55 protein-coding genes, 3 tRNA genes and 3 pseudogenes (2 of these 61 cut by a window edge) are annotated in these 56,335 nt (G+C 53.5%); 34 read left to right on the top strand and 27 right to left on the bottom strand.

Annotated elements, in window-relative coordinates; all coding sequences use genetic code 11:
- The 9 genes from fliN to fliF all read right to left on the bottom strand — a co-directional run.
- A protein-coding gene (gene fliN, locus EnteroDNA1_RS06055) for a flagellar motor switch protein FliN (RefSeq protein ID WP_023312308.1) crosses the window boundary here: on the bottom strand, positions 1-93 show its beginning. The gene continues 321 nt to the left of window position 1, outside the view; only the first 93 of its 414 coding nucleotides appear in the window; the start codon lies at positions 91-93; its stop codon lies off the left edge, out of view.
- The gene (fliM, locus tag EnteroDNA1_RS06050) at positions 90-1,094 is read right to left on the bottom strand and encodes a flagellar motor switch protein FliM (RefSeq protein WP_023336184.1); all 1,005 of its coding nucleotides are present in this window, start codon (positions 1,092-1,094) and stop codon (positions 90-92) included. Before fliM ends, fliN begins: the two co-directional genes overlap by 4 nt.
- 4 nt (positions 1,095-1,098) lie before the next feature.
- Positions 1,099-1,569, bottom strand: coding sequence for a flagellar basal body-associated protein FliL (gene fliL / locus EnteroDNA1_RS06045; RefSeq protein ID WP_023312306.1), 471 nt, complete (start codon positions 1,567-1,569; stop codon positions 1,099-1,101).
- Positions 1,570-1,675: 106 nt separating this feature from the next.
- Positions 1,676-2,908 (bottom strand): flagellar hook length control protein FliK, encoded by a 1,233-nt coding sequence (gene fliK, locus EnteroDNA1_RS06040; RefSeq protein ID WP_069303028.1) that lies wholly within the window; start codon positions 2,906-2,908, stop codon positions 1,676-1,678.
- Entirely contained in the window at positions 2,905-3,348 is a 444-nt protein-coding gene (gene fliJ, locus EnteroDNA1_RS06035; protein WP_023312304.1) for a flagellar export protein FliJ, read from the bottom strand. The genes fliK and fliJ overlap by 4 nt, the downstream gene beginning before the upstream one ends.
- Positions 3,349-3,369: 21 nt before the next feature.
- Positions 3,370-4,740, bottom strand: a complete 1,371-nt coding sequence (gene fliI, locus EnteroDNA1_RS06030) for a flagellar protein export ATPase FliI (RefSeq protein ID WP_069303027.1) — start codon at positions 4,738-4,740, stop codon at positions 3,370-3,372.
- Complete coding sequence (gene fliH / locus EnteroDNA1_RS06025; RefSeq protein ID WP_023312302.1) at positions 4,740-5,447, bottom strand: flagellar assembly protein FliH; 708 nt, start codon at positions 5,445-5,447, stop codon at positions 4,740-4,742. The genes fliI and fliH overlap by 1 nt, the downstream gene beginning before the upstream one ends.
- Positions 5,440-6,438, bottom strand: a complete 999-nt coding sequence (gene fliG, locus EnteroDNA1_RS06020) for a flagellar motor switch protein FliG (RefSeq protein ID WP_023312301.1) — start codon at positions 6,436-6,438, stop codon at positions 5,440-5,442. Before fliG ends, fliH begins: the two co-directional genes overlap by 8 nt.
- The gene (gene fliF, locus EnteroDNA1_RS06015; protein ID WP_033145901.1) at positions 6,431-8,110 is read right to left on the bottom strand and encodes a flagellar basal-body MS-ring/collar protein FliF; all 1,680 of its coding nucleotides are present in this window, start codon (positions 8,108-8,110) and stop codon (positions 6,431-6,433) included. Before fliF ends, fliG begins: the two co-directional genes overlap by 8 nt.
- A gap of 228 nt (positions 8,111-8,338) precedes the next feature.
- Between fliF and fliE the strand changes: the two genes are divergently transcribed.
- Entirely contained in the window at positions 8,339-8,653 is a 315-nt protein-coding gene (gene fliE, locus EnteroDNA1_RS06010) for a flagellar hook-basal body complex protein FliE (protein WP_008500329.1), read from the top strand.
- A 74-nt stretch (positions 8,654-8,727) separates the two neighbouring features.
- Complete coding sequence (gene yedD, locus EnteroDNA1_RS06005; protein WP_047647421.1) at positions 8,728-9,141, top strand: lipoprotein YedD; 414 nt, start codon at positions 8,728-8,730, stop codon at positions 9,139-9,141.
- 102 nt (positions 9,142-9,243) lie between these two features.
- On the opposite strand, the gene amyA is transcribed toward yedD, so the two are convergent.
- Genes amyA through fliD form a run of 4 tightly spaced genes read right to left on the bottom strand, consistent with a single transcriptional unit; the run spans position 9,244 to position 13,013 of the window.
- The gene (amyA, locus tag EnteroDNA1_RS06000) at positions 9,244-10,731 is read right to left on the bottom strand and encodes an alpha-amylase (protein WP_064672953.1); all 1,488 of its coding nucleotides are present in this window, start codon (positions 10,729-10,731) and stop codon (positions 9,244-9,246) included.
- A gap of 51 nt (positions 10,732-10,782) precedes the next feature.
- Positions 10,783-11,157 carry a flagella biosynthesis regulatory protein FliT gene (gene fliT / locus EnteroDNA1_RS05995; protein ID WP_033145899.1) on the bottom strand — a complete coding sequence of 125 codons (375 nt, stop codon included), beginning with the start codon at positions 11,155-11,157 and terminating at the stop codon, positions 10,783-10,785.
- A 5-nt stretch (positions 11,158-11,162) separates the two neighbouring features.
- Positions 11,163-11,567 carry a flagellar export chaperone FliS gene (gene fliS / locus EnteroDNA1_RS05990; RefSeq protein ID WP_033145898.1) on the bottom strand — a complete coding sequence of 135 codons (405 nt, stop codon included), beginning with the start codon at positions 11,565-11,567 and terminating at the stop codon, positions 11,163-11,165.
- A gap of 21 nt (positions 11,568-11,588) precedes the next feature.
- Positions 11,589-13,013 carry a flagellar filament capping protein FliD gene (gene fliD, locus EnteroDNA1_RS05985; RefSeq protein ID WP_033145897.1) on the bottom strand — a complete coding sequence of 475 codons (1,425 nt, stop codon included), beginning with the start codon at positions 13,011-13,013 and terminating at the stop codon, positions 11,589-11,591.
- Positions 13,014-13,414: 401 nt separating this feature from the next.
- On the opposite strand from fliD, the gene EnteroDNA1_RS05980 reads away from it, so the two are divergent.
- From EnteroDNA1_RS05980 to sdiA, 9 genes are all read left to right on the top strand, one after another.
- The gene (locus EnteroDNA1_RS05980; protein ID WP_033145896.1) at positions 13,415-14,239 is read left to right on the top strand and encodes a flagellin N-terminal helical domain-containing protein; all 825 of its coding nucleotides are present in this window, start codon (positions 13,415-13,417) and stop codon (positions 14,237-14,239) included.
- A gap of 62 nt (positions 14,240-14,301) precedes the next feature.
- Positions 14,302-15,507, top strand: a complete 1,206-nt coding sequence (gene fliB, locus EnteroDNA1_RS05975) for a flagellin lysine-N-methylase (RefSeq protein WP_064672746.1) — start codon at positions 14,302-14,304, stop codon at positions 15,505-15,507.
- Between the two features lie 129 nt (positions 15,508-15,636).
- Positions 15,637-16,356 (top strand): RNA polymerase sigma factor FliA, encoded by a 720-nt coding sequence (locus EnteroDNA1_RS05970; RefSeq protein ID WP_039263779.1) that lies wholly within the window; start codon positions 15,637-15,639, stop codon positions 16,354-16,356.
- Between the two features lie 54 nt (positions 16,357-16,410).
- Entirely contained in the window at positions 16,411-16,962 is a 552-nt protein-coding gene (gene fliZ / locus EnteroDNA1_RS05965; RefSeq protein ID WP_008500339.1) for a flagella biosynthesis regulatory protein FliZ, read from the top strand.
- 86 nt (positions 16,963-17,048) lie between these two features.
- The gene (tcyJ, locus tag EnteroDNA1_RS05960; RefSeq protein WP_023336163.1) at positions 17,049-17,849 is read left to right on the top strand and encodes a cystine ABC transporter substrate-binding protein; all 801 of its coding nucleotides are present in this window, start codon (positions 17,049-17,051) and stop codon (positions 17,847-17,849) included.
- Between the two features lie 106 nt (positions 17,850-17,955).
- On the top strand, positions 17,956-18,942 hold the full coding sequence (gene dcyD, locus EnteroDNA1_RS05955) for a D-cysteine desulfhydrase (RefSeq protein WP_069303026.1): 987 nt from the start codon (positions 17,956-17,958) through the stop codon (positions 18,940-18,942).
- Positions 18,943-18,963: 21 nt separating this feature from the next.
- Positions 18,964-19,632, top strand: coding sequence for a cystine ABC transporter permease (tcyL, locus tag EnteroDNA1_RS05950; RefSeq protein WP_014884380.1), 669 nt, complete (start codon positions 18,964-18,966; stop codon positions 19,630-19,632).
- Positions 19,629-20,381 carry an L-cystine ABC transporter ATP-binding protein TcyN gene (tcyN, locus tag EnteroDNA1_RS05945; protein ID WP_069303025.1) on the top strand — a complete coding sequence of 251 codons (753 nt, stop codon included), beginning with the start codon at positions 19,629-19,631 and terminating at the stop codon, positions 20,379-20,381. Before tcyL ends, tcyN begins: the two co-directional genes overlap by 4 nt.
- A 221-nt stretch (positions 20,382-20,602) precedes the next feature.
- On the top strand, positions 20,603-21,325 hold the full coding sequence (sdiA, locus tag EnteroDNA1_RS05940; RefSeq protein ID WP_058841423.1) for a transcriptional regulator SdiA: 723 nt from the start codon (positions 20,603-20,605) through the stop codon (positions 21,323-21,325).
- 66 nt (positions 21,326-21,391) lie between these two features.
- Here sdiA and EnteroDNA1_RS05935 read toward each other — a convergent pair whose 3' ends face one another.
- Together EnteroDNA1_RS05935 and EnteroDNA1_RS22680 are read right to left on the bottom strand one after the other, a co-directional pair.
- A complete protein-coding gene (locus tag EnteroDNA1_RS05935) occupies positions 21,392-21,616 on the bottom strand; it encodes a DUF2594 family protein (protein ID WP_069303024.1) in 225 nt (74 codons plus the stop codon).
- A 25-nt stretch (positions 21,617-21,641) separates the two neighbouring features.
- Positions 21,642-21,710 (bottom strand): annotated as a pseudogene (locus EnteroDNA1_RS22680) (hypothetical protein); the annotation flags it as partial.
- 372 nt (positions 21,711-22,082) lie between these two features.
- Between EnteroDNA1_RS22680 and uvrY the strand changes: the two are divergent.
- From uvrY to EnteroDNA1_RS05905, 6 genes are all read left to right on the top strand, one after another.
- Positions 22,083-22,739, top strand: a complete 657-nt coding sequence (gene uvrY / locus EnteroDNA1_RS05930; RefSeq protein WP_013096026.1) for a UvrY/SirA/GacA family response regulator transcription factor — start codon at positions 22,083-22,085, stop codon at positions 22,737-22,739.
- A complete protein-coding gene (gene uvrC, locus EnteroDNA1_RS05925; RefSeq protein ID WP_032658637.1) occupies positions 22,736-24,568 on the top strand; it encodes an excinuclease ABC subunit UvrC in 1,833 nt (610 codons plus the stop codon). The genes uvrY and uvrC overlap by 4 nt, the downstream gene beginning before the upstream one ends.
- A gap of 56 nt (positions 24,569-24,624) precedes the next feature.
- Positions 24,625-25,173 (top strand): CDP-diacylglycerol--glycerol-3-phosphate 3-phosphatidyltransferase, encoded by a 549-nt coding sequence (gene pgsA / locus EnteroDNA1_RS05920; protein ID WP_028019572.1) that lies wholly within the window; start codon positions 24,625-24,627, stop codon positions 25,171-25,173.
- A gap of 152 nt (positions 25,174-25,325) precedes the next feature.
- A tRNA-Gly gene (locus tag EnteroDNA1_RS05915) sits at positions 25,326-25,401 on the top strand.
- A 46-nt stretch (positions 25,402-25,447) separates the two neighbouring features.
- A tRNA-Cys gene (locus tag EnteroDNA1_RS05910) sits at positions 25,448-25,521 on the top strand.
- Between the two features lie 12 nt (positions 25,522-25,533).
- Positions 25,534-25,620 (top strand) — tRNA-Leu (locus EnteroDNA1_RS05905).
- Between the two features lie 83 nt (positions 25,621-25,703).
- On the opposite strand, the gene EnteroDNA1_RS05900 is transcribed toward EnteroDNA1_RS05905, so the two are convergent.
- The 5 genes from EnteroDNA1_RS05900 to EnteroDNA1_RS05880 form a co-directional block, all read right to left on the bottom strand.
- Positions 25,704-26,420 (bottom strand): ABC transporter ATP-binding protein, encoded by a 717-nt coding sequence (locus tag EnteroDNA1_RS05900; RefSeq protein ID WP_033145889.1) that lies wholly within the window; start codon positions 26,418-26,420, stop codon positions 25,704-25,706.
- Positions 26,417-27,292, bottom strand: a complete 876-nt coding sequence (locus EnteroDNA1_RS05895; RefSeq protein ID WP_039263773.1) for an ATP-binding cassette domain-containing protein — start codon at positions 27,290-27,292, stop codon at positions 26,417-26,419. The genes EnteroDNA1_RS05900 and EnteroDNA1_RS05895 overlap by 4 nt, the downstream gene beginning before the upstream one ends.
- Entirely contained in the window at positions 27,289-28,563 is a 1,275-nt protein-coding gene (gene livM / locus EnteroDNA1_RS05890; protein WP_069303023.1) for a high-affinity branched-chain amino acid ABC transporter permease LivM, read from the bottom strand. Before livM ends, EnteroDNA1_RS05895 begins: the two co-directional genes overlap by 4 nt.
- An 11-nt stretch (positions 28,564-28,574) precedes the next feature.
- Positions 28,575-29,489, bottom strand: a complete 915-nt coding sequence (locus EnteroDNA1_RS05885) for an ABC transporter permease subunit (protein ID WP_023336149.1) — start codon at positions 29,487-29,489, stop codon at positions 28,575-28,577.
- 99 nt (positions 29,490-29,588) lie between these two features.
- Positions 29,589-30,710, bottom strand: a complete 1,122-nt coding sequence (locus EnteroDNA1_RS05880) for a branched-chain amino acid ABC transporter substrate-binding protein (RefSeq protein ID WP_033145885.1) — start codon at positions 30,708-30,710, stop codon at positions 29,589-29,591.
- A gap of 423 nt (positions 30,711-31,133) precedes the next feature.
- Between EnteroDNA1_RS05880 and EnteroDNA1_RS05875 the strand changes: the two genes are divergently transcribed.
- The 8 genes and pseudogenes from EnteroDNA1_RS05875 (at position 31,134) to EnteroDNA1_RS05840 (ending at position 40,625) form a co-directional block, all read left to right on the top strand.
- The gene (locus EnteroDNA1_RS05875; RefSeq protein WP_029741940.1) at positions 31,134-31,802 is read left to right on the top strand and encodes a YecA/YgfB family protein; all 669 of its coding nucleotides are present in this window, start codon (positions 31,134-31,136) and stop codon (positions 31,800-31,802) included.
- 380 nt (positions 31,803-32,182) lie between these two features.
- Entirely contained in the window at positions 32,183-34,702 is a 2,520-nt protein-coding gene (locus tag EnteroDNA1_RS05870) for a type VI secretion system Vgr family protein (protein ID WP_069303022.1), read from the top strand.
- Positions 34,699-36,840, top strand: coding sequence for a T6SS effector phospholipase Tle3 domain-containing protein (locus EnteroDNA1_RS05865; RefSeq protein ID WP_069303021.1), 2,142 nt, complete (start codon positions 34,699-34,701; stop codon positions 36,838-36,840). Before EnteroDNA1_RS05870 ends, EnteroDNA1_RS05865 begins: the two co-directional genes overlap by 4 nt.
- A 3-nt stretch (positions 36,841-36,843) precedes the next feature.
- Positions 36,844-37,540, top strand: a pseudogene (locus EnteroDNA1_RS05860) (T6SS immunity protein Tli3 family protein).
- A 3-nt stretch (positions 37,541-37,543) separates the two neighbouring features.
- Complete coding sequence (locus tag EnteroDNA1_RS05855; RefSeq protein WP_069303020.1) at positions 37,544-38,239, top strand: T6SS immunity protein Tli3 family protein; 696 nt, start codon at positions 37,544-37,546, stop codon at positions 38,237-38,239.
- Positions 38,240-38,242: 3 nt separating this feature from the next.
- Positions 38,243-38,995: a T6SS immunity protein Tli3 family protein gene (locus tag EnteroDNA1_RS05850; RefSeq protein ID WP_069303019.1), complete on the top strand. Its 753-nt coding sequence runs from the start codon at positions 38,243-38,245 to the stop codon at positions 38,993-38,995.
- Entirely contained in the window at positions 38,995-39,252 is a 258-nt protein-coding gene (locus EnteroDNA1_RS05845; RefSeq protein WP_023333978.1) for a PAAR domain-containing protein, read from the top strand. Before EnteroDNA1_RS05850 ends, EnteroDNA1_RS05845 begins: the two co-directional genes overlap by 1 nt.
- Positions 39,252-40,625: a hypothetical protein gene (locus EnteroDNA1_RS05840; RefSeq protein ID WP_069303018.1), complete on the top strand. Its 1,374-nt coding sequence runs from the start codon at positions 39,252-39,254 to the stop codon at positions 40,623-40,625. Before EnteroDNA1_RS05845 ends, EnteroDNA1_RS05840 begins: the two co-directional genes overlap by 1 nt.
- 120 nt (positions 40,626-40,745) lie before the next feature.
- On the opposite strand, the gene tyrP is transcribed toward EnteroDNA1_RS05840, so the two are convergent.
- Positions 40,746-41,957 (bottom strand): tyrosine transporter TyrP, encoded by a 1,212-nt coding sequence (tyrP, locus tag EnteroDNA1_RS05835; RefSeq protein ID WP_048979950.1) that lies wholly within the window; start codon positions 41,955-41,957, stop codon positions 40,746-40,748.
- Positions 41,958-42,186: 229 nt separating this feature from the next.
- Between tyrP and EnteroDNA1_RS05830 the strand changes: the two genes are divergently transcribed.
- Positions 42,187-42,528, top strand: coding sequence for a hypothetical protein (locus EnteroDNA1_RS05830; RefSeq protein WP_064672738.1), 342 nt, complete (start codon positions 42,187-42,189; stop codon positions 42,526-42,528).
- A gap of 36 nt (positions 42,529-42,564) precedes the next feature.
- On the opposite strand, the gene ftnA is transcribed toward EnteroDNA1_RS05830, so the two are convergent.
- Both ftnA and yecR read right to left on the bottom strand, forming a co-directional pair.
- The gene (gene ftnA, locus EnteroDNA1_RS05825; RefSeq protein WP_023336146.1) at positions 42,565-43,062 is read right to left on the bottom strand and encodes a non-heme ferritin; all 498 of its coding nucleotides are present in this window, start codon (positions 43,060-43,062) and stop codon (positions 42,565-42,567) included.
- A gap of 204 nt (positions 43,063-43,266) precedes the next feature.
- Positions 43,267-43,605: a YecR family lipoprotein gene (yecR, locus tag EnteroDNA1_RS05820; RefSeq protein WP_023336145.1), complete on the bottom strand. Its 339-nt coding sequence runs from the start codon at positions 43,603-43,605 to the stop codon at positions 43,267-43,269.
- Positions 43,606-43,839: 234 nt separating this feature from the next.
- Here yecR and azuC point away from each other — a divergent pair, with 234 nt between their 5' ends.
- Complete coding sequence (azuC, locus tag EnteroDNA1_RS22300; RefSeq protein ID WP_014884364.1) at positions 43,840-43,923, top strand: stress response protein AzuC; 84 nt, start codon at positions 43,840-43,842, stop codon at positions 43,921-43,923.
- A 107-nt stretch (positions 43,924-44,030) separates the two neighbouring features.
- Positions 44,031-44,282, top strand: coding sequence for a DUF2766 family protein (locus tag EnteroDNA1_RS05815; RefSeq protein ID WP_008500405.1), 252 nt, complete (start codon positions 44,031-44,033; stop codon positions 44,280-44,282).
- A 42-nt stretch (positions 44,283-44,324) separates the two neighbouring features.
- Here EnteroDNA1_RS05815 and EnteroDNA1_RS05810 read toward each other — a convergent pair whose 3' ends face one another.
- The 3 genes from EnteroDNA1_RS05810 to EnteroDNA1_RS05800 form a co-directional block, all read right to left on the bottom strand.
- The gene (locus tag EnteroDNA1_RS05810) at positions 44,325-45,668 is read right to left on the bottom strand and encodes an anaerobic C4-dicarboxylate transporter (RefSeq protein WP_069303017.1); all 1,344 of its coding nucleotides are present in this window, start codon (positions 45,666-45,668) and stop codon (positions 44,325-44,327) included.
- Between the two features lie 249 nt (positions 45,669-45,917).
- Positions 45,918-47,060 (bottom strand): IS481 family transposase, encoded by a 1,143-nt coding sequence (locus EnteroDNA1_RS05805; RefSeq protein ID WP_069303016.1) that lies wholly within the window; start codon positions 47,058-47,060, stop codon positions 45,918-45,920.
- 487 nt (positions 47,061-47,547) lie between these two features.
- Positions 47,548-48,051, bottom strand: coding sequence for a non-heme ferritin-like protein (locus EnteroDNA1_RS05800; protein WP_023312270.1), 504 nt, complete (start codon positions 48,049-48,051; stop codon positions 47,548-47,550).
- A gap of 787 nt (positions 48,052-48,838) precedes the next feature.
- Between EnteroDNA1_RS05800 and araF the strand changes: the two genes are divergently transcribed.
- The 5 genes and pseudogenes from araF (at position 48,839) to otsA (ending at position 54,793) form a co-directional block, all read left to right on the top strand.
- Positions 48,839-49,828, top strand: coding sequence for an arabinose ABC transporter substrate-binding protein AraF (gene araF / locus EnteroDNA1_RS05795; protein WP_003859687.1), 990 nt, complete (start codon positions 48,839-48,841; stop codon positions 49,826-49,828).
- 71 nt (positions 49,829-49,899) lie between these two features.
- Positions 49,900-51,413, top strand: a pseudogene (gene araG / locus EnteroDNA1_RS05790) (L-arabinose ABC transporter ATP-binding protein AraG).
- A 14-nt stretch (positions 51,414-51,427) separates the two neighbouring features.
- Positions 51,428-52,414, top strand: coding sequence for an L-arabinose ABC transporter permease AraH (araH, locus tag EnteroDNA1_RS05785; RefSeq protein ID WP_029742191.1), 987 nt, complete (start codon positions 51,428-51,430; stop codon positions 52,412-52,414).
- A gap of 176 nt (positions 52,415-52,590) precedes the next feature.
- Positions 52,591-53,394: a trehalose-phosphatase gene (otsB, locus tag EnteroDNA1_RS05780; protein WP_033145880.1), complete on the top strand. Its 804-nt coding sequence runs from the start codon at positions 52,591-52,593 to the stop codon at positions 53,392-53,394.
- Positions 53,369-54,793, top strand: coding sequence for an alpha,alpha-trehalose-phosphate synthase (gene otsA, locus EnteroDNA1_RS05775; protein ID WP_069303015.1), 1,425 nt, complete (start codon positions 53,369-53,371; stop codon positions 54,791-54,793). Before otsB ends, otsA begins: the two co-directional genes overlap by 26 nt.
- Before the next feature lie 15 nt (positions 54,794-54,808).
- Here the strand turns inward: otsA and uspC are convergent, their stop codons facing one another.
- Positions 54,809-55,237 carry a universal stress protein UspC gene (gene uspC, locus EnteroDNA1_RS05770; protein ID WP_033145878.1) on the bottom strand — a complete coding sequence of 143 codons (429 nt, stop codon included), beginning with the start codon at positions 55,235-55,237 and terminating at the stop codon, positions 54,809-54,811.
- A gap of 794 nt (positions 55,238-56,031) precedes the next feature.
- Between uspC and flhD the strand changes: the two genes are divergently transcribed.
- Positions 56,032-56,335: the 5' portion of a flagellar transcriptional regulator FlhD gene (gene flhD / locus EnteroDNA1_RS05765; RefSeq protein ID WP_008500415.1), read on the top strand. Its footprint extends 47 nt past the window's final position; only the first 304 of its 351 coding nucleotides appear in the window; the start codon lies at positions 56,032-56,034; its stop codon lies beyond the right edge, outside the window.

The raw sequence follows: 56,335 nt of genomic DNA, 5'->3' as shown, positions 1-56,335 counted from the left end.
GGCCGGGGGTGCTTTTTGCTCGTTTAACGCGTCAGCCCACAGATCGTCCAGTGCTCCGCTGTTCTCATCGGACGGATTGTTCATGTCACTCATTTGGGCTGTTCCTCATTCAGCGAATTCAAAATCGGGTTGATCAAGTGCTCAACGCGTAACGCATACTGACCGTTAATCGTGCCGTACTGGCTTGTCAGCACGGGGACACCATCCACATGGGCAATAATGCGGTCGGGTTTTTCTATCGGCAAAACATCACCGGGTTGTAATTTCAGGATCTGAGATAACCGCAGCGGGATATCGGCGAAGCTCGCCACCAGCTCAAGCTGCGAATGCTGGACCTGGCGGACCAGGTTTTCACGCCAGTTCTGGTCTTCGTTGCGGGAGTTCTCCAGCGGCGGGTTCACCAGCAGCTCGCGCAGCGGTTCGATCATGCTGAACGGCAGGCAGATGTTGAACTCGCCGGTCAGGTTACCGATCTCCACGTGGAACGGCGTGTTAACGACGATATCGTTCGGGGAGGTGGTGATATTGGTAAATTTCACCTGCATCTCAGAACGGACGTACTCCACTTCCAGCGGGTTAATCGCTTTCCACGCGTCGCTGTAAGATTCCAGCGCCAGCTTCAGCATGCGGTTAATGACGCGCTGTTCGGTATGGGTGAATTCACGACCTTCTACTTTGGTCGGGAAACGCCCGTCGCCGCCGAACAGGTTATCCACCGCGATGAACACCAGGCTTGGCGAAAACACCACCAGACCGGTGCCGCGCAGCGGCTTCAGATGAATCAGGTTAAGGTTGGTTGGCACCGGCAGGTTGCGGGCAAACTCGTGATACGGCTGAATGCGGATCGCACCCACCGTAATATCCGGGCTACGACGCAGCAGGTTAAACAGCCCCATACGGAACTGACGTGCAAAACGTTCGTTAATGATCTCCAGCGCCTGCAGACGTTCACGTACCACGCGACGCTGGGTATTCGGGTCATAGGGACGAATATCGCTATCGCCGCCGATACCCGGTTTAGGATCATCATTGTTATCGCTGTCGCCGTTGAGCAGCGCATCGATTTCTGCCTGAGAAAGAATACTGTCGCCCATGTCGTTACCGCAGAATGAATGCTGTATACAGAACGTCAGTGACTTCCTGCTTAGGTTGGCCGTTTACCAGCGGGGTCGCCAGCGTTTGTTTAATGGCGTCGACCAGCTTTTGCTTACCCACATCGGTAGCCAGCGCCGAAGCGTCCTGACGAGAGAACAGCAGCAGAAGGCGGCTACGCACTTCAGGAAGGTAATCGTTCAGACGTGAACGGGTGGCTTCATCTTTCAGGCGCAGCGTAATGCCAACGTAAAGCACGCGATCCGCATCACCCAGGTTGACGGTGAAGGTATCCAGCGGGAAGAACACTGGAGCCGGCGGAGGCGGTGCTTCAGCTTTGGCTGCAGCGGTGGTCGGTTCCTGCTGCATACGCCAGTAACTATAGCCCGCGGTAGCGCAGGCGGCGAGCGTGATCAACACCAGCAGCGGGATCCAGATGGAACGCTTACTTTTTTTGGTGATAGCGGAGTCAGTCATCTGATACGAGCTTCCTGTTTCGGTACAGCTTAATAAGGTGATTATCCCGTGTCCTGCTGTCGTCAAAGCGTGGAAAAGACGGGGATAATCACGCTACCTCTGGCGTTTAGGCGAAGATGTCTACGGCACTGTTACCGCGCGCTGCGGACTGCAGGGCGGCAGGAACAGGCAGTAGCTCATCGCTCTCTTCATTAAAACCGCCGGTGTTGCCGGAACGCGAAGCCTGGTGCTGCTGCTGGGACGAGGACTGCTGCTGCCCGGCGAAGCTCTCGCTGCTGACGCTGCTCTGCGCAAGCTGAATGCCGTTTTCCGCCAGTGAGGTCCGCAGTACCGGCAGCGCGGCTTCCAGTGCCGCACGAACATGGCTGTGCGCAGAGACCATCTGCAGCTGGGCCTGGTTATCATCCAGCTTAAGCGAAATTTGCACCTGACCCAGATCTTCCGGGTGCAGGCGCAGCTCTGCCGTCTGCTGGCCCTGCTTAGTGAACAGGGTGATGTGCTGGCTCAGGGACTGCTGCCATTCGTGGGTCCCCAGAGGCTGGCTTAATACCGGCGCGCTGGCGACGGTGGCGGCCGTCTGACTGGTCGCATGGCTGGACATAATCGGTGCCAGAGTAGCTGTTGGTGATGATGATGAAGACGAACTGGCGAGCTCCTGCTTCTCTGCCGCCGCGGCTACGGCCGGTGTAGCAGGCGCGTTGCCCTGCAGGGCCGGCTCGTGATTTTTCACCTGGTTCTGATAAGGCGTAGCACTCTGCGCTTTATCGTGGCTTCCCGCAGACGCGTTCAGGGACGGTTGGCCCGCGCCGTTTGAAAGCATCGCGGAATTCAGCGTTGAGGTGGCGGAAACGCCCTCACTGCCTGCCGCGCGAGAGGCGGTAGTTTGCTGCTGGTGCGGCAGCATCGCCATCAGGGCGCTTAATCCGGCCAGCTCTTCTTCGCTCAGCTCGCTTTTAGCGTCATCTTTGCTGTTCGCCGCATTGAGCGTCTTCAGCGCGTCGCCCTTGGACAGCGGCACCAGCCCGGAAACCAGCGTATCAAGCGACGTGACGGGCAACGTTTCATCGCCGTTCAGCGCGGTCTGGCGCGAGAGCAGGTCGGCGATTTTGGCCTGCAGGGTGGTATCCCCTTTGGCGTCCTGAGCCACTTTTGACAGCTTACTGCCGGCGGCTTTCAGGTCAGCCAGGGTCAGCGGCGCATCTTTGCCCTTGCCCGTTGCGTCCGAGAGGGCGCCCGCCAGCAGAGAGAGAAAGTCCTGTGCACCGTCGGTGCCTTTCCCCGTTTGCGTGCCGCCTGACAGGTCGCTGTCGCTCATCAGCAGTTGTTGCAGTGTGATCATTCCGGTTTCCTCATTGATGCGCGCTGGGCAAACTCATCCATTTTCTTCTGATCCAGACGGTTTTCCGCCAGGGTCGTTGCCGCGATCTGTCTGTCCTGTAAAGTCTGCCAGGCCTGCAGTCGCTGCTTCTTCTCGCGCCAGAAATTCAGCGCGGTATCGACTTTCTGGGTCCACTGGTTAAGCTGCTGGCGATGCTGATCTATCGCCTTCTCCAGCGTCTGGATAAACTGCTGATAGTTAATCCAGCGCTGGCTGCCAATGCCCTGTGTCATATCGGTATTGAGGTTGGTGCGATATTCATGCTGATAGTCGATCAACATCTTCAACTGTTCTTCAGCCTGCTGGCACCCGCGTCGCATTGCGCCTAGCTGCAATGCGGCATCATCAACTTCTTTTTCAGCCAGATCTTTCAGCGTTGATAACGCGCTGTTTTGCGCCATGACCTTCGCCCTCCACCTGTGTTACACCTGCGGGAAAATCAGCTCCAGTGCCTGAATTGAATCTTCCCAGTCGGCGCGTTCAAAAATGCCTTGTTGCAAAAATGCCTCCAGCTGCGGCCACAGGCTAATCGCCTTGTCGAGCATCGGGTCGCTGCCTTTGGCATACGCCCCCACGCTGACCAGATCGCGGTTGCGCTGGAAGCTGGAAAGCAGTTGTTTGAAGTTACGCACGCGGGCGTAGTGCTTCTCGGTTATCAGCGCCGTCATTGCGCGGCTGATAGAGGCTTCAATATCGATGGCCGGGTAGTGCCCGGCTTCGGCCAGACGGCGCGACAGCACAATATGACCGTCAAGGATCGCGCGCGCGGAGTCGGCAATCGGGTCCTGCTGGTCATCGCCTTCCGTCAGTACCGTATAGAACGCGGTGATGGAGCCGCCGCCGCTGATGCCGTTCCCCGCGCGTTCCACCAGCGCAGGGAGTTTGGCGAATACCGAAGGCGGGTAGCCTTTGGTCGCCGGTGGCTCACCGATGGCCAAGGCGATTTCACGCTGCGCCATCGCGTAACGGGTCAGGGAATCCATGATCAGCAGCACGTGCTTGCCGCGGTCACGAAAATCTTCGGCGATACGGGTGGCATATGCGGCACCCTGCATGCGCAGCAGCGGCGACACGTCTGCCGGTGCGGCGATCACCACCGAGCGGGCGCGGCCTTCCGCACCCAGAATGTTTTCAATAAAGTCTTTTACTTCACGACCACGTTCGCCGATCAGCCCCACGACGATCACGTCGGCCTGGGTATAGCGCGCCATCATGCCGAGCAGGACGGATTTACCTACGCCTGAGCCGGCGAACAGGCCCATACGTTGTCCACGTCCCACGGTCAGCAGGGCGTTAATCGGGCGCACGCCGGTATCCAGCACATGCTCGATAGGGGTACGCTGCAGGGGGTTGAACGGTTGGGTGATCAGCGCGCCGGTTTCGGTTGTGTCCGGGGAGGGCATTCCGTCGAGCGGTTTCCCGCTGCCGTCCAGCACGCGGCCCAGCAGGGCAGGACCGAGCGGCAGCTGTTTCCCGCTTTGCAGCCCATCGCCAGAAATATTTTTGGCATACACGCGCGCGCCGGGCAGAATGCCTTCCACCTCTTCAAGCGGCATCAGGAACAGGCGCTGGCCGTTAAATCCGACCACTTCGCTTTCAACTTCACGCGTTTCCAGACCATCCTGACGCTCAATGACGCAGGTCGCGCCCAGCGGAAGCTGCAGGCCGGTGGCTTCGAGAACCAGGCCGGTGGCGCGCGTCAGTCGCCCATAACGACGAACAGATGGCAGTTGCGCCATCTTCGTCTCAAAGTTGTCGAGCGTGGTGAGCCAGCGGGTGAGGCGCGCGGTCATCAGACGACTCCCGGTGCCGCCAGGCGGCACAGTTCCTGCCAGCGGGTGGCGACGCTGGCATCCAGGTCACCTTCATCGGCAGAGACTTTGCAGCCGCCGTGATGTAGCGACGGATCGCCACGCAGACGCCAGCCGTGCAGGTTAAGCGTCGCGCCCAGGCTCTCTTCAACGCGCTGCAGGTCGTCCGGATGGACGCGCAGCTGAGGTTTCCCGCTGAACAGCGGCTCCTGCTGAAGCAGACCCTGAATTTGTTTGATAAGCGCGGTGTTATCCACCACGGGCGTCTGGCCGATGACCTGACGCGCGGCTTCCAGCGCCATCTGCATCAGTCGCGAGGCAATCACGCTGTCCAGCGCGTCCAGCGTGTGCTGGAACTCGCTGACCAGCTGCTGCATGCGGGCATGGATCGGCGCCTGCTGCTGGCGCGCCTGATCGATACCGTGCTCTAACCCTTTCGCCAGACCTTCCTGATACCCCTGCTCGTGGCCTTTCTGTCGGCCTTCGTTCAGACCGGCGTTATAGCCCTGCTCGTGCGCCTGCATTTGCAGCTGCGCCAGCATCTGGGCCTGCTGCTCCTCTTCGGTCAGCTCGGGTTGCTCGACGTCAGGGTCAAGCTCTTCGGTTGCGATGACGGCCGGCGTGAACTCGGAGAGGGGAGGCGCCAGATCGTCCGGCGTCCAGCGCTTCCAGGGCAGCTCATTAGACATAGGTGTCGTCTCCGCTGCCAATCACCATCTCGCCGGTTTCCGCCAGACGACGAACAATAAGCAGAATGGCTTTCTGTTCGTTTTCCACCTGAGACAGACGAACCGGGCCGCGGTTGGCAAGGTCGTCGCGCAGGATATCGGCCGCACGCTGAGACATGTTGCGCAGGAACTTCTCGCGCAGCGGCTGCTCGGCGCCTTTGAGGGCGATAAGCAGCGACTCGGAATCCACTTCCTGGAGCAGGCGCTGGATGCTGCGGTCGTCCACTTCCACGAGGTTTTCGAACAGGAACATCTCGTCGATGATTTTCTGTGCCAGCTCGCCGTCGAATTCGCGAACCGCCGTAATGACGGCCTCTTCCTGCTGCGTTTTCATCAGGTTGATGATTTCCGCCGCCGTTCTCACGCCGCCCATTTTGCTGCGCTTGAGGTTCTGACCGTCGAGCAGGTTGTTCAGCACTTCGGTCAGCTCCGCCAGCGCGGCCGGCTGGACGCCGCCGAAGGTCGCGATACGCAGCATCACATCGTGACGCAGGCGCTCTTCGAACAGCGCCAGAATATCGGCAGCCTGACCACGTTTGAGGTGGACAAGGATGGTGGCGATAATCTGCGGGTGCTCGTCGCGAATAAGGTCGGCGGCACTCTGCGGCTCCATAAAGTTGAGCGTTTCGATACCGCTGGCGGTATCGCGCGTTTCCAGAATGTCTTCCAGCAGGCTGGAGGCACGCTCTTCGCCCAGCGCCTTGACCAGCACGGAGCGCAGGTAGTCGTTGGCGTTGATGTTGAGCGCGGCAAACTGTTCAGCTTCCTGTTCAAACTCTGCCAGCACTTCGGTCAGCTGCTTGTTGGAGATCTGACGCACGTTGGCCATGGCCGCACTGAGAATTTGCACTTCTCGCTGGGAGAGGTGTTTAAACACCTCTGCCGCACGATCTTCGCCAATGGTCATCAGCAGGATGACGCTTTTATCGGTGCCCGTAAGCGTATTACTCATGTTCGTTACCCATCCACTGGCGGATGACCAGCGCCACGACGCGCGGATCGTTATCTGACATTTCGCGAATGCGCTGGCTCATGACCTCAGCGCCCATGCGCTGGTTAGCACGACGCTGCTGTATCTGTTCATCTTTGCTGAGGCGCACTTCAACCGCTTCTTCCGTTTCCTGACGCGTGTTCATCTGCTCGCGAGCCGCTTTTTCGGCTTCAGCACGGCGCTGGAGCTGCGGACGAACGCCCTTACGCCACAGCAGCCACGCGACAATCAGCACCAGCAGCCAGCGTCCTGCGGACATCAGCTGGTCGATAAACGCCTGCTGTTGCCAGAACGGCAGTTCACCGCCGGTCTCATCAACCGAGTTGAACGGTGAGTTCACCACGTTGAGGGTATCGCCGCGCTTCTCGGAGTAACCCATCGCTTCACGGGTCAGGTTTTCAATCTGCTTCATCTGCTCGGCAGTCAACGGCAGCGGTTTGCCGTCCGCCAGCGTTTTGTAGTTCACCACTACCGCAACGGAAAGACGCTGAATATCGCCCACGTTCAGTTTAGTGTGGCGAATCGTCCGATCCACTTCGTAGTTCGTGGTTTCGTTACGGCTGCTGGTGCGCGGACCGGCGTTATTGGTCGTTGAGGTGGTCTGCTGATTATTTTGCTGACCGTTCTGCTGATTGGCCGGCGGCGTAGAAATCGGTGCCGCGTTAGCCGGGGCAGGCTGGTTAGACAGCGCGCCCGGCACGCCGCCCGGGTAGGCACCGCCGACCTGCTCGTTCGAATTGATCTGGCGTGAACGCATCACCGCCTGAGCCGCATCGCCGTTCGGGCTGTACTGCTCTTCAGTTTGTTCTTTGTTCGCGAAGTCGATCTGTGCAGTTACCTGCGCGTGCACGTTGCTGTTACCCACCACCGGGCCGAGGATGGCTTCAATACGGCGCTGGAGTCGGCTTTCGACATCGGCGGCATACTTCAGCTGCGCATCATTCAGATCGCGACCGGCGGTATTGGACTGCGTCAGCAGGTGACCGCTTTGGTCAACCAGCGTCACGTTACCCGGCGGCAGACCGGCAACGGCGCTGGAAACGAGGTGCGTCACCGCGCTGATTTGCCCTTCGTCCAGCGCGCGGCCGGGTTCAAGGTTCACGGTAACGGAAGCTGAAGGTGATTTCTGTTCGCGGACAAATAAAGAAGGTTTAGGCATCGCCAGGTGCACGCGGGCACTCTTCACCGGGCCTAATGTTTCAATGGTGCGGGCCAGTTCACCTTCCAGCGCACGCTGGTAGTTCACCTGCTCGCTGAACTGGCTGATACCGAATTTTTCCTGATCCAGCAGCTCAAAGCCAACGGCACCGCCTTTCGGCAGCCCCTGCTGAGCCAGACGCAGACGCAGCTCGTGCACCTTATCAGCCGGGACCTCCAGCGCACCGCCATTATCGGCAAAGCGATAAGGGATGTTCATCTGGGTAAGCTGGGTGACGATGGCGCCGCCATCCTGATCGGAAAGGTTGCTGTAGAGCGTCCGGTAATCAGGGCTTTTCGCCCACAGGACCATCGCTACAAGGATCGCAATTGCGGCAGCGCCTGCCACGATCAACGGGATTTTAGGATTCGCGCGAAGGCGGTTCATCCACTCGAGTGATTTATTCTGCGGCGCTGTCGATGCTGTTGCACTCATTGCGCACCTCTTAAATCCTGGTGGTTTACGTTATTCGTGTAGAGAAACAAAACTGACTCCCGGGTCGGCAAACACGACAAAAGTTCCATATTGATGGCCCTGCCATTATTTGATGATTCGTGATTTTCTATGCGTCAAATAACCTGGTTTTTTCATGCTATTTACCGCCATTATCTTATTGACAAGCTGTTAGTCTTGACCGCGTAAAAAACCATCCAGGGGAGAGTCATGGCTATACAGGGCATTGAAGGGGTAATCAGTCAGTTGCAGGCAACGGCGATGACGGCCCGTAATCAGAATGTGGCAGATCAGCAGCCGAGCATAAGCTTCGCGGGGCAACTGCATGCCGCTCTTGACCGTATCAGTGATACCCAGACCGCCGCGCGCACTCAGGCAGAGAAGTTCACCCTCGGTGAGCCGGGCGTGGCGCTGAATGATGTGATGACCGATTTGCAAAAAGCCTCGGTTTCCCTGCAGATGGGGATCCAGGTGCGTAACAAGCTGGTGTCTGCGTATCAGGAAGTCATGGGGATGCAGGTTTAATACCTGTCGATCTTCGCTGGCAGCCGCAGCGCTTTAATGCCACAATATTTTTTTCTTCGAATGCAGGAAAGATGATGAAAAAAATAGCAATTGCTGGCGCGCTGCTGGCACTGACCGGGTGCGTTCAGGTCGATAACTATAACGACGTGATCAAGCATCCTGTCCCGGCGCATCTGGCGGGATACTGGCAGTCGAAAGGGCCGCAGAGCAACATGGTCAGCCCGAAGGCGATTGCCACGCTGGTGGTGACGGAAGAGGGCGATACGCTGGACTGCCGTCAGTGGCAGCGCGTGATTGCCGTGCCGGGTAAAATCATGCTGCGTTCAGACAGTTATTACAACGTGACGCGTAAGCTGGATATCTATCCGCTGGAGCGCGATGGCTCGACGCTGGAGTATGACGGGCTGGAGCTGCAGAAAGTCGACCGTCCAACGGCTGAGTGTGCTGATTACCTGAGCAAGAATCCGCTCGAGAGTAAACTACCCTAAGGGTAAACGCAAAACGGCAACCTCGTTGCCGTTTTTGGTGTTTGCGCCCTCTCCCTGTGGGAGAGGGACGGGGTGAGGGCATCAGGCCGCACGTTTCCCGTTCTACAGCGCATCCTCTATCACCCAAACGCTGACGCTTCCCCCATTACAGGTAAACGTCCCTTCGCCATCCGCCGCCGTGGTGATGGTTTCTTCGCGATTGCCGAGAAAATCCCGCCACGTTTTGTTGCCGTAGTTTTCCCCAAGACAAATCACTTTTTCACCATCATCCCCGTTCGACATCACCACCACGCAGCCGGGATCGTCATCGGTGCCGCTGCGGCTGAAAGCGATGCAGTTAGGATGGTCGAAAAACAGCGTTTGCACGCCATGGGCAAAACGCTGGCGCGCGAGGATCAGCTCGTGAAGCTGCACAATGACCGGCATATCAATATGGTACGTTTCACCGTCGCCTCCCGCGTCGTCATAGCTGGCGCCGAAGAGATCCGGATAAAAGACGCTCGGCACGCCATTTTCCCGCAGCAGGATCAGCGCGTACGCCAGCGGTTTAAACCAGGCTTCGACCGGTGCTTCCAGCGCCTGCAAAGGCTGGGTGTCGTGGTTCGCGACGAGGGTGACCGCATGAAACGGATCGGCTTCCACCAGGGTACCGGTGAAGATTTGGCTCATGTCGTAATCCCGGCCCTGACGTGACGCCTCGTGGAATTTCATCTGCAGAGGGGCATCAAAGAGCATGGTTTTGCCTTCGACCTGGTCAATATAGGCCTGAAGTTTATCCACCTCATGGGACCAGTATTCCGCCACGATAAACAGCGGCTGGTCGGCGACTTCCTGGACGTGCTCAATCCACTCTTTGTAAAACCAGGCGGGAATATGCTTGACGGCGTCCAGACGAAAACCGTCGCAGCGCGTCTGTTCCATGACCCAGCGGGCCCAGTATTTGATCTCCTCGGTCACGGCGTGATTGCGAAAGTCGATATTTTCGCCCATCAGGTAGTCGAAGTTGCCCATCTCATCATCAACCTGATCGTTCCAGCCTTCGCCGGTGTAGTCGTTGACGATTTTAAAGATGCCATCTTCATCGGGGTTTTCAATATGGTCGACGCCGCTGAAGCATTTGTAGTCCCAGATAAACTGAGAGTACTGCCCGGCCCGGGCTGGGAAGGTGTAGCGAGTCCAGGCTTCGCATTCAATGACCTCGTCATCGATTTGCGTGCGGTCCTGTTCGTTCACGCGCTGAACGCGCACGGGCTCTTTTTCATCGGCGCCCATTTTGTGGTTGACCACCACGTCCAGCAGCACGGCAATGTCGTTGCTTTTAAGGGCATCAATAGCCTCCAGCAGCTGCGCCTTGTCGCCGTATTTCGTGGCGATACTGCCTTTCTGGTCAAACTCGCCAAGATCGAACAGGTCATAGGTGTCATAGCCGACAGAATACCCGCCGGATGCCCCTTTACAGGCGGGCGGCAGCCAGATCATGTTGATGCCGATTTCGTTAAGATTGGGAGCTAACGCCGTGACCTCTCGCCACAATTCACCGCCAGCAGGGTAGTACCAGTGAAAACATTGTAACAGGGTGGGGTTTTTCATCATCCTTGCTCCAGAAGCCATTGGCAGACTTCTGGAGTATGGATGAAGAAATCATAGTTGTGTGTCGCGGGTCAAACTTTCTGGATAAAGAATATTCCCTGACAGCTTTCCATAGGTAGACGTGATGGATTGCTGTTTGCCGGTTTGATCAATCAGATTACGCAGTTCGTCCATGCGGACCTTCAGCAGTGCCTTTAGCGCATTCTCGTTTTCAAGGATCATTTCCAGCAGCGCACGCGCTTGCTCAACCTGAGCCGGAGGGCATGACATGATGGGCGTTTGAGATATCTTTTCCACCAGTTGAACATAATGCATTTCCTGCTCGATAAGCGCATCCCATTGACCAGAATGTGCGAGATTTAGCATAGCAATGCTCTGAGCATGTAACGCCTGCCAGTGGCTAAGCGCTGCGCTGGGATTATTCATCAAAATTATCCTGAAATAGAGGACGCATTGGGGCCGATTTGCTTCCACGCATCCGCAATGTTGTTTAATAAACCCTCGACTTCAACAATTGCGTCTACGTCGTTACTGACATTCGCCAGCAACAAACGTCGAACCATATATTCGTACAAGGAGGCAAGATTACCGGACAACTCGCTCTCAACCTCCATGTTCAGTCCTGCTTTTAAACCGTTGTCGATGATATTGATGGCTTTCGTTAACGCTTCGCCTTTCTCACGAATTTGTCCGGCTTCCATGAACAAACGCGCGCGAACAAGGGCGCTATGCGCCCCGTCGAATAACATGACAATCAGCTGGTGTGGACTGGCATTCATGACTGCGCTTTCGACTCCTATCTGCTGATAGGATTGAACACCAGAGGTCTTATACATATCCACTCCTGAAGGCTACGACTATTTTTGTGAGAACTGTTGGGTCAGGTAGTTGGCTGTATTGGTCATTTTGGTGACTAATACGTCCAGACTGGTGAACTGGGTTTTGTAACGCGCCATGGTGGCATCAATAGTGGCTTCCATAGCATCGTAACGCTCACCCAGAGTTTTTAGCGTTTTGTTGATCCCGTCTTTCGCGTTCTGGATCACCCCGGCGCTGCCGGTACTGGTGCTGAGCATGGTGGTCAGCGTGTTGTTCATCTGAGTGGCCATACCGGTTTTCTTGCCGTCACCGACAAAATACTGCTGTACGGCGTTCGGGTTCTCGGTCAGCGCTTTTTTCAGCTTATCGGTATCGACTTTCAGGTTACCGACGGTACCGTCAGAACCTTTTACCGGGTCCTGGGTAATTCCCAGTTGGGCCATGATCTGTACCGAGCCGCTCTGCACTTCGGTCAGCAGGCCGCGCAGCTGAGACTGGATCCCGCGCACGTTTGCATCACCAACAAGTGCCCCGTTGCTGGCTGACTGGCTGCCGGCGCCTGCATCAACCGGAACATACTTCGTCAGGCTGTTAATGGTGGACTGCAGCGAGTTATACGCCGTGACCCAGTCGGTGATCGCCTTCTGGTTAGCATCCGTTGCGCGAGTCACCTCTAATGTTTCATCTGCCTTGCTTTCTGCTTTCAGCGAGAAAGTCACGCCAGGCAGGGCATCGGTAATGGTATTCGTCTGGCGCTCAATCGAAATGCTGTTCACTACCACAATTGCGTTTTGAGCTCCGGTGTTAACCGTCAGTGCGCCCGTTTTTGTGGTGGAGTTGTAACCAATTGCGTTTTGCAGCTTATCGTCGCCAGTGACGCTGATCGTCATTTCACCATCCGTACCGGTGGTTTTAGATGACAGCATCAGGCGGTAATCACCGTCTTTCGCTTTAATGACGCTGGCGGTGACGTTGCCGTTCGCTTTATTAATGGCGCTCGCAATCCCGGCCAGAGACGTATCGCCATCCGCCAGGGTGACCTCTAAAGGCGTTTTCGTGCCCGGCTGGGTGATGGTGATTTTACGCGTCGTACCTGTCGTATCGCCCAGCAAATCCGTGTTGTTTGCATAGGAGCCGGTAGTCAGTGCCTGCGCCTTTGCAACCTGGTTGACGTTGACAACAAAGGAACCCACGGACGCGTCTGCCGTTGTCGTGGCGGTAAAGGCCGTGTTGGTGCTGCTAACGGACGTTGAGTTCCAGGTGGTTGCTTTACCCAGCGCAGCGGTCGCAGTCTGCAGCGATGTCATGGCGCTCTGCAGTTTGCCGTAAGCGCTTAACTGTGCGTTATACGTTGATTGCTGGGAAGTAATCGTCGTCAGCTTGGTTCTTTCTGCTGCATCCAACTGATTATATAAATCCCCGAGTCCTGCAGAACCTATCCCGAGGTTACTGATAGTAGCCATGCATATTTTCCTTAAAATACGAAAGTAGTTCAGGACTCTTATCGGCCTCTCAACGTAAAAGTTTACGATGGTGAGAAAAAAATAATCCAAAGAATAGGCACGTCCTGGCGGGGTAAATGAAAGGATTGCACTTTAGGGTCATTATCCGTGCATTGAAAACACGAATAAGTGTGTGCCTTTTTTGTCATCTCTTTGCGCGTTAAAAAAGCATAAATAATAACGCTCTGATGGACCTTAATTGATTTTTTAAAAATAAAATGATTAAAAATCAGCGTGTTGTAATTTTTTCAAAATTGATTCTAAAGTCTTTTGGGGACCCGTCGATAACCTTGTTGACGGTGAGAGACGCTGTGAGTGTTAGGCACCGGACCTAAAACCCAATTTTTGAAGGAAACAAAATTATGGCAGTTATCAATACTAACCTGTTGTCCCTGACCACTCAGAACAACCTGAACAAATCTCAGTCTTCTCTGGGCACTGCTATCGAGCGTCTGTCCTCCGGTCTGCGTATTAACAGCGCGAAAGACGATGCTGCTGGCCAGGCGATTGCAAACCGCATGACCGCTCAGATTAAAGGCATGAACCAGGCTGCGCGTAACGCCAACGACGGTATCTCCATGGCGCAGACTGCTGAAGGTTCTCTGAACGAAATCAACAACAACTTGCAGCGCGTTCGTGAACTGGCTGTTCAGGCAAGCAACGGCACCAACAGCACCTCTGACCTGGCCTCTCTGCAGGATGAAGTTACCGCGCGTCTGAATGAAATCAACCGCGTTGCAGGCAAAACTGATTTCAACGGCATCAAACTGCTGGACGGCACTGCAGGTACTGCTGGTGTGGTTAAAATTCAGGTTGGCGTGAACGACGGCGACACCATCGATCTGGACCTGAGCGGTGCAAAAGCTGACACCACGACTCTGGGTGTTGCTGCTATCGACCTGAAAACTATGACCGCTACCGACCTGGGCACCATCGACGCAGCTATCGCTAAAGTTGATAAAGCACGTTCTGGTCTGGGTGCTGTGCAGAACCGTTTCACTTCTGCAATCAACAACCTGAACAACACCTCAACTAACCTGTCTGCTGCTCAGTCCCGTATCCAGGACGCTGACTACGCAACTGAAGTTTCCAATATGTCCCGCGCGCAGATCCTGCAGCAGGCTGGTACTTCTGTTCTGTCTCAGGCAAACCAGGTTCCACAGACCGTTCTGTCTCTGCTGCGTTAATTTTACGCGTGAAACCCCGCTTCGGCGGGGTTTTTTTATCTCTGCTATTTGAGAATCCGCCTGTGAAACAAATCAGTGTCACTCAACCAAAGCTGGTCGCAGATTTTTCATGTGTCGGTGGGGAATGCCGTGAACATTGTTGTCAGGGCTGGACCATCGCGTTTGATAAATCCTCCGTTAATCGCTATCTGAACAGTAAAAATGCCGCTATTCGTCAGACGGCGAAAACGGCGATAAAAGTCACCAAAAAAAACTATGACCACTGGGGTGAAGTGATTTTCCATACGGAAAGTAAAAACTGCCCGTTTATGGATACGGAAAAACTCTGTTCTGTTCATAGCGCCATGGGCATCCAGGCCTTAAGCCCAACCTGTACGTCGTTTCCGCGGACAAACCGGGTCTATAAAAATGAAATCGAAAAATCGCTGAACCTCTCGTGTCCGGAAGTGACCCGACTTCTGTTGAACGATCGGGAGTCTATGTCGTTGATGGAATCTGTCATTGTTCAGCAGGACGTCAATAATGCGCCGATGATTGATTTAAAGGCAAAGGTCATCAATCTCTTCTGCCAGAATATTTTCAGCGTTGAGGGCGTCAGCGTTGAAGAACAGGTTTACGCCGTGGTGAAATTCCTCATGGTGGCGGAAAAACTCGATAATCTCGAAGAGAATATTAGCACGCTCGAAACGGTCTATTTCTCGCTGGTTAACGAACTGGTGAGCGGTAAAATCAAAACGGAATTAGGCGGATTTAATCAGAACTACAGCCTGAAATTCGCGTTAATTTCGCTCATCCAGAGCTACTTCACGAAGAAAGTGACAGCCCGCGGTGGTGCGGTATTAAACCGTTATTTTACTCAGCTTTATCAACAATTTGAGACTGCGGGTGACACCGTGCCGGCAGAGAAGGTCATGGAGAACATCGAGTCCGTCTGGCGCGATGTGGCGGGCAGTTACCTGGCGACCCATGACCATTTATTCAAGAACTTTTTTAAATACAAACTCTGGGAGCAGGGCTTCCCGCAGAACAATGGCCGCAGCATGTTGAATAACCTTTATTTAATCGTTGCGGAGTTCTATTTCCTTAAAACGTTACTTGCCGGTCAGGCGATCGTGGCGGGGAAAATTGAACAAGATAATATTATTGATGTTATTTACAGCTTCCACTCCCTTAGCCAGCATAATCAGGAAGCGGGAAAGCTCTTTCATCAACATATAGATAGCGTCAAACTGGGCGACGATCTTTCATTGTTACAACTGTTAATTTAGCCAGAAAAGTTGCCCCTGTTGTGGGCAACCTCAGAATAACCTCACTTTATCCCCCTTTTTCATCCAATTGAACGCCCTGCAGAATCGGATAATCATGCCGATAACTCAACTAACGCAGGGCTGTTTATCGTGAATTCACTCTATACCGCTGAAGGTGTAATGGATAAACACTCGCTGTGGCAGCGTTATGTCCCGCTGGTGCGTCACGAAGCATTGCGCCTCCAGGTGCGCTTGCCGGCGAGCGTGGAACTCGACGATCTGCTACAGGCGGGCGGTATCGGGTTATTGAATGCAGTTGACCGATACGACGCTCTGCAAGGAACGGCATTTACGACTTACGCAGTTCAGCGTATTCGTGGTGCGATGCTGGACGAGCTGCGCAGCCGCGACTGGGTGCCGCGCAGTGTTCGCCGCAACGCGCGCGAAGTGGCGCATGCGATGGGGCAGCTGGAACAGGAACTGGGACGTAACGCAACGGAAACCGAAGTGGCGGAGCGTCTTGGCATTGCTGTTGAAGAGTATCGTCAGATGTTGCTCGATACCAATAATAGCCAACTCTTCTCTTATGACGAGTGGCGCGAAGAGCATGGCGATAGCATCGAGCTGGTGACGGACGAGCACCAGCATGAAAACCCGTTACACCATTTAATGGAAGGGAATTTACGCCAGCGCGTCATGGAGGCTATTGAAGCTCTGCCTGAACGCGAACAGCTGGTATTGACCCTTTATTACCAGGAAGAGCTTAACCTCAAAGAGATTGGCGCTGTTCTGGAGGTGGGAGAGTCGCGGGTGAGCCAGCTGCACAGCCAGGCCATTAAACGCTTACGAACCAAGCTGGGTAAGTTATAGGTGATTGATTCACCTGAAAAATGCCGCACAACGTATTGACAACCAGGAGTTATCATGACGGTGCAGCAATCTAAAAGACGGCCTTTAAGCCGCTACCTGAAAGACTTTAAACACAGCCAGACGCATTGCGCCCACTGTAACAAGTTACTCGATCGTATCACGCTGGTTCGCCGGGGCGAAATCGTCAATAAGATTGCGATTTCGCGTCTCGACACGTTGATGGACGAAGCAGCATGGCTCGAAGAGCAAAAAGAGTGGGTGGCGCTTTGCCGTTTCTGTGGGGATCTCCACTGCAAAGAGCAAAGCGACTTCTTCGACATTATCGGCTTCAAGCAGTTCCTGTTTGAACAAACGGAGATGAGCCACGGCACCGTTCGCGAATATGTGGTTCGCCTGCGCCGCCTTGGGCAACATCTGACCGTAAACAATATCTCTCGCGATCTGCTGAAAACCGGTTATCTGGATGAAAATCTGGAGCCGTGGCTGCCTGCGACCAGCACCAACAACTACCGAATTGCGCTGCGCAAGTATGCGCAATACAAGGTACAAATGCCCGGTGCCATAAAGCAGAAAGCCCACGCCGGAACAACTTCTGATATATATTAAAAAAGAATAAGATGTAGCGCAGTCGCCTTTGACGTTACAGGCGATTTCTCTACACTACGTAAAAATTCCACTATATCGGGGTATTTATGAAATTTGCACTTCTGGGTCGTCAGGCGCTGATGGGTGTTATGGCCGTTGCGCTGGTTGCGGGCATGAGCGTGAAAACGTTCGCCGCTGAAAACCTGCTGAATAAAGTAAAAGAGCGCGGTACGCTGCTGGTCGGGCTGGAAGGAACCTATCCTCCGTTCAGCTTCCAGGGCGATGACGGTAAGCTGACCGGTTTTGAAGTGGAGTTTGCTGAAGAGCTGGCGAAGCACCTCGGCGTTAAAGCGTCACTGAAACCGACCAAATGGGACGGTATGCTGGCGTCGCTGGATTCCAAACGTATTGATGTGGTGATTAATCAGGTGACCATTTCTGACGAGCGTAAGAAGAAATATGACTTCTCTACGCCGTACACCGTGTCCGGTATTCAGGCGCTGGTGAAGAAAGGCAACGAAGGCGGAATTAAAACTGCCGCGGACCTGAAAGGGAAGAAAGTCGGTGTCGGTCTGGGTACCAACTACGAAGAGTGGCTGCGCCAGAACGTGCAGGGCGTGGATATCCGCACCTATGATGATGACCCGACGAAATACCAGGATTTGCGCGTGGGCCGTATCGACGCCATTCTGGTTGACCGCCTGGCAGCGCTGGATCTGGTGAAGAAAACCAACAATACCCTGGCGGTAGCGGGTGATGCGTTCTCTCGTCAGGAATCAGGCGTTGCCGTTCGTAAAGGTAACGAAGACCTGGTCAAAGCGATTGATTCCGCGATTGCTGACATGCAAAAAGACGGCAGCCTGAAGGCGCTCTCCGAGAAGTGGTTCGGTGCAGACGTCACCAAATAAGTCTTTGACGTAAAAAAAGGCGCTTTTAAAAGCGCCTTTTTTATTTCTTTCGCGTCTGCGTGCATAATGAAAAATATCGCATTTTGTCAGAGTTACCGGAGAACCCATGTCACTACAGAATTTAACGCGCTTTCCCCGCCTGGAGTTCATCGGCGCGCCGACGCCGCTGGAGTACCTGCCGCGATTTTCTGATTATTTAGGGCGCGATATTTTTATCAAGCGTGACGACGTGACGCCGATGGCGATGGGGGGCAATAAGCTGCGCAAGCTGGAGTTTCTGGCGGCTGACGCACTGCGCGAAGGCGCGGATATGCTCATTACCGCCGGAGCTATCCAGTCCAACCACGTTCGTCAGACGGCGGCAGTGGCGGCAAAGCTCGGGCTCCACTGCGTGGCATTGCTGGAAAACCCGATTGGCACGCGGGCAGAAAACTATCTTACCAACGGTAACCGCCTGCTGCTGGATCTGTTTAACGTGCAGGTCGAAATGGTGGAGGCGTTGACCGACCCGACCGCCCAGCTCGACGAGCTGGCGACGCGTCTGGAAGCGCAGGGGTTCCGCCCCTACGTTGTCCCCGTCGGCGGTTCGAACGCGCTGGGCGCGCTGGGGTATGTGGAGAGTGCGCTGGAAATCGCGCAGCAGTGCGAAGGCGCGGTAAGCCTCTCCTCCGTGGTTGTTGCGTCCGGCAGTGCGGGCACGCATGCCGGGCTGGCGGTGGGGCTGGAACAATTGCTGCCGGACGTCGAGCTGATTGGTGTGACGGTGTCCCGCAGCGTCGAGGATCAGAAGCCGAAAGTGGTCACTTTACAACAGGCGGTAGCCGCACAGCTGGAGCTGAAGGCAAAGGCCGATATTCTGCTCTGGGACGACTATTTTGCGCCGGGTTACGGCACGCCTAACGAAGAGGGCATGGAGGCGGTGAAGCTGCTGGCGCGCCTCGAGGGGATACTGCTCGATCCGGTCTATACCGGCAAAGCGATGGCCGGACTGATTGACGGCATTGCGCAGAAACGCTTTAAGGATGAAGGGCCGATTTTATTTGTCCATACCGGCGGGGCGCCTGCGCTGTTTGCCTACCATCCTTATGTCTAAAAATCAGGTCGAAAAATAATAATGCAAGAAAGTATTCAACTGGTTATTGATTCTCTGCCGTATCTGCTGAAAGGTGCGGTATTTACGTTACAGCTCAGTATCGGCGGGATGTTCTTCGGGCTGGTGCTGGGATTTGTGCTGGCATTAATGCGCATGTCACCCATCCTGCCGGTACGCTGGCTGGCGCGCTTTTATATCTCCGTATTTCGCGGCACGCCGCTTATCGCCCAGCTCTTTATGATCTACTACGGCTTGCCGCAGTTTGGTATCGAGCTGGACCCGATCCCCGCAGCGATGATTGGTCTGTCGCTCAATACCGCGGCGTACACCTCTGAAACCCTGCGAGCGGCGATCTCCTCCATTGACAAAGGGCAGTGGGAGGCGGCGGCCAGTATCGGGATGACGCCATGGCAGACGCTGCGTCGGGCCATTCTGCCGCAGGCTGCGCGCGTGGCGCTTCCACCGCTCAGCAACAGCTTCATTAGCCTGGTGAAAGATACGTCCCTGGCGGCAACGATTCAGGTACCGGAACTGTTCCGTCAGGCGCAGCTCATTACTTCGCGCACGCTTGAAGTCTTTACTATGTATCTGGCCGCCTCGCTGATTTACTGGGTGATGGCGACGGTGCTGTCTGCTCTGCAAAACTACTTCGAAAACCAGCTTAACCGCCAGGAGCGTGATCCAAAATGAGTGCTATCGACGTCAAAAACCTGGTGAAAAAATTCCACGGTCAAACGGTGCTCCACGGGATCAATCTTGAAGTCGAGCAGGGTGAAGTGGTGGCGATTATCGGACCAAGCGGTTCGGGAAAAACGACGCTCCTGCGCAGTATTAACCTGCTTGAACAGCCGGAAGGCGGCACTATTCGGGTAGGGGAGATAACGATTGATACCGGGAAATCCATTAGCCAACAGAAAGGGTTAATTCGCCGCCTGCGCCAGCATGTCGGCTTCGTTTTCCAGAGCTTTAATCTCTTCCCGCACCGTACGGTGCTGGAGAACATTATTGAAGGACCGGTCATTGTAAAAGGTGAATCGAAAGAGGACGCGACGGCGCGCGCGCGCGAACTGCTCGCTAAAGTCGGGCTGGAGGGGAAAGAGACCAGCTATCCGCGCCGTCTGTCGGGCGGGCAACAGCAGCGCGTGGCGATAGCGCGCGCGCTGGCTATGCGCCCTGACGTGATCCTTTTTGATGAACCGACCTCTGCGCTCGATCCGGAACTGGTGGGTGAGGTGCTGAACACCATTCGCCAGCTGGCGCAGGAAAAACGGACGATGGTGATCGTGACGCATGAAATGAGCTTTGCACGCGATGTGGCTGACAGAGCCATCTTCATGGATCAGGGGCGGATTGTGGAGCAGGGGCCGGCGAAAAGGCTGTTCGCTAATCCTCAGCAGCCGCGAACCCGTCAGTTCCTTGAAAAATTCCTGATGCAGTAGCATTTTTGCACTAATTTGCTCCAGAAATTTAGGCTGGAGCAAATTATTCTCCCTTCGGGGGCAGTCGTTTGTTTTTTTATTCCATCCGGCCCTGATAAACCTTATCAATAGTAAAGTTAATTGTGCTAATGCCGATATTTTGTAGTTAGAAAAAAGTTTTATGTGTTAGGTTATATTCACCATAATAATGATTATCTTTTCAGAGGCTTCATTTAGTAAGTATGAAGGATTCAGACTTTTTCACCTGGCGACGGGATTGCTCCCTCCGGTTTCAGGAATTGACCTGTGTCGACGAGGTATATCAGGAATTACAGCGACAAACTCAGACGCTTGAATTCGATTGTTACTCGCTCTGCGTGCGCCATCCCGTGCCGTTTACCCGGCCTAAGATCTCTGTGCATACCACTTACCCAAAGCAGTGGATGGCGCAATATCAATCCGCGAACTATTTCGCTATTGATCCCGTCTTAAAACCGGAGAATTTCATTCAGGGTCATTTACCCTGGACAGACGCATTATTCGCTGACGCGCAGGAATTATGGCACAGCGCGCAGGACCACGGTTTACGCGAGGGAATAACGCAGTGTCTGATGTTGCCTAATCATGCGCTCGGCTTCCTGTCTGTTTCCCGTACTAGTGTACTGGCAGGGCCTTTTGCCCGTGAGGAAATAGAACTGCGGCTGCAAATGCTGGTGCAAATGGCCTTAACATCTCTGGTGCGTTTTGAAGATGAGATGGTCATGCCACCTGAAATGAAATTCAGCAAACGCGAGCGCGAAATTCTGAAATGGACTGCGGAAGGGAAGACGTCAGCGGAAATAGCGATCATTCTCTCTATCTCAGAGAATACCGTTAACTTCCATCAGAAAAATATGCAGAAGAAATTCAATGCGCCCAACAAAACCCAGATTGCGTGCTACGCGGCGGCAACGGGACTGATCTGACGGGATAATACGTTCTGCGTGACAGACGAGCAAACGGCTGAATGCACTGCATCCAGCCGTTTTTTGTTACTGGCGGTAGGCTTGTTTGATTTGCTTAACGGTGTTAGCAAATACCGCAGATACAGCCTGGTCTTCCATCTCCGCGATTTGTTTTTCCATTTTAATGATCACACGACCGGCATCCGCCTGGCCCATCGCCTGCAGCATCAGCGTCAGCAGTGCTTTCAGGCAGTTTACTTCCTGTGCCAGTTCCTGGTTATTCTCCGCAGTGGCAAATTCAGGTGTGCTCATTTATTTTCCTCATTATTTAACGGCGCTAAAGCGCGACGACGAAAGTCAAGGCGGCGGAGTATACCACAAGCTGAAGCAAAAAATGCAGCGGTTGTTTTTCGTACTTTTACGTTGATGTTTAATTGCGTAAACAGAACGTACCGGTAAACTAAACCGTCGTGAAAGGCTATTAATTGTTTATGCCCGGTTCGCTTGCCGTTAATTATTGTTACAAAAATTTGAGATCTGTTTTTTTGCAGGAAAAGCCTGCAAGTTTTTTGTAACTTTTTGAATACAGATGCTTAAAAAAAGCTGCAAAAGCGCTGAATGCATGGTCTCTCTTTCCACGGACTGTACAGCCTAATTTCCAAAAACGAGAGCAAAATCGAATAGCCGGTTTTTTAACGTTTTAATCTTGCGAGGAAAACCGTTAATATAAACCAAATTATCACTCAGTAGCGTTATCCCTATTCTGGAGACATTTCCTTTGATCAACGTCCTTCTTGTTGATGACCACGAACTGGTGCGCGCAGGGATACGACGCATTCTTGAAGATATTAAAGGTATTAAAGTTGCCGGTGAGGCGTGCTGCGGCGAAGATGCGGTAAAATGGTGCCGCACAAACTCGGCCGATGTGGTACTGATGGATATGAACATGCCCGGTATCGGTGGCCTTGAAGCAACACGCAAAATCGCGCGTACCTTTGTTGATACCAAAGTCATCATGCTGACCGTGCATACCGAAAACCCACTGCCCGCGAAAGTGATGCAGGCGGGCGCAGCGGGCTACCTGAGTAAAGGTGCTGCGCCGCAGGAAGTCGTCAATGCAATCCGTTCCGTGTTTGCCGGACAGCGCTACATTGCTTCCGACATTGCTCAGCAGATGGCGCTGAGTCAGATCGAGCCCGAGAAAACCGAATCACCGTTTGCCAGTTTGTCCGAGCGTGAATTGCAGATTATGCTGATGATCACCAAAGGTCAGAAGGTGAATGAGATCTCGGAGCAGCTGAATCTCAGCCCGAAAACGGTGAACAGCTATCGTTACCGGATGTTCAGTAAACTGAACATTCATGGCGACGTTGAACTGACGCACCTGGCCATCCGGCACGGTTTGTGTAATGCGGAGACGTTGTTAAGTCAGTGAGTGATGTGTTCGATTCAAAAGCATTTCTGAAAACCGTAACCAGCCAGCCTGGCGTCTATCGCATGTATGACGCTGGCGGTACGGTTATCTACGTGGGGAAGGCAAAAGATCTTAAAAAACGCCTCTCCAGCTATTTTCGCAGCAACCTGGCCTCCCGAAAGACCGAAGCGCTGGTCTCACTCATTCAGAATATTGATGTCACCGTCACGCACACCGAGACAGAAGCGCTGCTGCTTGAGCACAACTATATTAAGCTCTACCAGCCACGCTATAACGTCCTGCTGCGTGATGATAAGTCCTACCCGTTTATTTTTCTGAGCGGCGACACCCACCCACGCCTCGCGATGCACCGCGGTGCAAAACACGCTAAGGGAGAATACTTCGGGCCGTTCCCTAACGGCTATGCCGTGCGTGAAACGCTGGCGCTGCTGCAAAAAATCTTCCCTATCCGCCAGTGTGAAAACAGCGTTTACCGTAACCGCTCTCGCCCGTGCCTGCAGTACCAGATTGGACGCTGCCTGGGGCCTTGCGTGGAAGGGCTGGTAAGTGAAGAAGAGTATGCCCAGCAGGTGGATTATGTGCGCCTGTTCTTAGCCGGAAAAGACGATCAGGTCTTAACGCAGCTGATCGCGCGGATGGAAAAAGCCAGCGCCGCACTCGAGTTTGAAGAGGCCGCGCGTATCCGCGACCAAATCCAGGCGGTGCGCAGAGTCACTGAGAAACAGTTTGTCTCGAATACCGGTGACGATCTCGACGTCATCGGCGTAGCCTTTGACGCCGGGATGGCCTGCGTGCACGTGCTGTTTATTCGCCAGGGCAAAGTGCTCGGCAGCCGCAGCTATTTCCCGAAAGTGCCCGGCGGTACTGAACTGGGTGAAGTGGTGGAAACCTTTGTCGGCCAGTTCTATCTGCAGGGGAGCCAGATGCGCACGCTGCCTTCTGAGATCCTGCTCGATTTTAATCTTGACGATAAAACCCTGCTGGCCGATTCGCTCTCTGAACTGGCGGGCCGCCGGGTGAATGTACAAACCAAACCGCGCGGCGATCGTGCACGTTATCTTAAGCTGGCGCGAACCAACGCGGCGACGGCACTCACCACTAAGCTGTCGCAGCAGTCGACGGTCAACCAGCGTTTAACGGCCCTGGCGACGCTGCTGAAGCTGCCGGAAGTGAAACGGATGGAGTGTTTCGACATCAGTCACACGATGGGAGAACAGACGGTGGCCTCCTGCGTGGTGTTTGATGCGAATGGCCCACTGCGCGCCGAGTATCGCCGCTACAACATCACCGGGATCACGCCGGGCGATGACTATGCGGCCATGAATCAGGTGCTGCGTCGTCGCTATGGTAAAGCCATAGAAGAGAGCAAAATTCCGGATGTGATCCTGATTGACGGCGGGAAAGGGCAGCTCGGCCAGGCGAAAGCGGTATTTGAATCGCTTGATGTCAGCTGGGATAAAAACCATCCGCTGCTGCTGGGGGTCGCAAAAGGGGCCGATCGTAAGGCCGGTCTGGAGACATTGTTCTTCGAGCCGGAAGGCGAGGGCTTCAGCCTGCCGCCGGACTCCCCGGCGCTGCACGTCATCCAGCATATTCGCGATGAATCACACGATCATGCTATCAGCGGTCACCGCAAAAAACGGGCGAAGGTGAAAAATACCAGTAGCCTGGAAACGATCGAAGGCGTGGGGCCAAAACGCCGCCAGATGCTGCTGAAATATATGGGCGGATTGCAAGGATTACTCAACGCCAGCATGGAGGAAATTGCAAAAGTGCCGGGTATTTCGCAAGGGCTGGCAGAAAAGATCTACTACTCGTTGAAACATTGAGGGCTCTGTAGCAACATAGAGCTAAATTTTACTGACAACAAACAGTTACCGTCATTATGCAATTTAATATCCCTACGTTGCTCACTCTCTTCCGTGTCGTACTCATCCCGTTCTTTGTACTGGCGTTTTACCTGCCGGTCGTCTGGGCACCTTTCGCCTGCGCATTGATCTTCCTGATCGCAGCGGTCACCGACTGGTTTGATGGCTATCTGGCGCGCCGCTGGAATCAAAGCACCCGTTTCGGTGCCTTCCTCGATCCGGTGGCAGACAAAGTGATGGTCGCTATCGCCATGGTGCTGGTAGCCGAGCACTATCATACCTGGTGGGTGACGCTGCCCGCGGCAACCATGATCGGCCGCGAGATCATTATCTCTGCGCTGCGCGAGTGGATGGCGGAACTGGGGAAACGCAGCAGCGTGGCGGTCTCGTGGATTGGTAAAGTCAAAACGACGGCGCAGATGGCGGCGCTGGTCTGGATGCTCTGGCGTCCAAACGCCTGGGTTGAATGGGCGGGAATTGGTCTGCTGTGGGTGGCGGCAGTGCTGACGCTGTGGTCAATGCTGCAATATTTAAACGCTGCGCGCGGGGATTTGCTTGATCAGTGATCGTTTCGCCGTAATTTTCAGCAAACGATCCGGGGATGCAAAAAATAACGTTGACTCATAACGTCATATCAGTAGAATGCAACGCATCGAACGGCGGCACAGCAAGCCGGACGATAATGAAATCAAGTGGTTAGATGTTTACTTGATGACATGCGGGAATAGCTCAGTTGGTAGAGCACGACCTTGCCAAGGTCGGGGTCGCGAGTTCGAGTCTCGTTTCCCGCTCCAAATTAAAGACATGCGCAGTAGCGGGTGTCAGTTTGAAAAGTTTTACGGCGCGTTAGCAAAGCGGTTATGTAGCGGATTGCAAATCCGTCTAGTCCGGTTCGACTCCGGAACGCGCCTCCACTTTCTTCCCGAGCCCGGATGGTGGAATCGGTAGACACAAGGGATTTAAAATCCCTCGGCGTTCGCGCTGTGTGGGTTCAAGTCCCACTCCGGGTACCATGGGAAACAAAGAATAATCAAAGCAATAAGCAGTGTCGTATAAACCACCGAAAGGTGGTTTTTTTGTGCCTGAAATCCGCCGGTCACACCCCACCCAAATACGCCTTCCTCACCTCCTGATTTCCCAGCAGCTCCTCGCCGCTGCCGCTCAGCCGGATCTGCCCGTTAACCATCACATACCCGCGGTCGGAAAGCTTCAGCGCGTGATGCGCATTCTGCTCCACCAGAAAGATGGTCATGCCGTTGCGGGCCAGCTCGCGCAGCGTCTGGAAGATCTGTTTCACCACAATCGGCGCCAGCCCGAGGCTCGGTTCATCCAGCAGCAGCAGCTTCGGACGGCTCATCAGCGCCCGGGCGATCGCCAGCATCTGCTGCTCTCCGCCGGACATGGTCATCGCGCGCTGCTTGCGTCGCTCCTTGAGGCGCGGGAACAGGTCGAACATGGTTTGCATATCCTCAGCGGCAAACTGGCTGCCGATGGGGATGGTCCCCATCAGCAGGTTCTCTTCAACGGTCATATCCGGGAAGATTCGTCTGCCTTCCGGCGCCTGCGCAATGCCGCCGGACGCGACGTAGTGGGTGGATTTATGGCTGATATCTTCGCCGCCGAAAAGGATCTGTCCGCTGCGAATGCGGGGCTGGCCAAAGATGGACATCAGCAATGTCGATTTACCCGCGCCGTTTGCGCCAATCAGCGCCACGGTTTCACCTTTATTGACTTCGAGGGAAACCTGTTTAAGCGCCTGAATGACGCCATAAAACACATCCACCTCGCGAAATGCCAGCAGCGGTTCGCTCATAGGTTGACCTCGCTTTCATCCGTACCCAGGTAGGCGGCAATGACCTTTTCATCATGCTGGATCTGCTCGGGTTTTCCCCTGGCAATAACATCCCCGTGATCGAGCACGATAATGTCGTCCGAAATCTCCATCACCATCCCCATATCATGCTCAATCAGTAATACCGTGATGTCATGATGATCCCGCAGAAAACGAATAATGCTGCTAAGCTTATGTGTTTCAACCGGGTTAAGCCCGGCGGCGGGTTCATCCAGACAGATCATTTCCGGCCCGGTGCACATTGCTCGCGCAATTTCCAGACGCCGCTGCTGGCCGTACGACATCTCTCCCGCCAGACGATTGGCGCACTCCACCAGATCCACCACTTCCAGCCAGTAGAAGGCCCTGTCCAGGGCGTCGCTTTCCGCGCGCCGGTATGCCGGCGTATTTAAGATCCCGGCGAGCAGATTGCGGTTAACGCGCATATGCTGCGCAACCAGCAGGTTTTCCACGACCGACATCTCGCGAAAAAGACGGATATTTTGAAACGTGCGCGCCAGCCCTGCGCGGTTGACCAGATGCGTTCCGCCGAACATTTTGTAGAACAGACGCTGCCCGAACTGCGCGGGGTTAATCCAGTCACCCGGCTGGAATTTTTGTCCGAGCACCTGAATAACGTTGGTCGTTTTATGGCGGGTATTAAATAAAATGTTGCCGCCGGAGGCTCTGTAGAAGCCCGTCAGGCAGTTAAACACGGTGGTTTTTCCCGCCCCGTTTGGCCCAATAAGGGCGGTAATTGAGCCGCGCTGTACGTCCAGGTTGACGTCGTTTAGCGCCTTAATCCCGCCGAAGTGCATCATCAGATGTTCAACGCGCAATATCGTTCCGTTCATGGCGCGACGCCCTTACGCACGGCGAACCCGCTGCGGTTAATGCGGATCAAACCGCGCGGACGCCAGATCATCATCACCACCATGAGCATGCCAAACAGCAGGACGCGGTACTCGGCAAAACTGCGCAGCAGTTCCGGCGTTACGGTGAGCACAAAAGCGGCCAGCACTACGCCAAGCGTCGAGCCCATCCCGCCCAGCACCACGATGGCGAGGATCAATGCCGATTCAAAGAAGGTAAAGGAGGTCGGATTCACGAACCCCTGATAGGTGGCGAAGAACACCCCGGCAATGCCTGCGGTCGATGCGCCAAGCGTAAAGGCCGACAGCTTAACCAGAACATGATTTAACCCCATTGAGCGGCAGGCAATTTCGTCTTCACGCAGGGCTTCCCACGCCCGACCAATCGGCATCCGCGTCAGGCGGTGCTTGATATAGAGCACCAGCATCACCACCAGGAACAGCACCGCGTAGATAAAAATAAACTTCATGTTCGGGTTATAGGTCAGGTGGAAAAATTCGTGGAAGGGCACGCCGCCTTCTTTCGCGCGTCGTCCAAATTCCAGACCGAAAAAGGTGGGGGGAGGGGCCGACACGCCGTTTGGTCCGCCGGTGAAGGTCAGCCAGTTGTTCAGTATCAGGCGAATGATCTCCCCGAACCCGAGTGTGACGATGGCCAGATAGTCACCGTGCATGCGCAGTACCGGGAAACCGAGCAGGGCGCCTGCGGCGGCGGCCATGATTGCCGCCAGCGGCAGCATGCTCCAGAAACCTAAGCCGAGATACTGGTATCCCAGCGCCAGACCGTACGCCCCAATTGCGTAGAACGCGACATATCCCAGATCCAGCAGGCCGGCCAGACCCACGACGATGTTCAGCCCCAGACCGAGAAGCACGTAGATCAGCCCGAGAATGGCGACGGTCAGCACATATTTCGTGGCGACAAACGGAAAGCAAATCGCAAGAGCAATTACCAGAGGAATAATCCAGCGCATGCGGCTTTTGTATTCCGGTGGCCGGACATATACGCCCGCGCTATCGGCTTCGAAGCGTGCCTGGAAACGGGCGCCCGCGGCGGTACCTAAAAAGGCGCTCAGCAGAAAACGCCCGAGCATGACGATGCCGACCATCCAGGCCAGCCGCTGCCCGGCGAAGTTAAAGCTGTAACCGTCCAGCACCACGCCCGCAATGGGGCCGAAAATAACCAGCGCAATCAGTCCGGAAAAAATCGCGTCCAGAATGCAGCGTTTAAGTGAAAAACCGTGTGATGTCATCATTCTCTCCCTCACACTTTGGCCACAATCGGGCGCCCAAGCAGCCCCTGGGGACGGAAAATCAGGATCATGACCAGCAGGCCGAACGAAAAGACATCTTTATAGTCCGAGTTCACCATGCCCGAGAACTGGGCTTCCGCCACGCCCAGGATAAGGCCACCGAGCATCGCGCCAGGGAGGGAGCCGATGCCGCCGAGTACCGCCGCGGTAAAGGCTTTAATGCCGATCACGAACCCGACGTAGAAATCAAAGGTGCCGTAATTCATGGTGATCAACACCCCCGCCAGACCGGCCATCGCCGCGCCGATGACAAAGACCAGCGAAATAATCCGGTCGGTGTTAATGCCCAGAATGGAGGCCATCTTACGATCCTGCTGTACCGCGCGGCACATCCGGCCCAGCCGGGTATGGTTGATAATCCAGGTGAGCACCAGCATGCCGGCAAAAGAAGCAATCAGAATAAACACTTTGGTGTAGGTTATCTGCACGAAGCCGTCGCCCAGATGCAGGCGAATCACGCCGTCCAGCATGGTCGGCACCCCTTGCTGGCGCGGACCCTGGCTCAGCTGCGCGTAGTTTTGCAGGATAAGCGACATCCCGATGGCGGAGATCAGCGGCGCCAGGCGCGTGGAGTTGCGCAGCGGCTTGTAGGCGATACGCTCGATGGTCCAGCCGTACACCCCGGTTACCACGATGGTGAACACCAGCGTCCCGAGGATCAGCAGCGGGAACGACTGCAGACCGAAGAACGAGAGCAGCGCCAGGCCGATGGCGCAGAGATAGGCGGAAATCATATACACTTCGCCGTGGGCGAAATTGATCATCCCGATAATGCCGTACACCATGGTGTAGCCGATGGCGATTAAACCGTAGACGGAGCCCAGCGTTAAGCCATTGATTAACTGTTGCAGGAAGAATGTACTCATCTTAGCGCGCTCGTTTTATAGGCTGCGCGATGCGCGCAGCCTGATGTTTATTACGCGCCGACGGGCAGGCCCGCCGACGTTGAGCGTGACTCCGTCCCGTTACTGCACTTCCTTATATTTGCCTTTGTCGTCCCACTGGTAAACCACGTAGTCAGACACTTTCAGATCGCCCTTGCTGTCCCACGCTTTTTTGCCCATCACCGTGTCGACGGAATTGGCTTTCAGCCACTCGCTGGCTTTGGCGGAGTCCTTGCCGCCGGTGGCCTTGAAGGCTGCGGCAATGGCCTGTACGGAGGCATAGGAGTAAAGGGTGTAACCTTCCGGCTCGAATTTACCGGCGCGGAATTTCTCGATAACCGCTTTACCGTCCGGGATAAGGCGCGGATCTTTACCGAAGGTCATGTAAATGCCGTTGGTGTATTGCGGGCCCCCCGCGGCGGTCACCATCTCTTCGTTGACAATACAGTCGCCGGAGAAGAATTTCGCCTGCACGCCCTGTTCACGCATCTGGCGAACCAGCGGACCGGCTTCCGGGTGACAGCCACCGAAGAACACGACGTCCGGTTTTTGCGCGCCGATCTTGGTCACCAACGCGTTAAAGTCTTTCTCACCGCGAGATAACCCCTCATACATCACATCCTGAACCCCGCGTTTCGCCAGCGCCGCTTTGGTGGCGTCAGCCAGACCCTGACCATAGGTGTCTTTATCGTGAATAATTACCACGCGTTTGGCTTTCAGCTTGTCGATGATGAAGTCGCTGGCAACCTGCCCCTGCTGGTCATCGCGTCCGCACATGCGGAACATATCGCTCATGCCGCGTTCGGTGATCAGCGGGTTAGTTGAGCCGGGGGTAATCGCAATAATGCCCGCGTCGCTATACACCTCGGAGGCGGGCATTGTGGAAGAGGAGCAGAAATGGCCGACCACGGCGTTGACTTTATCCTGGTCAACTAAACGGTTGGCGACGGCCACGGCCTGCTTAGGCTCGCAGGCATCATCCCCCTGAACCAGTTTGATCTTCTCGCCGTTAATGCCGCCTGCGGCATTAATGTCTTCAGCGGCCTGCGTTGCGCCGTGCCAGTACTGATCGCCATAGGTGGCATTCGGACCCGTGAACGGCCCGGCCACGCCAATCACAATATCTGCCCGGGCGGAAAACGCCGTCACCAGGCAACCGGCCAACACAAGAGAAAGAGGAGTTCTGATTAATTTCAGCGACATTATTATGTTCCTTAGCAAAGAGGTTTTTGCACCACGGCGTAAACCCGAACGCCCGACGGCGCAGCCAATCCGAAACACGAGCAAGAACAAAATGCACTAAACGAACAAGATACAGACGGCATCCTGCATATTACGGCGAGATTTCCCTGCGCAGAGGCGCGCGAAGAACGTTAAGCAAAAACGTTGCCAGAATGGTTAACCCATTGACGAGCTTGCGACATGTTTGAGTATAGAGCGCCGCGTTATGCCGCCTTGCGGGAGGAGAAGAAATTACAGCGGAGATCACATATCATTAACAACAAAGCCCATAAGTTGTGCAAAGGTCACGATTTGCACGTTTTTGCAGCAATAAAGACCTAAACTTCAGCCCGGAGAGGCGTGAGTTATGTGTTAGGATCGTTTCCTTTTGCAGGAGTATCAGCGATGACTGAAGGCCCATTGAATGAAAGCGAAATGGCGTGGCTTGAAGAGACGTTAATGTCTTACGGTCATGATGACGCGTCCGTGATTGACGTGTCCGAACTGGACGGCATGCTTACCGCAGTGCTTTCCGGTCCTGTTGTCGTTGAGCCAGATGCCTGGCTGGTGGCGGTGTGGGGTGGCGAGAAGTACATTCCGCGCTGGAAAAACGATCGTGAGATGAACCGTTTTATCGATCTCTGCTTTAAGCATATGAACGATATTGCCGAGCGCCTGAGCGAGTACCCGGATCAGTTTGAACCGATGTTCGGTTATAACGACGTTGACGGTGAGAGCTATACCGTGGTGGAAGAGTGGTGCTATGGCTATATGCGCGGCGTGGCGCTGACGGACTGGTCAGCCCTGCCGGAAGCCCTGAAGGCCGATCTTGACGTGATTGCCCTGCACGGGACGGAAGAGAACAGCGAAAAGCTGGATGAACTGTCCGAAGAGGAGTATATCGCCAGCATCGAAAGCATCCAGCCTGCGGCACTGCGTTTATATCAATACTGGGTAAACAACCCGCAGCAGCCGGAAGTGAAGAAGCCGACGGTGAACGGCACGAAGGTCGGGCGTAACGATCCGTGTCCTTGCGGCAGCGGGAAGAAGTTTAAGAGCTGCTGTTTGCACTGATACATTTTTGTGGCTTTGGTTCGTTCACCTTAAGACCAGTAGAAAATAATACGTTTTTAACCTGTGACCGAGATAAGGGGCCGTCGAGGCCCCTTATATGGCCAGGCGTATCAGACGTGAATAAGCTCAATGTCATCGTTGCTCACCGAATATCATTGATCTATACGCCTTGTGGTGCTTATTTGTATTCTGATATTGTCATATTTCTTTCTGGTATTTATTTTATCTTTTTATTTAATTCATGAATGTTTGTTTTGTGTTTATTTGTGCGTTGAATAAATTGAATCCCTTAACCCTTTTTGCGCAATAATGTTTTAATGAGTGGTCTCCAGGCGTATATTTTGATTAATCTTATCGATTGATCAAAAGGATATTTGACGATGGCAGGACAATCAGACACGCTTCAACAACAGGATACCCTGAATCGTTATTTACTGTATTTCCCACGAAGTAAAACCGTTTCACCGGATGTTCATTCGTTTTGCGGGGAAGAAAAATTCAGTAAGCCCTACCGTTATACCATTCGCTTCACCAGTCCAAATCCGAACGTTGCAGTCAAAGACGTTCTGAACCAGATGGCTGAATTTATTCTGCGCGCGCCTGACCCGAAAGCGAAATCGACCTGGCACAATCAAGAATCCTGGTTGCCGGTGCGCCAGATTAATGGCGTGATCACGTCATTTTCCCGTCTGAAGTCGTCCGCTGATGAAGCCCTGTATGAGTGCGTGCTGGAGCATGAACTGGCGCTGCTGGATCGGAACTACCGTTCGGCCGTGTACATGGACATGACAGTGCCTGAGCTCGTCACGAAGCTGATGAAGGAGAGCGGGCATTTTCAGGGTTACAACATCGATTTTGACCAACTGAGCCACAACTACCCCAGCCGCGAAATGATTATCCAGTGGAAGGAAACCGATCTCCAGTTTATCCGCCGCCTGCTGGCCGAAGTCGGGATCTGGTTCCGCTTTGAAAATCACGACAAAGTACAAGGTGAAACGGTAGTGATTTTCGGTGACAGTGGTCGCCGCTATGTTTTCAGTAATAAGCAGCTGCCATACGTCCGCCATTCTGGAATGACCAGTCATGAAGAGTACGTAACCGAACTCGAAGAGCAGTACCAGCTCATCCCCGAAAATGTACGGGTCCGTACCTATAACTACCGCGATCCGTTTTCCCCACAGGCGGATAAAACCATTACCGGAAACGACATTCCTGACGGGATAACCAGCGGAAAACAGTACCACTACGCCGATCACTTTCTGGCTGCAGGTGACTTTTACGGCCAGGAGGCAGAAACAGCCTCGTTCTACGCGCGCCTGCGTTATGAACGCCTGCTGAACAAACAGAGCGTACTGGGGGTGACAACCAGCGATCCGGAACTGCTGCCGGGCGTGATGTTTCATCCGACAGGGGATATTCCTGCCGGGTTTAAGCCCGGATTTCTTGTGACCACCATGACGCTATCCGGCAGTCGCGCAGAGCACTACCGCGCCATCCTGAAGGGTATCCCTTATCTGAACGGCTACAGCTACCGTCCGGACTCTCTTCCGCGTCCGGTGATAGCCGGTACGGTGCCCGGCCATGTGGCGGCTATTAATCGCGATCCCACATATGCCGGAGTCGATGCGCAGGGCCGCTACCGCGTGAAGTTTGATTTTGATCTCGATGAAAAACGTGACGGCTTTGAAAGTGCGCTGATGCGTCTGGGCAGGCCGTACGGCGGGGATGTGTTTGGTTTTCACTTCCCGCTGCTGGACGGCACAGAAGTGGCTGTTGCCTTTGAAGGCGGCGATCCGGACAGGCCGTATATCGCGCACGTCATGCATGACGGCAGCCATCCGGATTTGGTCACAAACCGCAACGACACCCGCAACGTGATCCGTACGGCTGCGTCGAACAAGATTCGTCTTGAGGACCGGCGCGGGCAGGAACACATCAAAATTTCCACGGAGCACGGTAAGGGGCAGGTCAGCGTCGGCCACCTTGTGGACGCCGAAGGGAAAAAGCGCGGGGAAGGCGTGGAGGCCCGTACCGATGACTGGATGGCGCTGCGTGCCGCTATAGGGGTATTACTCACGACAGAGGCCCAGCCGCGCGCGGCAGGCAAACAGCTGGATATGACGGCCGCCATTGCACAACTGGAAAAAGCGCTGTCACTGGCGATGACGCTGCAACAATCAGCGGCGACGGCCGGGGCCGGGAATGTGGAAACCGATCGGCAAAACCAGCTGAGCCAGATGCTGAACAACCTCACTGATGCGGGCCTGCTGACCTATGCCGAAAAAGGGCAGGCGCATGTCACGCCAGACAGCCTGCAGCTGTCAGCCGGGAAAGACCTGATTGCCACGGCAGGCAGTGATGCCAGCGTGAACGTGGTAAAAAAATTCTCTCTGGCCGTGGGGGAAAAACTCTCGCTGTTCGCCCGCAAGCTCGGCATTCAAATGATTGCCGGTGCCGGTGACATCACGACGCAGGCCCAGCGCGGCGAAATGCACCTGCTTTCGCAGAAGGATTTCACGATGGCGAGTACCGCCGGGAAGATGAACGGCAGCGCTAAAGAGGGGATGCAGTTTGTCTGCGGTGGCGGCGGGATCCGTATCAGCCCTAATGGCCTGGTCACACTCTTCTCACCGACGGGAATCGAACTGAAAGCGCCAAACCTGAAATACGACGGCCCGGAAAGTGCGCAGGTCACGGTCCCGCCGTTCAATAAGGGGGCATTTAAACTCCGCTACCAGCTGCACGCCGGAGACGATCCGGAGCAAATTCTCGCGAACAAAAAATTCCGGCTGACCAGCTCGGCCGGGAAAGTGGTGGAAGGCGTGACGGACAGCAACGGCCATTCATCGTTGCTTGATGCCGATGACCTGGACACCTACAAAATGGAGTTAATGGAATGACGGAAGCCAAACAAAGCCCGTACGCGCCACGGGTGATTTCTGAAGGGGATATCCCGGTACACAAAAGTCTGGGTGAGGTTGCCCAGACGCGCCGCGTAGGTGTACCGCGCCCGATGCCGGGGATTGTGATTCTGATTCACGGAGTGAACGACGTGGGCGAAGCGTACCAGAATCAGGAGAAGGGCATTCTTGCGGGTCTGAGTAAACGTCTTAATCGTCAGGACTTTTACGCGCATGAATGGGGAGAGTACCGCATTACCCATCCTGGCCGTTCGCCTGTTATCCCATTCTACTGGGGGTATAAGCCTGTTACGCATGAAGACTACCGGGCAGACCAGAAGCGGTACCGGGATGAAGTCGGAAAACTTTCTTCCGGTGCTCATCTGCCTTATGACGCCTATCAGGAAGATAACGAGACGAACAAGGCCGCGCTGGGTAATGACGGCAAGGGTTCGTTTAAGTACCAGAATGACAACCTCAAGAATGGTCTTGATTCAAATTTTGCAAAAGGTGGCGGGACGTTCGCCAATGCGACTACCAACATTCCCGATATGCTGGGGCCAGGAGCGGGAGGTTTTTTCGTGGCAGCGGCGGGATTTGCATCACTGCATATGAACGACGGGGATTACACTCACCCCATTTATGAAAACCCGCACCGAATCTATCAGTTTTTTGCTGCCCAGCGTCTGGCAGATTTAATTATTCAGATTCGTCGGCAACAAGAGACGCGTGATGATGTGATTAATATTGTCGCCCACAGCCAGGGCACGATTATTACCATGCTGGCAAATATGTTAGTCAAGCAGGCAGGTTATGAGTCAGTTAACTGCGTCATTCTGAATCATTCCCCTTATTCACTGGAGTCGCGCGTGGCTGAAAATATTCAGCCCGGATACCAACAGACGGATGCCGCCAGGCAGAAGACATTCAAAAAGTTTTGTAACCTGATGCATACGCAGTGGAAAGGGGGAGGAAAATTATCTGAAGACGAATTACTAGCCCTGGAATCCTCCTGCACGCTGCGTAAACCCTCTGATAATCCGTTGCGAGCTGATGAGCGCTATGGACGTAACAATAACGGTAAAGTGTATAACTACTTCTGTCCAAATGATGGCGTTGTATCGCTGGAAAACGTTCAGGGATTTGGCTGGCGTGGGATCCCTCAGAAAATTGCAGATGGCATTCCTAACCTGTTCCAGCGAGTTTTTTATCAGCACGGCGAAGTAGGGAAAGCACCTGACACTAAACCCTTTGAGTTGCCACAACGAAAAGAAGGTGATGCAAAATATTCGTTTCTCCCGAATGTCAGCTATCGCGCCCATGACGTAGTGGTAAACGGTGAACAATTGCCGGAGCCCTTTATTTTCAAACTACAGGGTCAGGATAACCATCCGGATAATGACTCTAAAAAGAGTGACAAGCCGTATACGTATTATATCGACCCGAACAGCCCGGATGCTTACATCTCCTATTCGGCTAAAGCCAGTGCCATCAAACGCACGGATTCTGCGATGTACATGCTTAACAGTTATCAGCGTATTAGCTGGAAGCCTGGGCATGTTTTAACACCAGATGAGCTGAAGGTGGAAAGCCATGACCGGGAGCATACCGTTATTCACGGTGAAGTTACTGGTTCTAAAGATTATCCTGTGTTGTCCGTTACCTGGATGAAAACCCGTGAAGAACTTGAAAAAGAATGGAAAAAAGCTGACCCGGTAAGCTACAGCCAGCATTCGTCAATTGTCATGAGCGAGTTCGCGCCATCGCACGCGATGGCGTTCGACCTTGCAATTGGTCAGTGTAAGTCGTTTGACTACAAAGCCGGTAAATTCTGGGAAAGCCTGTTACACCGCGCTGACTGGCGTGATCCGCAGAATGGCTTCCCTGCCGCAAAAAAATATTACCAATCAGGTCAGTTACCAATAGCACCAACAAAAGATTTTATGAATAAACCGGAGGATGTGCTGCCGAAGGGCGATTTTGGTGTGGAAAATGATTATGCCGGTATTCGGCCTCGTTCGCGTAACCTGATGGATATTGAGACGGGAACTGTCAGGCCTGGAGATTTCAAGGAAATAAAGCTGCTGCAATGGGAAATGCCTAAACCTAAAAGCGACAGCCAGTTGGCTAAAGGATAAGACATGAAAGGACTATGTGTAGGAGTTATTACTATTTTCGTTTTATTTGCGGCAGCTTGTAAGGCTTCAGAACTGCCTACCCAAGTAGTTTATCGTTTTGATGATCACCGCTATCTGGAATTGAAAGGCTGGGACTGCGAAGGAGAGCTCTGGTACACCGATACGCAAAGGGCTATCCATTCTCAAGTTTATTTACAGTTTTATAGGGTCTTCACCCGTAAATTTATTCACCCTTCAGGAAAATATATGTCTATCCCTATTTGGGGGGCTGATGGCTTTAGGGTATCGAAGGATTATGGTCGAACATGGAAACTTGCACAATTTGCACCAGGGGAAAATGAACCTAACGGCGATGATTACGCGCCTTATGAGGACGTTCTTTCTTTCACCGTCGTCAACGATCAGGGATTTTTACAGACCAAACACAGGTTGTATATGTCGTCGAAGCCGTTCGATGACCCTCGTTTATTACCGGGGGGGGGCGGGGATTCAATATAAACTTGGCGATGGAACAAAAGGAGATATTAAGCCCGGTTCTGGGGGGTGGGCTTGGGGAATGGTTTATATGACTAAGCAAGGGCTTAAAGGAACAGTTCAGGAACTTCAGTCCAACTGGCAGGATCAGCCTGACAAGGTGCCTGAAGTAAAAGGCTACACCGGTTGGGACCATATGCGTTGTGACATGGACGTGGGGAAATAACTCATGAAAGGATTATGTGTAGGGATTATTACTACCGCTGTTTTATTTGCGGCGGCTTGTAAGGCTTCAGAACCGCCAACACAGGTGGTTTACCGATTTGATGATCATCGGTATCTGGAGTTGAAGGGTTGGGACTGTGAAGGGGAACTCTGGTATACGGATACAAAACGGGGCATTCATACCGAGCCTGTGAGTCAATTTTATCGGATATTTACCCGAAAATTTATTCATCCCTCTGAGCGTTATATTGCAATTCCCACTTGGGATTCTCCCGGCTCTATGATTTCGAAAGATTATGGGCAAACCTGGTTTCCTTCAGCATTCTCTCCTGGAGAAAATGAGCCTAACGGTGATTCTTCACCTCCATACGATGATGTTCTTTCCTTCACCGTCATCAACGATCAGGGATTTTTAGAGACCAAACACCGGCTGTATATGTCGTCAAAACCGTTTGATGATCCGCGAATTTTGCCGGGCGGGCCGGGGATTCAATATCGTTTAGACAATGGTGAAATGGATGAAATTACGCCAGATGCCCCAAGATGGTCCTGGGGGATGGTTTATTTTACGAAGGAAGGTTTACAGGGAAAGGTTATGCGCCGTGAGGCCAATTATCAGGACCTGCCCGACAAAGTGCCGGAAGTGAAAGGCTACACCGGTTGGGACCATATGCGTTGTGACATGGACGTGGGGAAATAACTCATGAAAGAATTATGTGTAGGGATTATTACTACTGCTGTTTTATTTGCGGCGGCTTGTAAGGCTTCAGAACCGCCAACACAGGTGGTTTACCGTTTTGATGATCATCGTTATCTGGAACTGAAAGGCTGGGACTGCGAAGGGGAACTCTGGTATACGGATACAAAACGGGGCATTCATACCAAGCCTGTGAGTCAATTTTATCAAATTTTTTCTAAAACATATATTCACCCATCAGAAAAATATATTGCCGTGCCGACAAAAAACGTATCGGAATTTATCATTTCAAAAGACTATGGGAAAAACTGGCAAATAGCTGTGTTTGCGCCAGAAAGTTTAGAAATCAGATTGAGGGCGTGGTCTAATCAGTCTGTTCATCCTGATCAGCAAAACGCTATTTCATTTACAGTTATTAATAATCAAGGCTATTTGGTCATTAAGCCGTATGATGGAGGAAACAAAAATCAACGTAACTTCATTTATATGTCATCTAAGCCATTCGATGATTCCGGCTTTAAAAGAAAAGATTATATCGATATTGGTTTAGATACAAATTATAAGCCTTTACAAATGCCTAAATCATTCAGCGATTGGTCATGGGGAACGCTCTATATAACGAATGGTGAGTTAGACCAAACAGGCTTAAAAGAAATGAAAAAATATCAGGGTCTGCCCGATAAAGTTCCGGATGTAAAAGGCTATACCGGCTGGGATCACATGCGCTGCGATATGGACGCAGGAAGGAAGAGAAACTGATGAACGGCGTAATTCGACTGAATGACCCGCTGGTGAGCGGTGGAAAAGTGATAAAAGCGTCCGGCGCGGACTTTATGGGAAAACCTGTGGCCCTGAAAAACGATCTGGTTATGTGCCCTGAGCATAAAGGCACGTTCCCTATCAACGAATGCCACCCGACCTGGACGATGAACGGCCGCGGCGTGGTCGTGGATGGCTGTAAAGCGGCATGCGGTTGTGCCATCCGCACCACGCTCCCCACTGCGGGGGCTGTTTGATGAACTGGTGGTTATTCTCAAAACAGAATGAATTTGACGAGAAATATCCCTATTGGTGGATATGTCTCTTATATGTGGTCGTCTTGGTTATCTGCCTGGCCGTCCGGGCTGTCACCTGGCCGGGTAATAAACATGTCGATCTCGATTTTTTTGCCCAGTCCGTGGTTATTCCAGTTGTTTTTCTGACGGGGTTCGTTCAGGTGTGTTCTATCGGGTATCACGTCATGAGGCATTACATGGAAACGAGGCTGCTGATTGCCGCCCGGCAGGAATACAAGCTTGTCAGCTTCGCCAGGGGGAACATTACCCTTGCAGGCTGGTCGGTACTCACTCCACCAAAGGCAACAAAGGAACTGGCATTGAGAATGCTGAAACTTGAGGGCGAGTTTCCGCTGGCCGCTAAAATGCCGTTGAAAATCGAGCTGGAAGAATCTTTCGATTTCACGAGGGCCGGGCAGGCAATATCCCGCGTTCTGGAGCCCATGGCTGGGAAACTTTCTCGGTACCAGCAGATTGAAGTGCTGGTGTGGGTTCGAGGCGGGGATGAATCCTGTAGCGATGAACTCCGGCGCGTGCTTAAACGTTCTGCGATCGCGACAAAGAAAATCACTTTTTTACCTGAATGCCCGGACTATACGCAAGTCACGGAATGGATAAAGCTGGCGAAAAGCTACGTCGTAGAACGGCTGCTTATCTGTGTCGATCTGTATTCTGACGAAGAAGCGTCTAAACAGATGGAAAATGTTACGGCACTTCTCTTCACGAACGACTACGTCAAAACAGAAGGAGAAAAACCGGTTTATTTTTATCAGCCGATGACGGGTGTCACAGACGTAGAAAGCAAAGTGCCCGTGTACCTGAGGACAGAAACCGTTAGCAAGCCTAAGCAACTCTGGTATACCGGGTTATCCCGCACAGAGAAGTATCCGCTGCTGGAAGTGCTGGATCAGTACAAAGTGGTGCCTGACAGGCTGGAGCTTGAAGCATCGCTCGGTGAGGGCTCTGCCGGTTATCAGTGGCTGATGCTGACGCTGGCCGCTGATGCGGTTATTTACGGGCAGGGCGATCAGCTTGTGGCCGTGTCCGAACAGAACCATTTTGCCATGGCCGCGTTATCCTCCCGGTTAACCTGCCAACCAGATTATCCCGAAGAAAAAAGATATACGTTGCCGTGGGAAGTTGGCGGGATCGGCGGTCTGATGTTCTTTTTTGGATTGATGTTAAGCATTGCCAGCGCTGGTGACGACGGCAAAATGTTATCCGGCTGGTTTATAACTATAATGGCTGTTCTGGTAATAGGTTTATTCATTGGGATGGGGGCATTGTTTACCTGGTATTATGGTGACAAAGCTTATGAGCACATGGGGATGTGATGATGAATGAACCAATGATTTTAACGACAGCATAATGGATGGTTATGATCAGGATATAAGGGATTTTTAAAAGGGGAATCGATCCCTATGAAAGCGGGTAGTTTCCCCTTAAACCCTTTTTTATCCCACTTCCGGCAGCATCCCGGCTGCAATCAATACCTGCACCAGAATAATCACCACCCCACAGCCAAACACAACGCACAGCAGCGGTTTTCCTCCCGCCACGCGATATCCCTGCTGAGGATGCTGCTGGCGGCTCTTCCACGCCAGCAGGGAAGGGAGCAGCAGGGCCAGGATAGAGAGCGCCACCCCTGCGTAGCCCAGCGCCATCACAAACCCGCGTGGGTAAAACAGCGCAAAAGCGAGCGGCGGCAGGAAGGTGATGGCACCCGTCTGCAACCGTCCGGCCGCGGTATTGCGACGCTGGAACAGGTCGGCCAGATAATCAAACAGGCCGAGCGCCACGCCCAGGAACGAGGTTGCCAGCGCCAGGTCGGCAAACAGGTGTACCGCCAGCTCCACGTGCGGGGAGGTGACGACTTCGCGCAGCGCCAGCAGAAAACCGTTCAGGCCAGCATGTTGCGCCATCAGCCCAATAAAGGTTGAAGAGTCAATGCTGCCCAGCGTCACCAGCTGCCAGAAGATATAGGCGATCAGCGGGATCGCGCTGCCGATAACAAAGACGCGGCGCAGCTTGCGGATATCACCGTTCATATAGCTGACGATGCTCGGCACGCTGCCGTGGAAGCCAAACGAGGTGAAAATGACCGGGATCGCGGAGAGCGCTAGCCCTTTTTCCAGCGGCAGCGTCAGCAGGTTGACCTTGTGCACGTGCGGCGCCAGCAGCACCAGCATGACGATCAGGAAGAGAATTTTGGCGCTGAACAGAAAGCGGTTAAACAGATCGACCAGCGATGTCCCCACGCAGACCACGCCGCCGCCGATGAGCGCAAAGAAGATAGCCCCCGTCGCCGGAGTAATGTCAGAGCCAAACCAGTCGTTGACGCTGGAGGCGATGAGTTCCCCGGCGCCGCTGATATAGGCGGCGGTCAGGGCGTACATCAGGAACATCATGCTAAAGCCGGTTATCCACTGGCCGTAGCGTCCCAGATAGCGCGCCGCAAGCGAACCCAGACCGGTGTCGGCGGGCACGTGCTGGTAAACCTCAAGCAGCAGCAGGGCGGTGTAGCACATCAGCGCCCAGAGCGTACCCAGCAGCAGCAGGGTCATGCCAAATCCCACGCCCGCGGCTGCCAGGGGCATTGCCAGCATTCCTGCGCCAATCGTCGTTCCGGCGACGATAAAAATACTTCCCAGGGTTCTGTTTCTCACGCTTTCCTCTACAAAGATGCTTAACCGCGACAAAATCTGCGGCGCAGAGTAAGGGAAAAGCCGTAATTCGTCAAATCACCGTTACAAGTAGTGTAATGAATTATTTACGAAGTACTGGAGCTCTGACCCTTTTTAGGCGCAGGCCTACTTCATAAGGGCAATGTTGCCAGGCGACATTCCGGCGTAACGTAAACAATAAATATAAATTATCAAATTAAGTGAGGGTTTTATGGCTGAGGAGAATCCCTTCACCGCGGCATGGAGCCGGGGAGGCAACCTGTTGTGCCATGGCCACTGGATAATTAGCTGGCAGAACCAGCCCCTGATACTTCCCGAGTCCCGCCGCGAAAAGGATATGGGCACCTGGGCAATCTACTCGGTTATCGATCCTGAAGACGAAACCTTTGCGCAAGGCTTACAGGAAGATGAGTGGATCGTTGAGAATGTCGACTGGTTAACGGATATGTTCTTCGAGGTGGGGATTCCGCTGGAGACGTCCAGCTACCGCTATTTTTACAAGGCGGTGAATCCCCATGACTGGCGCTGCACCAGCTGCGCCGGGTGTATGTAAATTAACGCGGTGCCGGAAACCGGCACCGCGCTGAAATTAATTCTGCGTATCGAGAGTGGAAAGTTCTTTATCAATAAAGTAAAGACCTTCGCCGGATTTCCCCACCAGAGATAATTTATCCAGTACGGATTTAAACAGCTTCTCTTCTTCGTGTTGCTCAGCGACGTACCACTGCAGGAAATTAAAGGTTGGGTAATCCTGGCTGGTCATTGCGGCATGAACCAGTTCGTTAATTTTCTGCGTGATCAGCTGCTCGTGCTCGTAGGTGGCGCGGAACAGTTCATCGAGAGAATTATACTCAGCGAAAGGTGATGTCACGGTTTCAATGCGCGGCAGGCTGCCCGTATCCGTAAGATAATCAAACAGACGCTGCATGTGGGTCATCTCTTCCTGAGCGTGACGACGCAGAAACGCGGCCGCACCTTCGAAGCTGTGGTAGCTGCACCAGGCGCTCATCTGCTGGTAGAGCAGGGATGAAAAAAGCTCAAGGTTCATTTGTGCGTTGAGCTTGTCGATCATTTCAGTTTTCAGCATGGTGACGCTCCGGATTATTATTTCTGGTTCACAATGAGCGACACTATAATTTGTTATTTAATTATTTGCAAAACGTAAAATTTTTATTTTATTTATTTAAAATACGAATGGGAATAAAACGCATTGGCGATTTTTATAATTTATTAATGAGAATTGTTTTTGTTCGTAATGAAATATACTGCCAGCAAACGCTGGCAGGGTTGATTAATACCAGGGGTTATTTGACTTAGGGTTAACGGCGTAACCCATACATTTATACTGGATAGTCACGCTCTCGTTCAGGCACAAAGAGCCGCTCGTCAGGGTGCAGGTTTTGATGGGCTGACCATAGGCTGAGGCGGTGGCATACCCCATGCTCTGACACGCTTTTGCCGCCGTGCCGTTATTCACATACTCATCGGAATACGCATTTTGCAGCGCTGCCTGGCCGTAATCGAGGCGGACGATGCCGTTCGGCGCGTCGAGGCTGCTGACTTCAGCCTGGCGGTTGATACTACACCCCGCGAGCAGCAGGATTGTGCCGGCTACAATGACTCTTTTCATGGTTCGCTCTGAGTGGATGGAAATATCTTATCGTACCCGCAGATGCCCGCTGCAATGCCTGGAATAGCCGGACAATCTGCCCTCACTCTTCGCAACGGGTCAGAGGGGAGTGCTATCAGGACAACCTCTTATAAAAATGTGATGAGAATCACAAAATGATTGATTTTTGTGATAATGGTCATATTATAAGCACGTTGACAATAAAGTTGTATAACAAGTTAATGGAGCATCATCGTGAAACTGCGCAAAATCCTGAAAAGCATGTGGGCCAATTACTGCCGCACGTTCAAAGACGTGCCGCCAGGCGCCATGTTCTGATAAAAAAACCTGCTTCGGCGGGTTTTTTTGTACCTGCAGGCGACGAAGGGAAGATGTCAGGGGGGGTGTTTTGCTACTATGGCGGCCTTTAAATAAGGAGAAAACCCATGTCACAAAACCTGAGCGCCGATCAGGAACTGGTCTCTGACGTTGTCGCCTGTCAGCTGGTTATCAAACAAATCCTTGATGTTCTGGACGTGATTGCGCCGGTTGAAGTGCGCGAGAAGATGTCTACGCAGCTGAAAAACATCGATTTTGCCAGCCATCCTGCTGCCGCTGACCCGGTTACGCTTCGTGCGATCCAGAAAGCTATCGCGCTGATTGAGCTGCGATTCACGCCGCAGGGTGAATCCCACTAAAACAGGGGTAGGGGCGACGGCACGTGTCGCCCTTTGAAGCGGTTAAAAGAACGTCTGGACCAGCAGGTAGCTCGCCGCGCACGCGCAGCTTACCCCAATCAGCCCTGGCAGAATAAAGCTGTGGTTGATGATAAATTTGCCGATGCGGGTGGTGCCTGAGCGGTCAAAGCCGATGCAGGCCAAATCACTGGGATAGGTCGGGAGGACAAAATAGCCGTAGGACGCCGGGAAAAAGGCGATCAGCATTTTCGGGTCGATGCCGAGCATGAGGCCCATAGGCGCAACGGCCGTCAGCGCAGCCGCCTGGCTGTTCACCAGTTTTGACACCAGAAACAGCACAATGGCATACGTCCACGGGTGGCTCTTCACCACGCCTTCCAGCGCAAGCTTTAACTCGTCGAGATGCGCCTGAAAAAAGGTATCGCTCATCCACGCCACGCCGAACACCGAGAAGATCGCGACCATACCGGCCTTAAACACCGCGCCGTTGGAAATGGCCGACGCATTAACCTTACAGGCCATCAGCATCACGGCGCCCGCAATTAACATCATCATCTGAATGACAAGGTTCATCGACAGCGCCGTCATTTTGCCTTTCACCTCAAAGGAGGGGCGCAGGTCAGGGAATGCCCCCAGCAAAACGACCACGGCAATACCGGCAAAGAAAATCCACGTGGACCAGTAGGCCTGTTTAGGGAAACGCTGATTCATTAACGTCTCCGTTCCGCCGTAGATAAACTCGCGCTGCTTAGGATCTTTCAGCTTTTCCTGAAACTCTATGTCGTCAGCCAAATCTTTCCCACGGCGTAAACTCCACAGGGCCGCAATGGCTACGCCGAAGAGCGAAGCGGGAACCGACACGGCGAGAATTTCCAGGATCCCCCACGCGTGGCCGATCCCATGCTGGGCCGCCAGGATAGACACCAGCGACACAACGGCAACGGAAACGGGGGAAGCCGTAATCGCCATCTGTGATGCCACCGACGCCACGGCCATGGGGCGCTCGGGGCGGATCCCTTTTTTCAGGGCGATATCCGCAATGATGGGGAACATGGTGTAGACCACATGCCCGGTGCCGCACAGAAAGGTCAGCATCCAGGTGGTGAAAGGGGCGAGCAGGGTGATGTGCTGCGGGTGTTTGCGCAGCATACGTTCGGCAAACTGCATCATGACGTTGAGGCCGCCCGCAGTCTGCAGCGTAGCCGCACAGCCAATCACCGCAAGGATGGTCAGCATAACGTCAACCGGCGGTTTACCCGGTTGCAGACCAAAGACAAAACATAAAATAAAAAGACCAATACCGCTGATTAACCCAAGCCCCATACCGCCGAAACGCGTACCCGTCAGCAGGCAGAGGAGAATGACAACAAACTCAATGGTGATCATGATGCTCCCTCGTCAATGATTATGTAACTAAATAAATCATCACACGTTGTGTGGTTAATCATTGGGAGCCAGATCTGATTTGTTAAATTTCAGCAAAAGCAGAAGGTTGGAGATGGGAAAAGGAATCCTGCCTGAGGTGGGAGGAGGGATCCCCACAAAACAATGCCTGCACGGACGACTCCCTCTCCCTTGAGGGTGTACGGTCCGGGGACATGGTAGACAGGTGTTCGGGGACATGGTGAACACTTTTTAACACCCTTTACCCATGGTGATCGACTTTTTCTTCAGGTCGATCACCCCCACTTTCGTGCTGTACCACCACACTTCATAGCAGCCATTTTCCTCCGTCTCCTTCAGCCCGACCCGCTCTCCCCTGAACGCCTTGCCTGCGCTCAGACTCACCCCTTTCACGCTCAGCTTGCCGCTGATATCCACTTTCCTGACCATCACCCCGTCATCATATTCCGGTGGCGTCATGATGCCTCTGTACTGCCGCGCTGACGGCTGATACCGCGAGGCCGGTACCGCCATATCCAGCGCCTCGTGCGGGCGTTCAAGGTTGTAGACCGTCCGCCAGTGGTCAAAGGCGCGCTGCAGCTCACCGCTGTCCGCGAACCATTTTCCCTGCAGCACTTCGGCCTTCAGGCTGCGGTGAAAACGCTCCAGCTTGCCCTGCGTCTGCGGATGATAAGGCCGGGAATGGCCCACCCGGATACCCTGGCGCATCAGCCACAGCTCCAGCGCTGTCCAGGTACCGGTGGTGTCGCCCCACGGTGAGCCGTTGTCCATCGTCATCCGGTCCGGCAGGCCGTAGCGTTCAAACACGCTGACCAGTTGCTGCTGCACGGTCTCGCGCCGTTCATCGGTACAGTGTGTGAGGCACAGGGAAAAACGGGAGTGGTCGTCCAGCAGGGTGAGCGGATGGCTGCGGCCACCGTCAAAGGAAAAGTGGCCCTTAAAATCCATCTGCCAGAGGCGGTTCGGCGCGTCGTGTTCGAAGCGGCCCGTGCCGGGAATGCCCGGTGAAGCGCCCGGCAGAAGACCATGGCGGGCCATCAGGTTATGGACGGTGCTGAAGGCGGGCATGCGGTGCCCCTGGTCTTCGAGCCAGCGCTTAATCTTGCGTGCTCCCCAGCGTTCATGGCGGTCATGGGCCATGCGCAGCAGGGCTGTAATGTCGTCTGACGAGCGGTTCGGGGAATGACGGGGTATGCGGGGGCGGTCCTGAAGGCCGGACGGGCCTTCCTGAGCCCAGCGCTGAAGCCACTTGTAGCCGGTGGCAGGTGAAATGCCGTAGTGACGGCAGAGGTAACGGATGTTCGCCCCGTCCTGCGAGGCGAACAAAACAAACTCGGTACGTAATGACATGGTATCTCTCGCCTCCCAGGGCATAAGCGACTCCATAAACGGGTTCTTATGCCTTAGTTGTAAGTGTCTACCATGTCCCCGAACAAGTGTTCACTATGTCCCCGGATCGTACAAGGGAGAGGGCTGGGATGAGGGGGAACATACGGCTGTGGTGGCCATTCCGTTCACTTCATGTTCCTTGCTACTTTGTAACGACATGACCGGTGAACGTGCCAGGGCGGCTCAATCGCCGCCGCCCTGGCGACCCGGGCTCCCGGCGGTAAATCGCCGCTTCGCGGTACCCTCAGCTTATTCCTTCAGGCTATCGGGTCGGGCATGAGCCTGCATCCCTGCAGGCCACGCCCTCTAGGCGCATCCCTGCGCCTCGCCCCGGCCTTACGGAAACGCTTCGGCGATTTACAGCCGGACCAGGACATCGCTGTAAGTTATTCACTTGCCTGATACAAAATTCATCGCTTCAGGTTAATAAATTCCTGGGAAACCCTCAGCCCGGTTGGAGCAAATCAAAAACTCAGTGGTGCTGCACCGCCACAATGTCGAGCAGATGACGGTCGGTTTGCTCAGGACATAAACCCGCCTGCTGCGCATTATGGATCTCATCCGCCAGCGTCTTCAGCAGCATGCCATCCTGCTGCTGCTCTTTGTCCATATCGCGTAAGAATTTGAGCGTCGTAATATCCTGCTGCGCTTTGGCTTCATCGGCAAGTTTGCTGAGCGTGCTGCAGCGTTGCTCGTACTCTTCAAGCGTTTTCTGAAACAGTTCTTCCAGGCAGGAGTAGTTTTCGTTGATCCCATCAAGGGCTTTAACGACAGGATTTGCCCCTGCGGCTTTCAGGAAGTTAAAGACACGCATCATGTGGGTGACGTTACTTTGCGCCTGAGAGCGAAAGAATGTGGCAGACCCCGTAAGGCTATTCTCGGCACACCACGCGCTTAAGTGAAGGTGCAGATTCGAGGCGTAGAACTCAAGGTTCATCTGCGCGTTAAGTTTTTGCATCATCGTTTGGGTAGCCATACTCATATCCTTATTGACTGTGGGACGTGATGTCCGTTGCGTAACCTGAGCGCCAGGCAAATACGAAGAGAAGAGCAGAAATAGACATTCTGCCGTGACCGAAGTCGACCGAAATTCACTTCCTGTGTTCGATATAAATAAGCATACCCTTGTATTGGGTCTAAGAAAACTCTTAATCAGACTATATTTACCATACATTACAAAGTTTAATATAGTACAGAAATACAATTAGCTCGCCATGAATTGAATGTGATTTAATGGACTAATAATTAACGATTTTTATCGTGAGGACACACTGTTACTCTTTCGAAAATATTAAGTTGGAATATTACTCCGGGAAAAGGAAAAATACGGATTAATCATTTCGAATATATGATGTGTCAATAAAATTGCGCTAAATCAAATTCTGCGGAATAACGTTTTTTCAGGTGCGTTGTACATTCGTGATGAAAAACATGTTGAACCCCTTAACGCCAGGTGCCGTTTTGCCCGCTGAGAGGCATCAGGGATATCTTGGCTAATCTTATGGATAATTCTGCTTAACCCCTTTCTATTTGTCTGACAAATGCTGCCTTTTTTATGTCATTTTTCGCTGAATTTATGTACGCAATTACTGTAATTCTGCGGTGTGATGGGGCTCTCTTATGGATGATTAATTTCCCGCTAAAACTATCACCAGCAATAACGCTTATGACGAGGTAAGCGCTAATGCCTTGTTTTAAGTCCGATTAAATAAGAAGCACGCACTTATTCCCTACAGAAAAGATTGCTAAAGCTGGAGTTTACCATGCACAAATTTACTAAAGCGCTGGCGGCCATCGGTCTGGCTGCCGTTATGTCACAATCCGCTATCGCTGAGAATTTAAAACTCGGTTTTTTGGTAAAACAGCCCGAAGAGCCCTGGTTCCAGACTGAGTGGAAATTCGCAGATAAAGCCGGGAAAGATTTAGGTTTTGAAGTCATTAAAATCGCCGTGCCTGACGGCGAAAAAACCCTGAACGCCATCGACAGCCTGGCGGCCAGCGGTGCAAAAGGTTTCGTTATCTGTACTCCGGATCCAAAGCTGGGGTCGGCAATCGCGGCGAAAGCGCGCGGTTACGATATGAAGGTCATCGCGGTTGACGATCAGTTCGTTAATGCCAAAGGCAAGCCGATGGACACCGTCCCGCTGGTCATGATGGCGGCGACCAAAATCGGCGAACGCCAGGGCCAGGAACTCTATAAAGAGATGCAAAAGCGCGGCTGGGATGTCAAAGAGACCGCGGTGATGGCTATCACGGCTGACGAGCTGGACACCGCCCGTCGTCGTACTACCGGTTCAATGGATGCGCTGAAAGCGGCTGGCTTCCCGGAAAAACAGATCTATAAAGTCCCAACCAAATCCAACGATATCCCGGGCGCTTTCGACGCCGCGAACTCTATGCTTGTCCAGCATCCGGAGGTCAAACACTGGCTGGTGGTCGGCATGAACGACAACACCGTGCTGGGCGGGGTGCGCGCGACGGAAGGCCAGGGCTTCAAAGCGCCTGACGTGATCGGGATTGGCATCAACGGCGTTGACGCCGTCAGCGAGCTGTCCAAAGCGCAGGCTACCGGCTTCTACGGTTCTCTTCTGCCGAGCCCGGACGTTCACGGCTACAAATCCAGTGAGATGCTCTACAACTGGGTAACCAAAGGGGCCGAACCGCCGAAATTTACTGAAGTGACCGACGTGGTGCTGATTACCCGCGACAACTTCAAAGAGGAGCTGGCGAAAAAAGGGCTGGGCGGTAAGTAATACGCTGTGATTGTGCCCCTCATGCATCGTGAGGGGCCAGACGTACACACTACAGGAATCACGGAGACGTTATGCGACAGTCTGATCCGTATCTCTCTTTTCGCGGCATCGGGAAAACTTTCCCCGGTGTTAACGCGCTGACCGATATCAGCTTCGACTGCTATGCCGGCCAGGTTCACGCCCTGATGGGGGAAAACGGCGCGGGGAAATCCACGCTGTTGAAGATCCTCAGCGGCAACTACGCGCCTACGACCGGCACGCTGGCCATTCGCGGCGAAGAGGTGGCGTTTGCCGATACCACGGCGGCGCTCAATGCCGGGGTGGCGATCATCTATCAGGAGCTGCACCTCATTCCCGAGATGACCGTGGCGGAAAACATCTATTTAGGTCAGCTTCCGCACAAAGGCGGTGTGGTAAATCGTTCGCTACTTAATTATGAAGCGGGGCTGCAGCTTAAACACCTGGGTCTGGACGTCGATCCCCAGACGCCGCTGAAATATCTCTCCATCGGCCAGTGGCAGATGGTTGAAATTGCCAAGGCGCTGGCGCGTAACGCCAGAATTATCGCCTTCGATGAGCCCACCAGTTCGCTCTCTGCGCGTGAAATTGAAAATCTGTTCCGCGTGATCCGCGAATTGCGTCAGGAAGGCCGTACGATTTTGTATGTCTCGCACCGCATGGAAGAGATATTTGCCCTGAGCGACGCCATCACCGTCTTTAAAGACGGGCGCTATGTGCGCACCTTTACCGACATGCAGCAGGTTAACCATGACCAGCTTGTTCAGGCGATGGTTGGACGCGAGCTGGGTGATATTTATCACTGGCAGCCGCGTCAGTACGGCCCTGAACGTCTGCGTCTGGACAGCGTCAAAGCGCCGGGCGTGCGCACGCCGATTTCGTTATCCGTTCGCAGCGGCGAAATTGTCGGCCTGTTTGGTCTGGTGGGGGCGGGGCGCAGTGAATTAATGAAAGGCCTGTTCGGGGGACCCGAATTACCGATGGGCAGGTTTCTATTGATGGCGAACGGGTCGATATCCAGAAACCGGCCCACGCGATCAGGGCGGGCATGATGCTCTGCCCGGAAGACCGTAAAGCCGAGGGGATTATTCCGGTGCATTCGGTACGCGACAACATCAATATTTCCGCTCGCCGCAAGTTTATTCGCGCAGGCTGCCTGATAAACGATGGCTGGGAGTCGAGCAACGCCGACCACCATATTCGCTCGCTGAATATTAAAACGCCGGGTCCGGAACAGCTGATCATGAATCTGTCAGGCGGAAACCAGCAGAAGGCGATTTTAGGCCGCTGGCTGTCGGAAGATATGAAGGTCATTTTGCTGGATGAGCCGACGCGCGGTATCGATGTGGGGGCAAAACACGAGATTTATAACGTGATCTATGAGCTGGCAAAACGCGGCGTGGCGGTGCTCTTCGCCTCCAGCGATCTGCCGGAGGTGCTTGGCGTGGCCGACCGCATTGTGGTGATGCGTGAAGGCGAAATTGCCGGTGAATTGCTTCATGAACAGGCGAATGAACAACAGGCGTTGAACCTCGCCATGCCTAAAGTCAGCCAGGCTGTCGCCTGAGTAAGGAGTTAATGATGTCCTCTGTTACTACATCCGGAGCGCCGAAGTCGAAGTCGGCGCTGAGTTTTGGACGTATCTGGGATCAGTACGGCATGCTGGTGGTCTTTGCCGCACTGTTCCTCGCCTGCGCGATCTTTGTTCCTAACTTTGCCACCTTCATTAATATGAAGGGGCTGGGGCTGGCCATTTCCATGTCCGGGATGGTGGCCTGCGGGATGCTGTTCTGTCTGGCCTCCGGCGATTTTGACCTGTCGGTGGCGTCGGTGATTGCCTGTGCGGGCGTCACGACGGCAGTGGTGATCAACATGACGGAGAGCCTGTGGATTGGCGTTCTCGCCGGTCTGCTACTCGGCGTCATCAGCGGTCTGGTGAACGGGTTTGTTATCGCACGCCTGAAGATTAACGCCCTGATTACCACGCTTGCGACGATGCAAATTGTCCGCGGGCTGGCCTATATCATCTCCGACGGTAAAGCGGTGGGGATTGAAGACGAGCGCTTCTTTACCCTGGGTTACGCCAACTGGCTGGGTCTGCCTGCGCCAATCTGGCTGACCGTGGCCTGCCTGATCCTGTTCGGCTTCCTGCTCAACCGGACCACCTTTGGCCGTAATACGCTGGCGATTGGCGGTAACGAAGAGGCCGCCCGTCTGGCCGGGGTACCGGTGGTGCGAACCAAGATTATTATCTTTGTGCTCTCAGGGCTGGTTTCTGCCGCCGCGGGGATTATCCTGGCTTCGCGTATGACCAGCGGCCAGCCGATGACCTCTATTGGTTACGAGCTGATCGTCATTTCGGCCTGCGTTTTAGGGGGCGTTTCCCTCAAGGGTGGCATCGGAAAAATCTCATATGTGGTGGCCGGTATCCTGATTTTAGGGACGGTGGAGAATGCCATGAACCTGCTGAACATTTCGCCGTTCTCGCAGTACGTGGTTCGTGGTCTGATCCTGCTTGCAGCGGTGATTTTCGACCGTTACAAGCAAAAAGCGAAGCGTACCCTGTAACCCTTTTTCCCGTCTTTTATTGCTCAACTTATAACCATAGTTGACCCCTTAACCGCCCCGCCAGTTTTACTGGCGGGGCGGTTGTCAAATGGCGAGCGACGTCACACTGTCTATACTTACATGGCTATGAAAGAGGTAAAGGCGTTTACCTCTCGTAAACCGTAAGGAGGAAAAGGGTGGCTGACATGTTAACCGCACCGCCTGTACTGCCCGGACACTATGCTTTCTTTTTCGATCTCGACGGCACGCTCGCCGGGATAAAACCGCACCCTGACCAGGTGTCTATTCCGGATGCGGTGTTACAGGATTTGCATCAGCTCTCGCTCATGAACGAGGGAGCACTGGCATTGATATCAGGGCGCTCAATGGCCGAGCTGGATACGCTCGCCAGTCCTTACCACTTTCCGCTGGCCGGTGTACACGGAGCGGAGCGCCGCGACATCCATGATCACACGCATATCGTTTCACTCCCTGACGCACTCACGCAAACGCTCCAGAAGCAGCTTTCTGCTGCGCTGGAAGCGCTGCCTGGCACCGAGCTGGAAGCCAAAGGCATGGCCTTTGCCCTGCATTATCGTCAGGCGCCGCAGCATGAGGAGGCCGTACTGGCGCTGGCTCAAACGGTTGCGGATGCCCATCCACAGCTGGCGTTGCAGCCCGGCAAATGCGTCGTGGAGTTAAAACCGAAAGGGATTAATAAAGGCGCGGCCATCGCCGCGTTTATGGCGTCGCCGCCTTTCAAAGGGCGAACGCCCGTTTTCATTGGGGATGACCTGACCGACGAGGCCGGGTTTCGCGTGGTGAATCAGGCCGGAGGGATCGCCGTCAAGGTGGGGCCTGGTGACACCGTTGCCGAATGGCGACTGGCGGATGTCGCCAGCGTCTGGCAGTGGATATCTGACATCGCTAACCAGCAACAACAACAAATAGCGCAAAGCAAAGGGGGAAACCATTATGGGTCGCTTAGTCGTCGTCTCTAACCGAATCGCACCGCCGGATGATAAAAAAGCCAGCGCGGGTGGCCTGGCGGTAGGGGTGTTAGGTGCCTTAAAAGCCGCTGGCGGGCTGTGGTTTGGCTGGAGTGGGGAAATCAGTGAAGAAGAGAAACCGCTCGATAAGGTGACGCGCGGAAACATTACGTGGGCTTCATTTGCATTGAAAGAGAAAGACTATGACGAGTATTACTCGCAGTTCTCAAATGCCGTCCTGTGGCCTGCGTTCCACTATCGTCTTGACCTGGTCAAATTCCAGCGTGAATCCTTCGAAGGCTACTCGCGCGTAAATGCGCTGCTGGCGGATAAACTGCTGCCATTAATAGAGGAAGACGATATTTTATGGATCCACGATTATCACCTGTTGCCCTTCGCGAGAGAGCTGCGAAAGAGGGGGGTGAATAACCGGATTGGCTTCTTCCTGCACATCCCGTTCCCGACGCCGGAAATTTTTACCGCGCTGCCGCCGCATGAAGAGCTGCTGGAGGCGCTGTGCGATTACGATTTGCTGGGCTTCCAGACCGAAAATGACCGCCTCGCGTTCCTTGACTCCGTGTCTGGCAAAGCGCGTCTGGTGACCAAAGGCGGGAAAACCCATACGGCTTGGGGAAAAACCTTCCACACCGAGGTCTATCCAATAGGGATTGAACCTGACGAAATCGCGGAGCAGGCTTCTGGCCCGCTGCCGCCGAAGCTGGCGCAGCTTAAGAATGAACTCAAGCACGTGAAAAATATCTTCTCGGTTGAGCGTCTTGATTATTCCAAAGGGCTGCCGGAACGCTTCCTGGCGTATGAAACGCTGCTGGATAAATACCCGCAGCATCACGGGAAAATTCGCTATACCCAGATTGCGCCGACGTCGCGCGGTGAGGTTCAGGCCTATCAGGATATTCGCCACCAGCTGGAGACAGAAGCAGGGCGCATTAATGGCCGCTACGGGCAGCTGGGCTGGACGCCGCTGTTTTACCTGAATCAACACTTTGACCGTAAGATCCTGATGAAGGTCTTCCGCTATGCGGACGTTGGGCTGGTCACGCCGCTGCGCGACGGGATGAATCTGGTGGCGAAAGAGTATGTGGCGGCCCAGGATCCTGCCGACCCGGGTGTTCTGGTGCTTTCCCAGTTTGCCGGAGCCGCAAATGAGCTCACGTCGGCGCTCATCGTTAACCCTTATGACAGGGATGACGTGGCGAACGCGCTGAATCGCGCCCTGACAATGCCGCTCACGGAACGTATTTCCCGCCATGCTGACATGATGGAGACGATCCGGAAGAACGATATTAACCACTGGCAGGCGCGTTTTATTCAGGATCTCCGGAATATCGCTCCGCAAAGCCATGAAGGCGATCTGCAAAAAAAGATCGCGACCTTCCCTAAACTCGCCTGATTTACTGCTGGGGGGTTAATGCCCCCCAAGCGGCACTAACAGCACATCGACCTGGCTCGACGCGACAATAGATTTCGCCGCGCAGGCTGCCCGCGATAAAAAGCTGTGGTTATGGTTTCCGCAAATCACTAAATCTATATTTTGTCTGCGACACATATCGAGAATATGGGCGTTAAGTTCCCCGGTCGCAATAACAGTTTCATAAACAGGATATTGTGCCTTTTCCACTAATTCGCGCAGAAATTGCTGAGTTTCTTCCTGCAGAACCTCGCGAATATCCTCCAGCATGGGGGCTGCCAGCTGATTATACATCTCCGGCTCTGCGGCGAGGGTGATGAGGCTGATGCGGGCATTGTGGGGTCTGGCAATGGAAACTGCCCGGGCGACGAGCTGATGGCTTTCGGGGGAAACTGCTACGGAAACAAGAAGATGGGAGTAACTCATGGCGCACTCCTTAGATGTCTGAAAGACAGCGTTTAACCACCTTTACCGCGAAATCTCCGGTTCCGCAAGAGCAGATTACGACATTAGTGTGAAGCTTATCATAATTATTCATTAATTATTCTTATAAGAAGAATAACTGAAAAACGCGCCTAAATGAAAAAAATTAACAACTTAACGTAAATCACACAAATTCACGCCTTGACTGTTAAATCGTTTTGACCCGTTACAAACTCATTTCGAATGATCACGTCCTGAAACATCTTTTTTGTGCTACCTGCATAACTATATGTTTTTTCACGGTAAGAAAAATGTTTCCAGGAGAGGGGCCTGATGTAAATGTTTCCGCGCGGCGCTTACGGTATGAAAAGCACGTTGCATGCCAGTTTGGATCACCCTTCTGCATGAGTATTCGTCAATTAAGAATACAAAACAGTACCGATTGGCTAAATTTTGAACAAATTACAAGTCATACTGATGGATTTATGGGTCATATTCACTTAAATTGTGTGACGTGGATCACATTTTTTTTAAATTTGAGGGTGGCTGGATTGTATGTGTCAAAACTGACGAGTAGAGTTTGCGTCGAATTAGGAAAAATCTTAGTTATTTGTAAGAAATGATAAATCATGTAAGAGACGCATTCGCGGTTTCTCTCTTACGGTTTCAGTGAATACAAACCTAAATTCAACTATGCATTTAGCCTTTTCTTTTTTATACCGGGTGATTTCCCGGCGACATCACGGGGTGCGGTCTTTCCGCATAAAAATAATAGTTGGTTATTCGGGATGGGAACAATGCATACATCCGAGTTGCTAAAACATATCTATGACATCAATTTGTCGTATTTACTGCTCGCGCAGCGTTTGATTAGTCAGGACAAGGCGTCCGCGATGTTTCGTCTGGGTATTAACGAAGAAATGGCAACCATGCTGGGCGGCTTAACCCTCCCGCAGATGGTTAAACTGGCTGAAACGAATCAACTGGTTTGCCAGTTCCGTTTCGATGATTCACAGACAATAACGCGTCTGACGCAGGAATCCCGTGTGGACGATCTTCAACAGATCCATACCGGTATTCTTCTTTCCACTCGCTTGCTTA

Source organism: Enterobacter sp. HK169, from assembly GCF_001719105.1.
Taxonomy (GTDB): Bacteria; Pseudomonadota; Gammaproteobacteria; order Enterobacterales; family Enterobacteriaceae; genus Enterobacter; species Enterobacter asburiae_B.
Note: the sequence above shows the minus strand (reverse complement) of the source record. Positions and strands in the feature narration are given on the sequence as shown.

Bases quoted from the DNA above. Each gene is read 5' to 3' on its own strand.
- fliS (WP_033145898.1), bottom strand. From the start codon at position 11,567: ATGTATAAGACCTCTGGTGTTCAATCCTATCAGCAGATAGGAGTCGAA.
- EnteroDNA1_RS05900 (WP_033145889.1), bottom strand. From the start codon at position 26,420: ATGAGCGAACCGCTGCTGGCATTTCGCGAGGTGGATGTGTTTTATGGC.
- fliJ (WP_023312304.1), bottom strand. From the start codon at position 3,348: ATGGCGCAAAACAGCGCGTTATCAACGCTGAAAGATCTGGCTGAAAAA.
- fliI (WP_069303027.1), bottom strand. From the start codon at position 4,740: ATGACCGCGCGCCTCACCCGCTGGCTCACCACGCTCGACAACTTTGAG.
- EnteroDNA1_RS05845 (WP_023333978.1), top strand. From the start codon at position 38,995: ATGAACGGCGTAATTCGACTGAATGACCCGCTGGTGAGCGGTGGAAAA.
- EnteroDNA1_RS05885 (WP_023336149.1), bottom strand. From the start codon at position 29,489: ATGAGTACATTCTTCCTGCAACAGTTAATCAATGGCTTAACGCTGGGC.
- fliE (WP_008500329.1), top strand. From the start codon at position 8,339: ATGGCTATACAGGGCATTGAAGGGGTAATCAGTCAGTTGCAGGCAACG.
- otsA (WP_069303015.1), top strand. From the start codon at position 53,369: ATGGGTCGCTTAGTCGTCGTCTCTAACCGAATCGCACCGCCGGATGAT.
- ftnA (WP_023336146.1), bottom strand. From the start codon at position 43,062: ATGCTGAAAACTGAAATGATCGACAAGCTCAACGCACAAATGAACCTT.
- EnteroDNA1_RS05865 (WP_069303021.1), top strand. From the start codon at position 34,699: ATGACGGAAGCCAAACAAAGCCCGTACGCGCCACGGGTGATTTCTGAA.
- fliD (WP_033145897.1), bottom strand. From the start codon at position 13,013: ATGGCTACTATCAGTAACCTCGGGATAGGTTCTGCAGGACTCGGGGAT.
- EnteroDNA1_RS05830 (WP_064672738.1), top strand. From the start codon at position 42,187: ATGGCTGAGGAGAATCCCTTCACCGCGGCATGGAGCCGGGGAGGCAAC.
- tcyL (WP_014884380.1), top strand. From the start codon at position 18,964: ATGCAAGAAAGTATTCAACTGGTTATTGATTCTCTGCCGTATCTGCTG.
- fliM (WP_023336184.1), bottom strand. From the start codon at position 1,094: ATGGGCGACAGTATTCTTTCTCAGGCAGAAATCGATGCGCTGCTCAAC.
- EnteroDNA1_RS05980 (WP_033145896.1), top strand. From the start codon at position 13,415: ATGGCAGTTATCAATACTAACCTGTTGTCCCTGACCACTCAGAACAAC.
- fliK (WP_069303028.1), bottom strand. From the start codon at position 2,908: ATGATCACACTGCAACAACTGCTGATGAGCGACAGCGACCTGTCAGGC.
- EnteroDNA1_RS05880 (WP_033145885.1), bottom strand. From the start codon at position 30,710: ATGTCGCTGAAATTAATCAGAACTCCTCTTTCTCTTGTGTTGGCCGGT.
- EnteroDNA1_RS05870 (WP_069303022.1), top strand. From the start codon at position 32,183: ATGGCAGGACAATCAGACACGCTTCAACAACAGGATACCCTGAATCGT.
- sdiA (WP_058841423.1), top strand. From the start codon at position 20,603: ATGAAGGATTCAGACTTTTTCACCTGGCGACGGGATTGCTCCCTCCGG.
- EnteroDNA1_RS05935 (WP_069303024.1), bottom strand. From the start codon at position 21,616: ATGAGCACACCTGAATTTGCCACTGCGGAGAATAACCAGGAACTGGCA.
- EnteroDNA1_RS05805 (WP_069303016.1), bottom strand. From the start codon at position 47,060: ATGCCCTGGGAGGCGAGAGATACCATGTCATTACGTACCGAGTTTGTT.
- amyA (WP_064672953.1), bottom strand. From the start codon at position 10,731: ATGAAAAACCCCACCCTGTTACAATGTTTTCACTGGTACTACCCTGCT.
- EnteroDNA1_RS05810 (WP_069303017.1), bottom strand. From the start codon at position 45,668: ATGATCACCATTGAGTTTGTTGTCATTCTCCTCTGCCTGCTGACGGGT.
- fliL (WP_023312306.1), bottom strand. From the start codon at position 1,569: ATGACTGACTCCGCTATCACCAAAAAAAGTAAGCGTTCCATCTGGATC.
- EnteroDNA1_RS05895 (WP_039263773.1), bottom strand. From the start codon at position 27,292: ATGAACGGAACGATATTGCGCGTTGAACATCTGATGATGCACTTCGGC.
- araF (WP_003859687.1), top strand. From the start codon at position 48,839: ATGCACAAATTTACTAAAGCGCTGGCGGCCATCGGTCTGGCTGCCGTT.
- yecR (WP_023336145.1), bottom strand. From the start codon at position 43,605: ATGAAAAGAGTCATTGTAGCCGGCACAATCCTGCTGCTCGCGGGGTGT.
- fliT (WP_033145899.1), bottom strand. From the start codon at position 11,157: ATGAATAATCCCAGCGCAGCGCTTAGCCACTGGCAGGCGTTACATGCT.
- yedD (WP_047647421.1), top strand. From the start codon at position 8,728: ATGAAAAAAATAGCAATTGCTGGCGCGCTGCTGGCACTGACCGGGTGC.
- EnteroDNA1_RS05855 (WP_069303020.1), top strand. From the start codon at position 37,544: ATGAAAGGATTATGTGTAGGGATTATTACTACCGCTGTTTTATTTGCG.
- tcyJ (WP_023336163.1), top strand. From the start codon at position 17,049: ATGAAATTTGCACTTCTGGGTCGTCAGGCGCTGATGGGTGTTATGGCC.
- dcyD (WP_069303026.1), top strand. From the start codon at position 17,956: ATGTCACTACAGAATTTAACGCGCTTTCCCCGCCTGGAGTTCATCGGC.
- EnteroDNA1_RS05800 (WP_023312270.1), bottom strand. From the start codon at position 48,051: ATGGCTACCCAAACGATGATGCAAAAACTTAACGCGCAGATGAACCTT.
- fliG (WP_023312301.1), bottom strand. From the start codon at position 6,438: ATGAGTAATACGCTTACGGGCACCGATAAAAGCGTCATCCTGCTGATG.
- fliH (WP_023312302.1), bottom strand. From the start codon at position 5,447: ATGTCTAATGAGCTGCCCTGGAAGCGCTGGACGCCGGACGATCTGGCG.
- livM (WP_069303023.1), bottom strand. From the start codon at position 28,563: ATGACATCACACGGTTTTTCACTTAAACGCTGCATTCTGGACGCGATT.
- uspC (WP_033145878.1), bottom strand. From the start codon at position 55,237: ATGAGTTACTCCCATCTTCTTGTTTCCGTAGCAGTTTCCCCCGAAAGC.
- EnteroDNA1_RS05875 (WP_029741940.1), top strand. From the start codon at position 31,134: ATGACTGAAGGCCCATTGAATGAAAGCGAAATGGCGTGGCTTGAAGAG.
- fliF (WP_033145901.1), bottom strand. From the start codon at position 8,110: ATGAGTGCAACAGCATCGACAGCGCCGCAGAATAAATCACTCGAGTGG.
- EnteroDNA1_RS05815 (WP_008500405.1), top strand. From the start codon at position 44,031: ATGTCACAAAACCTGAGCGCCGATCAGGAACTGGTCTCTGACGTTGTC.
- fliZ (WP_008500339.1), top strand. From the start codon at position 16,411: ATGACGGTGCAGCAATCTAAAAGACGGCCTTTAAGCCGCTACCTGAAA.
- tcyN (WP_069303025.1), top strand. From the start codon at position 19,629: ATGAGTGCTATCGACGTCAAAAACCTGGTGAAAAAATTCCACGGTCAA.
- araH (WP_029742191.1), top strand. From the start codon at position 51,428: ATGTCCTCTGTTACTACATCCGGAGCGCCGAAGTCGAAGTCGGCGCTG.
- EnteroDNA1_RS05850 (WP_069303019.1), top strand. From the start codon at position 38,243: ATGAAAGAATTATGTGTAGGGATTATTACTACTGCTGTTTTATTTGCG.
- EnteroDNA1_RS05840 (WP_069303018.1), top strand. From the start codon at position 39,252: ATGAACTGGTGGTTATTCTCAAAACAGAATGAATTTGACGAGAAATAT.
- pgsA (WP_028019572.1), top strand. From the start codon at position 24,625: ATGCAATTTAATATCCCTACGTTGCTCACTCTCTTCCGTGTCGTACTC.